Source organism: Microbulbifer taiwanensis, from assembly GCF_014904815.1.
In the GTDB taxonomy this organism is placed as follows: Bacteria; Pseudomonadota; Gammaproteobacteria; order Pseudomonadales; family Cellvibrionaceae; genus Microbulbifer; species Microbulbifer taiwanensis.
Genome location: NZ_JACZFR010000011.1, coordinates 1 through 57,671, shown reverse-complemented (window position 1 = coordinate 57,671; position 57,671 = coordinate 1). Strand labels below are relative to the sequence as shown.

The 57,671-nt window shown below is 59.6% G+C and carries 42 protein-coding genes (1 of these 42 running past the window's edge); 31 read left to right on the top strand and 11 right to left on the bottom strand.

The features are described 5' to 3' along the window. The 9 genes from IG627_RS03710 to IG627_RS03670 form a co-directional block, all read left to right on the top strand. Positions 1–458, top strand: partial view of an N-acetylmuramoyl-L-alanine amidase gene (locus IG627_RS03710; RefSeq protein WP_193190089.1) — the 3' portion only. It extends 853 nt beyond the left edge of the window; 458 of the gene's 1,311 nt are visible here — the last part of the coding sequence; its start codon lies off the left edge, out of view; it ends in the stop codon at positions 456–458. Between the two features lie 13 nt (positions 459–471). Then, positions 472–2,331 (top strand): DNA mismatch repair endonuclease MutL, encoded by a 1,860-nt coding sequence (gene mutL / locus IG627_RS03705; RefSeq protein WP_193190087.1) that lies wholly within the window; start codon positions 472–474, stop codon positions 2,329–2,331. A gap of 92 nt (positions 2,332–2,423) precedes the next feature. Next, the gene (miaA, locus tag IG627_RS03700; protein WP_226864679.1) at positions 2,424–3,347 is read left to right on the top strand and encodes a tRNA (adenosine(37)-N6)-dimethylallyltransferase MiaA; all 924 of its coding nucleotides are present in this window, start codon (positions 2,424–2,426) and stop codon (positions 3,345–3,347) included. Between the two features lie 181 nt (positions 3,348–3,528). After that, positions 3,529–3,813 (top strand): RNA chaperone Hfq, encoded by a 285-nt coding sequence (gene hfq, locus IG627_RS03695; RefSeq protein ID WP_193190083.1) that lies wholly within the window; start codon positions 3,529–3,531, stop codon positions 3,811–3,813. Between the two features lie 141 nt (positions 3,814–3,954). Next, complete coding sequence (hflX, locus tag IG627_RS03690) at positions 3,955–5,268, top strand: ribosome rescue GTPase HflX (protein WP_193190081.1); 1,314 nt, start codon at positions 3,955–3,957, stop codon at positions 5,266–5,268. A 78-nt stretch (positions 5,269–5,346) separates the two neighbouring features. Beyond that, positions 5,347–6,492: an FtsH protease activity modulator HflK gene (gene hflK, locus IG627_RS03685; RefSeq protein ID WP_193190079.1), complete on the top strand. Its 1,146-nt coding sequence runs from the start codon at positions 5,347–5,349 to the stop codon at positions 6,490–6,492. 11 nt (positions 6,493–6,503) lie between these two features. Beyond that, entirely contained in the window at positions 6,504–7,376 is an 873-nt protein-coding gene (gene hflC / locus IG627_RS03680; protein ID WP_193190076.1) for a protease modulator HflC, read from the top strand. 196 nt (positions 7,377–7,572) lie between these two features. After that, on the top strand, positions 7,573–8,766 hold the full coding sequence (locus IG627_RS03675; protein WP_193190074.1) for an ATP phosphoribosyltransferase regulatory subunit: 1,194 nt from the start codon (positions 7,573–7,575) through the stop codon (positions 8,764–8,766). 89 nt (positions 8,767–8,855) lie between these two features. Beyond that, a complete protein-coding gene (locus IG627_RS03670) occupies positions 8,856–10,178 on the top strand; it encodes an adenylosuccinate synthase (protein WP_193190072.1) in 1,323 nt (440 codons plus the stop codon). A 65-nt stretch (positions 10,179–10,243) separates the two neighbouring features. Here IG627_RS03670 and IG627_RS03665 read toward each other — a convergent pair whose 3' ends face one another. Then, complete coding sequence (locus IG627_RS03665) at positions 10,244–12,160, bottom strand: RecQ family ATP-dependent DNA helicase (RefSeq protein WP_193190070.1); 1,917 nt, start codon at positions 12,158–12,160, stop codon at positions 10,244–10,246. Positions 12,161–12,328: 168 nt separating this feature from the next. On the opposite strand from IG627_RS03665, the gene trhA reads away from it, so the two are divergent. After that, entirely contained in the window at positions 12,329–12,976 is a 648-nt protein-coding gene (gene trhA, locus IG627_RS03660; RefSeq protein WP_193190069.1) for a PAQR family membrane homeostasis protein TrhA, read from the top strand. 102 nt (positions 12,977–13,078) lie between these two features. Beyond that, on the top strand, positions 13,079–14,302 hold the full coding sequence (locus IG627_RS03655; protein ID WP_193190067.1) for a lytic murein transglycosylase: 1,224 nt from the start codon (positions 13,079–13,081) through the stop codon (positions 14,300–14,302). Positions 14,303–14,316: 14 nt separating this feature from the next. Here IG627_RS03655 and IG627_RS03650 read toward each other — a convergent pair whose 3' ends face one another. From IG627_RS03650 to IG627_RS03640, 3 genes are all read right to left on the bottom strand, one after another. Continuing rightward, positions 14,317–15,333 (bottom strand): succinylglutamate desuccinylase/aspartoacylase family protein, encoded by a 1,017-nt coding sequence (locus IG627_RS03650; RefSeq protein ID WP_193190065.1) that lies wholly within the window; start codon positions 15,331–15,333, stop codon positions 14,317–14,319. Between the two features lie 68 nt (positions 15,334–15,401). After that, positions 15,402–18,524 carry a DUF6531 domain-containing protein gene (locus IG627_RS03645; RefSeq protein WP_193190063.1) on the bottom strand — a complete coding sequence of 1,041 codons (3,123 nt, stop codon included), beginning with the start codon at positions 18,522–18,524 and terminating at the stop codon, positions 15,402–15,404. Positions 18,525–18,547: 23 nt separating this feature from the next. Beyond that, complete coding sequence (locus IG627_RS03640) at positions 18,548–19,411, bottom strand: Stp1/IreP family PP2C-type Ser/Thr phosphatase (RefSeq protein ID WP_193190062.1); 864 nt, start codon at positions 19,409–19,411, stop codon at positions 18,548–18,550. A 150-nt stretch (positions 19,412–19,561) separates the two neighbouring features. On the opposite strand from IG627_RS03640, the gene IG627_RS03635 reads away from it, so the two are divergent. From IG627_RS03635 to tssH, 17 genes are all read left to right on the top strand, one after another. Continuing rightward, entirely contained in the window at positions 19,562–20,431 is an 870-nt protein-coding gene (locus IG627_RS03635) for a transposase (RefSeq protein ID WP_226864678.1), read from the top strand. Positions 20,432–20,433: 2 nt separating this feature from the next. Next, positions 20,434–21,924: a type VI secretion system contractile sheath domain-containing protein gene (locus tag IG627_RS03630; RefSeq protein ID WP_193190060.1), complete on the top strand. Its 1,491-nt coding sequence runs from the start codon at positions 20,434–20,436 to the stop codon at positions 21,922–21,924. 260 nt (positions 21,925–22,184) lie between these two features. After that, on the top strand, positions 22,185–23,915 hold the full coding sequence (gene tagH / locus IG627_RS03625; protein ID WP_193190057.1) for a type VI secretion system-associated FHA domain protein TagH: 1,731 nt from the start codon (positions 22,185–22,187) through the stop codon (positions 23,913–23,915). Between the two features lie 28 nt (positions 23,916–23,943). After that, positions 23,944–24,588, top strand: coding sequence for a type VI secretion system lipoprotein TssJ (tssJ, locus tag IG627_RS03620; RefSeq protein WP_319024492.1), 645 nt, complete (start codon positions 23,944–23,946; stop codon positions 24,586–24,588). A 41-nt stretch (positions 24,589–24,629) separates the two neighbouring features. Then, positions 24,630–25,967 (top strand): type VI secretion system baseplate subunit TssK, encoded by a 1,338-nt coding sequence (gene tssK, locus IG627_RS03615; protein WP_193190055.1) that lies wholly within the window; start codon positions 24,630–24,632, stop codon positions 25,965–25,967. A gap of 1 nt (position 25,968) precedes the next feature. Continuing rightward, positions 25,969–26,835 carry a type IVB secretion system protein IcmH/DotU gene (gene icmH / locus IG627_RS03610; RefSeq protein WP_193190053.1) on the top strand — a complete coding sequence of 289 codons (867 nt, stop codon included), beginning with the start codon at positions 25,969–25,971 and terminating at the stop codon, positions 26,833–26,835. A 54-nt stretch (positions 26,836–26,889) separates the two neighbouring features. After that, a complete protein-coding gene (tssM, locus tag IG627_RS03605) occupies positions 26,890–30,429 on the top strand; it encodes a type VI secretion system membrane subunit TssM (protein WP_193190050.1) in 3,540 nt (1,179 codons plus the stop codon). Positions 30,430–30,446: 17 nt separating this feature from the next. After that, positions 30,447–31,118, top strand: coding sequence for a type VI secretion system-associated protein TagF (tagF, locus tag IG627_RS03600; protein WP_193190048.1), 672 nt, complete (start codon positions 30,447–30,449; stop codon positions 31,116–31,118). 160 nt (positions 31,119–31,278) lie between these two features. After that, a complete protein-coding gene (locus IG627_RS03595; RefSeq protein ID WP_193190046.1) occupies positions 31,279–32,049 on the top strand; it encodes a hypothetical protein in 771 nt (256 codons plus the stop codon). A 161-nt stretch (positions 32,050–32,210) separates the two neighbouring features. After that, positions 32,211–33,488, top strand: coding sequence for a type VI secretion system protein TssA (gene tssA / locus IG627_RS03590; protein WP_193190044.1), 1,278 nt, complete (start codon positions 32,211–32,213; stop codon positions 33,486–33,488). Between the two features lie 46 nt (positions 33,489–33,534). Next, complete coding sequence (gene tssB / locus IG627_RS03585) at positions 33,535–34,068, top strand: type VI secretion system contractile sheath small subunit (RefSeq protein WP_193190042.1); 534 nt, start codon at positions 33,535–33,537, stop codon at positions 34,066–34,068. Next, positions 34,065–35,552, top strand: coding sequence for a type VI secretion system contractile sheath large subunit (tssC, locus tag IG627_RS03580; protein ID WP_193190041.1), 1,488 nt, complete (start codon positions 34,065–34,067; stop codon positions 35,550–35,552). Before tssB ends, tssC (IG627_RS03580) begins: the two co-directional genes overlap by 4 nt. 150 nt (positions 35,553–35,702) lie before the next feature. Beyond that, positions 35,703–37,175, top strand: a complete 1,473-nt coding sequence (gene tssC, locus IG627_RS03575; RefSeq protein ID WP_226864677.1) for a type VI secretion system contractile sheath large subunit — start codon at positions 35,703–35,705, stop codon at positions 37,173–37,175. A 2-nt stretch (positions 37,176–37,177) separates the two neighbouring features. Then, the gene (tssE, locus tag IG627_RS03570) at positions 37,178–37,651 is read left to right on the top strand and encodes a type VI secretion system baseplate subunit TssE (RefSeq protein ID WP_193190039.1); all 474 of its coding nucleotides are present in this window, start codon (positions 37,178–37,180) and stop codon (positions 37,649–37,651) included. 169 nt (positions 37,652–37,820) lie between these two features. Continuing rightward, positions 37,821–39,650: a type VI secretion system baseplate subunit TssF gene (gene tssF, locus IG627_RS03565; protein ID WP_193190037.1), complete on the top strand. Its 1,830-nt coding sequence runs from the start codon at positions 37,821–37,823 to the stop codon at positions 39,648–39,650. Then, positions 39,614–40,744 (top strand): type VI secretion system baseplate subunit TssG, encoded by a 1,131-nt coding sequence (tssG, locus tag IG627_RS03560; protein WP_193190035.1) that lies wholly within the window; start codon positions 39,614–39,616, stop codon positions 40,742–40,744. The genes tssF and tssG overlap by 37 nt, the downstream gene beginning before the upstream one ends. A 96-nt stretch (positions 40,745–40,840) precedes the next feature. Further along, on the top strand, positions 40,841–43,501 hold the full coding sequence (gene tssH, locus IG627_RS03555) for a type VI secretion system ATPase TssH (protein ID WP_193190033.1): 2,661 nt from the start codon (positions 40,841–40,843) through the stop codon (positions 43,499–43,501). 215 nt (positions 43,502–43,716) lie between these two features. On the opposite strand, the gene IG627_RS03550 is transcribed toward tssH, so the two are convergent. The 7 genes from IG627_RS03550 to IG627_RS03520 all read right to left on the bottom strand — a co-directional run bounded on the left by IG627_RS03550 (position 43,717) and on the right by IG627_RS03520 (position 49,740). Continuing rightward, the gene (locus IG627_RS03550; protein ID WP_193190031.1) at positions 43,717–44,424 is read right to left on the bottom strand and encodes a hypothetical protein; all 708 of its coding nucleotides are present in this window, start codon (positions 44,422–44,424) and stop codon (positions 43,717–43,719) included. 57 nt (positions 44,425–44,481) lie between these two features. After that, positions 44,482–45,648, bottom strand: coding sequence for a lipase family protein (locus IG627_RS03545; RefSeq protein ID WP_193190029.1), 1,167 nt, complete (start codon positions 45,646–45,648; stop codon positions 44,482–44,484). Beyond that, positions 45,645–46,187, bottom strand: a complete 543-nt coding sequence (locus IG627_RS03540; RefSeq protein ID WP_226864676.1) for a DUF6795 domain-containing protein — start codon at positions 46,185–46,187, stop codon at positions 45,645–45,647. The genes IG627_RS03545 and IG627_RS03540 overlap by 4 nt, the downstream gene beginning before the upstream one ends. Positions 46,188–46,278: 91 nt before the next feature. After that, positions 46,279–46,527 carry a PAAR domain-containing protein gene (locus IG627_RS03535; RefSeq protein ID WP_226864684.1) on the bottom strand — a complete coding sequence of 83 codons (249 nt, stop codon included), beginning with the start codon at positions 46,525–46,527 and terminating at the stop codon, positions 46,279–46,281. Between the two features lie 48 nt (positions 46,528–46,575). Then, complete coding sequence (locus IG627_RS03530) at positions 46,576–47,154, bottom strand: DUF6931 family protein (RefSeq protein WP_193190024.1); 579 nt, start codon at positions 47,152–47,154, stop codon at positions 46,576–46,578. Positions 47,155–47,170: 16 nt separating this feature from the next. Continuing rightward, positions 47,171–49,051 carry a type VI secretion system Vgr family protein gene (locus IG627_RS03525; protein ID WP_226864675.1) on the bottom strand — a complete coding sequence of 627 codons (1,881 nt, stop codon included), beginning with the start codon at positions 49,049–49,051 and terminating at the stop codon, positions 47,171–47,173. 200 nt (positions 49,052–49,251) lie between these two features. Next, positions 49,252–49,740: an Hcp family type VI secretion system effector gene (locus tag IG627_RS03520; protein WP_193190020.1), complete on the bottom strand. Its 489-nt coding sequence runs from the start codon at positions 49,738–49,740 to the stop codon at positions 49,252–49,254. Positions 49,741–50,448: 708 nt separating this feature from the next. Here IG627_RS03520 and IG627_RS03515 point away from each other — a divergent pair. The 3 genes from IG627_RS03515 to IG627_RS03505 all read left to right on the top strand — a co-directional run. Continuing rightward, entirely contained in the window at positions 50,449–52,956 is a 2,508-nt protein-coding gene (locus IG627_RS03515; protein ID WP_193190018.1) for a protein kinase domain-containing protein, read from the top strand. 75 nt (positions 52,957–53,031) lie between these two features. Next, positions 53,032–55,002: a ShlB/FhaC/HecB family hemolysin secretion/activation protein gene (locus IG627_RS03510; protein ID WP_193190016.1), complete on the top strand. Its 1,971-nt coding sequence runs from the start codon at positions 53,032–53,034 to the stop codon at positions 55,000–55,002. Between the two features lie 58 nt (positions 55,003–55,060). Continuing rightward, the coding region (locus IG627_RS03505) for a two-partner secretion domain-containing protein (protein WP_193190014.1) at positions 55,061–57,671 on the top strand (2,611 nt) is incomplete at its 3' end.

Below are 57,671 nucleotides of genomic sequence, written 5' to 3'. Positions count from 1 at the left end.
TGGATCTGTCGATGACCGCCACCATGAACGCCAGCCTGGATATTGGTGCCAGCGTGCTGGCCTCTATCGGCAGCTTTACCCATCTGCACAAGAAACAAGTGGAGCAGGCCAACTTTGCAGTGCTGCGCTCGCCGGACGTGCCGTCGATCCTGGTTGAGACCGGGTTTATCACCAATCCCTACGAGGCCAAACGCCTGCGCGATCCCAACTTCCAGCGCAAACTGGCACAAAAGCTCAGCGACGGTATAGTGGCGCACTTCAACAGCCGCCCGCCGGTGGGTAGCTGGCTGGCCGCCAACCGCAACCGGGTCGAGCGCCGCCACACCATCGCTCGCGGCGACACCCTATCCGGCATAGCCGCGCGGTACAATGTGCCCGTTTCCGAATTGAAAAGAGCCAATGGTATCGGCAGCTCGGTAATCCGTGTTGGCCAGACGCTTACCATTCCTTCCGGCTGAGTTGTAATTTTTTATGTCCGATAAAATCCAGCAATTATCCCCCCGCCTCGCCAACCAGATCGCCGCCGGCGAGGTGGTGGAGCGGCCGGCTTCGGTGATCAAGGAGTTGTTGGAGAACAGCCTCGATGCCGGTGCATCGCGCCTGGAAGTGGAAATCGACAACGGTGGTATCAAGCGCATCAGAGTGCGCGACAACGGCAAGGGTATCGAGAAAGAGGACCTGCCGCTGGCGCTGGCCCGCCATGCCACCTCCAAGATTCACGCACTGGAGGACCTGGAGGCGGTGGCCACCCTGGGTTTCCGCGGCGAGGCCCTGGCCAGTATCTCCTCGGTGGCGCGCCTCGAACTGACCAGCAGCCGCGACGACAGCGGCAAGGGCTGGCAGGTAGTGGCCTCCGGCCGCGATATGCAGGCGCAACTGAATCCGGCGGCGCACCCGCGCGGCACCAGCGTGGATGTGCGCGATCTCTTCTTCAATACCCCGGCGCGGCGCAAGTTCCTGCGCACCGAGAAGACCGAGTTCAACCGGGTCGACGACACCATCAAGCGCCTGGCCCTTTCGCGTTTCGATGTCTCCATCAGCCTGCGCCACAACGGCAAGGGCGTGCACAACCTGCGCGCCGGCAGCGGCCGGGTGGAAATGGAGCGGCGCGTGGCCCAGGTGTGCGGGCCGGCGTTTATGCAGAATGCGCTGCATATTGACGTGGAGCGCAGCGGCCTGCGCCTCTGGGGCTGGGTTGCCGAACCGGCCTTTTCCCGCTCCCAGGCGGACCTGCAGTTCTTCTACGTCAATGGCCGCGCCATTCGCGACAAGGTGGTCAGTCACGCGGTGCGCCGCGCCTTCGCCGATGTGCTCTACCACGGTCGCCACCCGGCCTTCGTGCTCTACCTGGAGCTGGATCCGGCCTCGGTGGACGTGAACGTGCACCCGACCAAACACGAAGTGCGCTTCAGGGATGGCCGCCTGGTGCACGACTTCCTGTTCGGTTCCCTGCACCGGGCGCTGGCAGACGTAAGGCCTGGGCAGCGGGAGGAGACCGAGCAGCAGCAAACGGAAACTGTCGGTGGTATCAGTGCGGGTGAATTTGCCGGTCAGCAGAAGATGGCGCTTTCCTCGCGGCCATCGCCGGGGGATTTGCAGCAGCAGATGCAGAATTACGGAACTCTGCACCAGCCGTATCGGGCACAACCCGGCGTGTCCGAAGCTGCGCCCGCTGCGACTGCGACACCTTCGCCCACGGTTGCCGGCTGGAACTCGGCGCTGGCGCCGCAGACGGATGGTGAAGAGGCGCCGCCACTGGGTTTCGCCCTGGCGCAGTTACACGGCATCTATATCCTGGCGCAGAATGAGCAGGGTCTGATCGTCGTCGACATGCACGCGGCCCACGAGCGCATCGTCTACGAGCAGATGAAGAGTGCCCACGCTACCGGCGGCATACAGGCACAGCCGCTACTGGTACCGGTGAGCCTGGCGGTGAGCCAGCGCGAGGCGGACTGTTTCGAGGAGCGCAGCGAAGTGTTCACGGCACTGGGTTTTGTGTTGCAGCGGGCGGGGCCGGAGACTTTACTGGTGCGCCAGGTGCCGACCATGCTGCACGGGGCCGAGGTGGAACAGCTGGTACGCGACGTTCTGTCGGACCTGCTGGCCCAGGGCGGCAGCGACCGCATCGGCGAGCGCATCAACGAGATACTGTCCACCATGGCCTGTCACGGTTCGGTGCGCGCCAACCGCAAATTGACAGTGCCGGAGATGAACGCGCTGCTGCGGGATATGGAGCGCACCGAGCGCAGTGGCCAGTGCAACCACGGCAGGCCCACCTGGACCCAAGTGAAGTTGGCGGACATGGACAAATGGTTTATGAGGGGGCAATGACTAATGCGGAATGCGGAATGCGGAATGATGCCGGAGCGGATGATTCCGCATTCCGCATTTCGCATTCCGCATTGCCAAGGGCCATCTTCCTGATGGGACCGACAGCCTCCGGCAAGACGGACCTGGCCATGGCGCTGGCAGACCAGCTGCCGGTGGAGCTGATCAGTGTCGATTCGGCACTCGTCTACCGCGGCCTGGATATCGGCTCCGCCAAGCCCTCGCCGGAGGAGTTGGTGCGCTACCCCCACCGCCTGATCGATATCTGCGATCCGGGTGAGTCCTATTCCGCCGGCCGTTTTCGCGAGGATGCTCTGGAGGCCATGGCCGAGATAGTTGCGGCGGGCAAGATTCCACTACTGGTGGGCGGAACCATGTTGTATTTTCGCGCTCTACTGGAGGGCATGGCGCAGCTGCCGGAGGCGGATCCGGCGATACGTGCGGATATCGAGGCCCGCGCCGGGCGCGAGGGCTGGCCGGCTCTGCACGCCGAACTGGCGGCAGTGGATCCGGAATTGGCCTCCGAATTGCACCCCAATCACTCGGTGCGTATCGAGCGCGGCCTGGAGGTCTACCGATTGACTGGCGTGCCGCTGTCGCAGCTGCGCCGGGAGCAGGCGCGGGATTCGGTGACCGAGCACTACGACCTGCGTCAGCTGGCGCTGCTGCCCAGAGACAGGGCGCTACTGCACCAGCGCATTGAATTCCGCTTCCGCCGTATGCTGGAGCAGGGCTTTGTCGACGAGGTGCGGGGACTGCGCGAGCGCGGCGACCTGCATGAGGATCTGCCGGCCATTCGCGCGGTGGGATACCGCCAGGTGTGGCAGTACCTGGATGGCCGTCTGGACTACGAGCAGATGGTGGGGGCGGGAGTCGCCGCCACGCGCCAATTGGCCAAGCGCCAGCTGACCTGGCTGCGGCGCTGGCCGGATCTGGCGGCAATTTACGCACAGGATGTCGATGGCAGGGTGCGCAAAAATGACGAAATCTTGGCGGAAGCCTTGAAATTTCTTGCTTGAGCATCCATAACGTGGGTGGGCCAATAAACGACAAGCCCGTTCAGTCAGTTTTTTCACAGAGTCGGGCCATTTCCGGCTCTACTTATACGCGTATTCGACCTCAGTCGTCACTTAGTCCACGGGTTTCGTGGGCGCGATTGCGGCCTGCATTCGCTTCCAGCTTTTGACAAGGAGAAAAAAGATGTCAAAAGGGCACAGCTTACAAGACCCTTACCTCAACGTATTGCGCAAAGAGCGTATCCCGGTTTCTATCTATCTGGTTAACGGCATCAAGCTTCAGGGGCAAATAGAATCTTTCGATCAATTTGTGGTATTGCTGAAAAACACCGTCAGCCAAATGGTGTACAAACACGCCATTTCCACCGTTGTCCCGTCCCGCGCGGTGCGCGTACCGCTGCTGAATCCGGCGGCGCAGCAGGGGGGCGAGGGCGCTGGTGAAGGTGGTGAGCGAGAAACCTTCGGTTAACACCAGCCCTGTTCCAGGCATAGATTCGCGCCTCGGCTCGCCGGGGCGCCCGCAGTTTGATGCCCTGTAATTTGGTGCCGCCTGCTGCGGCCTCAATCAGGGTCCCGGGCCGCTGCCCGGTCCCGCAACAGAGAATATCCATTGTTTTTCGAACGACCGGATTCCGGTGAGCTGGCGGTGCTGGTGCACCTGGAACTGTCCGCCATCGACAGCCCCGATGACCCACGAGAATTTGAAGAGCTGGCGCTTTCCGCCGGCGCAGACCCGGTGACCTTTATCTTCGGCCAGCGCGCCACGCCGGACCCTAAGACCTTCGTTGGCCGCGGCAAGCTGGAGGAGATCCGCCAGGCGGTGCTGGACAACGGCGCCGAGCTGGTGATCTTCGACCACACCCTGTCCCCCAGCCAGGAGCGCAATGTCGAGCGCGAGCTGAAGTGTCGGGTGCTGGACCGCACCGGCCTGATCCTGGATATTTTTGCCCAGCGCGCCCGCACCCATGAGGGTAAGCTGCAGGTAGAGTTGGCGCAGCTGCGCCATATGGCCACACGCCTGGTGCGCGGCTGGACCCACCTGGAGCGACAGAAGGGCGGTATTGGCCTGCGCGGTCCCGGTGAGACCCAGCTGGAAACCGACCGCCGGCTGCTGCGCGCGCGCATCGATTCCATCGAGAAGAAGCTGGAAAAGGTCCGCCGGCAGCGCGAACAGGGCCGCCGCGCCCGCTCCCGCGCCGAAGTCGCCACCGTCTCTCTGGTGGGCTATACCAATGCCGGCAAGTCGACCCTGTTCAACCGCCTCACCGACGCGGATGTCTATGTGCGCGACCAGTTGTTTGCGACGCTGGATCCGACCATGCGCCGGGTTGATCTGCCCAACGTTGGCGCCATGGTACTGGCGGACACGGTGGGCTTCGTATCCCACCTGCCACATAAGCTGGTGGAAGCATTTCGCGCCACGCTGGAGGAGGCGGCCAGCGCGACTCTGCTGCTGCATGTGGTGGATGCCGCTGCAGAAGACCGGCTGCACCTGATGGAAGAAGTGCAGAATGTGCTGGCGGAGATAGATGCGGGGGAACTGCCGCAGTTGCTCGTGTACAACAAGATCGACCTACTGCAGGACTGCGAGCCGCGCATCGAGCGCGATGAACAGGGGGTGCCGCGCGCCGTGTGGCTATCCGCCGTCAGTGGCGCCGGCTGCGAGCTGCTAATCGAGGCCATTGCCGAGCGGCTCGGCGAGCAGATGGTCAGCGGCCTGCTGGTGACAACGCCGCAGCAGTCGCGCCTGCGTGCGCAGCTGTATGAAATCAACGCGGTTCAGTCTGAGAATTATCGCGATAACGGCGACTGCGAACTGCAGTTGCTGTTGCCGCGCAGCGATTTCCAGCGCCTGTTGGCGCCGTATAAAGAGTGTGAAGGCGCGCCCGAGTGGAAGGCTTCAAGCGAGGCTACGCCGGGATAAGTCGCAATAATTTGCCGGAGAAGGGTGCTAGAATCCCGCCGGTACAAAAAGCTAAATGATCAGAGTTGGAGTGTTTCGATGGCCTGGAACGAACCGGGTGGTAATAACAAGGATCCCTGGGGTGGAGGCGGCGGCAAGCGCAATGACGGCCCGCCAGATCTCGACGAACTGCTGCGCAAGTTGCAACAGAAACTGAACGGCCTCTTTGGTGGCGGTTCCGGCAGTGGTGCCAGCGGGGGCGGCCGCTTTCCGTGGTCGCTGGTATTGATCGTTGTGGCCGTCCTCTACGGCTTGCTGGGGTTCTACCAGGTCAATGCCAACGAGTCCGCCGTGGTGCTGCGACTGGGCAAATATCACTCCACCGAGACTTCCGGCCTGCACTGGAATCCGCCGCTGATCGATACCGTCACCAAGGTGAACATGACCGAGGTGCGCACCGAGCGTACCACCGGGCAGATGCTCACCGAGGATGCGAGTATCGTGGACGTGGTGCTGCAGGTGCAGTGGCATATCGACGACGCCGAGTCCTTTGTGCTGCGCGTGCGCGATCCGCTCAAGAGCCTGCAGGAGGCCACCGACAGCGCCCTGCGCCACGTGGTCGGCTCCCTGACGCTGAATGGCGTTATCTCCCAGAACCGGACCCAGGTTTCCGCGGACACCCAGGCGCGCCTGCAGGACTACCTGGACCTCTACCAGACCGGTATCCGCGTCGACGTGGTCAACCTGACCGACGCCAAGGCGCCGCGGGAAGTGCAGGATGCCTTCGACGATGTGGTCCGCGCCCGCGAGGACGAGGTGCGCCTGCAGAACGAGGCCCAGGCCTATGCCAACCAGGTCATTCCGGTAGCGCGCGGCCAGGCACAGCGCATGATCGAGGAAGCGGAGGCCTACAAGTCCCGCGTCGTGGAGAGCGCGCGCGGTGAGGCGGTGCGCTTCGAGAAGCTGCTGGCCGAATACGAGCGCGCGCCCCAGGTAACCCGCGAGCGCCTCTACCTGGATGCGGTGCAGCAGGTGATGGCCAATGCCTCCAAGGTGATGGTGGATGTCGAGGGCGGCAACAACATGATGTACCTGCCGCTGGACAAGCTGGCGCAGCAAAGTGGCAGCCAGGCGGTACAGCGCAAGGATGTGTCGCCGACGGTGGTGGACGAGATCTACCAGCGGGTGCTCGACCGCCTGAGCGCCGAGGCCGCCAACCGGCGCCGCAACCAGAATGTCCGCTGAGGGGTGACGCAATGAACAACAGAACACTGGTAATCATCGCCGCCCTGCTGCTCGCAGTTCTGGCCATCTCCTCCAGCGCCTTCGTGGTCAAGGAGACGGAAAAGGCCGTGCTGCTGCGTTTCGGTGAACTGATCCGCACCGACTACGAGCCGGGGCTCTATTTCAAGATTCCGCTGGTGCACGAGCTGCGCAAGTTCGACGCGCGCATCCAGACCGTGGACTCCAGCCCGGTGCGCATGCTGAACAGCGAAAACAAGTTCATGATGGTGGACTCCTACGCCAAGTACCGCATCTTCGACGTGGGCCGCTTCTATGTCGCCACCCGCGGCGACGAGCGCAATGCGGTGCGCCTGCTGGCGGAACAGATCAACAACCGCCTGCGCAACCAGTTCGGTGTGCGCGACCTGCACGAAGTGGTCAGCGGCCAGCGCGACGAGCTGATGGCGGAGATCACCAAGAACCTGAACAAGTCGGCGCAGACGGACCTGGGGGTGGAAATCGTCGACGTGCGCGTGAAGCGCATCGACCTGCCACCGGAGGTGTCCGAGTCGGTCTTCCAGCGCATGCGCGCCGGCCGTGAGCTGGAGGCCCGCGACCACCGCGCCAAGGGCCAGGAGGCCAGCGAGCGCGTCCGCGCCAACGCCGATCGCCAGAAGATAGTGATCGAGGCCGAGGCCTACCGCCAGTCGGAAGAGCTGCGTGGTGCAGGCGACGCCGAGGCCGCGGCCATCTACGCCTCCGCCTTCAACAAGGACCCGGAGTTCTACCGCTTTACCCGCAGTCTCAAGGCCTACCAGGAGACCTTCCAGAGCAAGTCCGACATGCTGCTGGTGGATCCGGAAAGCGAGTTCTTCCGCTACCTGAAGGATCCCGAGGGCAAGTAACCTGGGAGCGCGGAGCTTTGTCTTGGGGCGCTGAAGGCTCGAGCTCCGCATGCGGGCCGCAGGCCCGCCTCGAAACCAGCCGATACCCCTACCTTCTCGCAAACACTTGATGGTAAAATCACGCAAACCGGGCAGTGCCCGGTTTTTTTGTGAGGGCGCTCCCGCCCGATACACCGCTGACAACACCTTTTTCATCATGACCCAAGCCGATCGCTGGATGCTGCCGGATGGCATCGCGGAAATACTGCCCGCGGACGCCGTGCAGATAGAAACCCTGCGCCGCCGCCTGCTGGACCTGTACCACAGCTGGGGCTACGAGCTGGTGATACCGCCGATGCTGGAGTTCACCGAGTCCCTGCTGATCGGCATGGGGCACGATCTGGACCTCAGTACATTCAAGGTCACCGACCAGCTCTCCGGCCGCACCCTCGGCATTCGCGCCGATATCACCCCACAGACTGCGCGTATCGATGCACACAGCTTCCCCCGCGCCGGCGCCAACCGCCTGTGCTATGCAGGCCATGTGCTGCATACCCGCCCGCGCACCGCCATGGGTTCGCGCGCGCCGATACAGATAGGCGCCGAGCTGTACGGCGTCGAGAGCCTGCAGGCGGATATCGAAGTCATTTCGCTGATGTTAGAGAGTCTGCAGGTTGCCGGTGTCGAGCAGATTCACCTGGATCTCGGTCACGTCGCCATCTACCGCAGTCTCGCCAGCGCAGCGGGGCTGGACGGTGAGCAGCGCCGCGAATTGTTTGCGCTGCTGCAGAGCAAGGCCAGCGCCGATGTGCAGCGCTGGGTGAGTGACAATGTCGCCGACCCGCAGGTGGCGGCCTGGCTGCGCGCCCTGCCGGGCCTCGCCGGCGGTTGCGACTGCCTGGCGCGGGCGCGCGACCTGATGGCCGGCGCGCCGGCAGAACTGCAGGGCGCACTGGCGGACCTGCAGCAGCTGGCCGAATCCCTGGCTCAGCGCTACCCGGCGGTGGCGCTCTTCTTCGATCTCTCCGAAGTGCGCGGCTACGACTACGAAACCGGGCTGGTATTCGCCGCCTATACGCCGGGCCACGGCCAGGCGCTGGCCAACGGCGGCCGCTACAACGGTATCGGCGCCGTATTTGGCCGCAACAGACCCGCCACCGGTTTCAGCAGCGACCTGGTATCCCTGAACACCCTGGGGAGGCCTCCGGAACTGGAGAACAACGCTGTTCTCGCGCCGTTGGCAGAAGGGCCAGATGGAGAGTCCCTGTGGCGCGCCGTGGAAGTGCTGCGTGGCAAGGGTGAGGTTGTCATCTCCGCCCTGCCGGACGGCGCCGAGGGCGAGGTGCAGTCGCGCTGCAACCGTGAGCTGGTACTGGATGGCGGCGACTGGGTGGTGAAGCCGCGCGGCTGATCCTCTTTTTTCAACAGCTAAGATTATTGTGCTCGCGGGCTGGGTTGCGGCCCTTCCCGCGGAAAACCTTGAGTCAGAGATTTACGCAAATGGGCAAGAATGTAGTAGTGCTGGGCACCCAGTGGGGCGATGAAGGCAAGGGCAAGATCGTCGACCTGCTGACGGAAAAGGTATCCCTGGTGGTGCGCTTCCAGGGCGGCCACAACGCCGGCCACACCCTGGTGATCGACGGCGAGAAGACGGTGCTGCACCTGATCCCGTCCGGCATTCTGCGCCCCAGTGTCACCTGCCTGATCGGCAACGGCGTGGTGCTGTCGCCGGAGGCGCTGTTGAAGGAAATGGCCGAGCTGGAAACCAAGAATGTGCCGGTGCGCGAGCGCCTGCGCCTGTCCCCGGCCTGCCCACTGATTCTGCCGGTGCACGTGGCGCTGGACCAGGCGCGGGAGAAGGCCCGCGGCGACAAGGCCATCGGCACCACCGGCCGCGGTATCGGCCCCGCCTACGAGGACAAGGTGGCGCGCCGCGGCCTGCGCCTCGGCGACCTGTGCAACTGGGACAGCTTCTGTGCCCAGCTGAAGGAGCTGTTGGAGTACCACAACTTCGCCCTGACCCAGTACTACAAGGTGGAACCGGTCAACTATGAAGCGGTGGTGGAAGAGGCCAAAATCTGGCGCGACCAGCTGGTGCCGATGATTGCGGATGTGGCCGACCAGCTGCACTGCGCCCGCGAGCGCGGCGACCACATCCTGTTTGAGGGCGCCCAGGGTTCGCTGCTGGATATCGACCACGGCACCTATCCGTTCGTGACTTCGTCCAACACCACCGCCGGCGGCACTGCCACCGGTTCCGGTTTCGGCCCCCTGTACCTCGATTATGTGCTGGGTATCACCAAGGCCTACACGACCCGCGTCGGCGGCGGCCCCTTCCCGACCGAACTGGGCTGTGACGTTGGTCGCCACCTGGGCGAGAAGGGCCACGAGTTCGGCGCCACTACCGGCCGCCAGCGCCGCACCGGCTGGTTCGACGCCGTCGCCGTGCGCCACGCCATCCGCATCAACAGCATCTCCGGCCTGTGCCTGACCAAGCTGGACGTGCTGGACGGCCTGAAAGAAGTGAAAATCTGCGTCGGCTATCGCAACAGTGCCGGCGATGAAGTGCCAGTGCCCTTCGACGCCGCCGGCTGGGAGGGCGTCGAACCTGTCTATGAGACGCTACCAGGCTGGAGTGAAACCACCTTCGGAATTCGCCGCGAAGCCGAGTTGCCAGACAATGCCCGCTCCTATATCGCCCGCATCGAGGAGCTGGTCGGCGCGCCCATCGATATCATCTCCACCGGCCCGGACCGCAACGAGACCATAGTGCGTGAGTCCTCGGCCCTGTGCGAGATGGGTATTCACAGCCCGAGCGTCTGATCGCTGCGGCTTCAAGGGAAACCGGCGCCCCGGGGGACGCCTTTTTCGATTTTGGTATTTCCTTTCTAGCTTCCCGACAGCTGCTCGGCCAGTGTCAGTACCCGGCTGAACGGCTGCTGTGCCAGTCGCCCGAACTGTCGGTGTTTGCGCAGGCGCATTGTGGCCGGGCTGGCCAGGCCGCACAGAAAACGCGTCAGCTGTCGCGGGTGCGCCAGCGCCGGTTGCGCCTCCCCGATCAATTGCTCGATTTCCCGTCTGTCGGCATTGCCAATTCCCGCCGGCGGCGCGCCCGGCAGACTGCGGGGCCGGGACTCGCGGCAGCTGCTGCAGCGGCCGCAGGCTTGCGGTAGTGTCTCGCCGAAATAACCGCACAGCTGTGCCGGCAGGCACCCTGCGCCGGCCGCGTAATCCAGTACCAGCTGCAGGCGCGCCAGATCCTGCTGTTCGCGGCGGGCGAACAGCTGCACCAGTTTCCCGCAGAGGCCGGACAGGTCCGCTGTCTGCAGGCGGCAATAGCCCTGGCGCACGCCCTTGGCGCGGGTCGCGATACAGCCCTGTTCCTCGAGGTATTGCAGCGCCTTCAGGATTCGCGCGCGCGGCTCGCCGATCTGTTCCACGGCCCGCTGCAGGTCGATGGTGAGCCAGCTGCGGCCCATCCTGCCGGCATCGAGGAGCCGTCGCAGGAAGTCCGCCCGCGCCGCGTCGAAGCGCGCGAGTATCTCATTCGCCGGTTGCAGGAACTGTATCTGGTAGCTGGCGTAGAAGGGACCCGTGGCGCGGATTACGCCCTCCAGTTCCAGGTAGCTCAGGGCGGTGCCGACCACCAGCTGGCGGATATCGAACTGGTTGGACAATTCATAGATGGAGACATCGAACGTCTCGCCCTGCTCCAGCAGCTGGCGCAGCAGCGCCTCCAGGTGTTCGTTGATCGGTGTGTCGCCGTAAGTGAAGTTTTCCAGCACGCGCACATCGCCGGCGCAGGCGAAGAGTTCGCAACGGGCAGGTTCACCGTCGCGGCCCGCGCGGCCTATCTCCTGCATATAGTTTTCCAGGGACTTGGGCAGGTTGTAGTGGTACACGGCGCGGATATCGGCCTTGTCGATACCCATGCCGAAGGCGATGGTAGCCACCACCACGGACACCTCTCCTGCCATAAAGGCGTTCTGGATCCGCTCGCGCTCCTCGGGTTTCATGCCAGCGTGATAGGCTGCGGCGCGAATGCCGGCCGCGCCCAACAGCTCGGCGACGGTTTCTGCGGTCTGCTGCAGGGTCACATAGACAATCGCCGGCGAATCCGCAGATGCCAGCAGCCGCTCGGTCAGGCGCGGCAGCTTCTGTGCCTTGAGGCAGGGCGTGACCTCCAGCTGCAGGTTGTCGCGGTAGAATCCTGTCTGCACCCGGGCACTTTCCTCTATCCCGAACTGGCGGCTGATATCCGCGGCCACGGCCGGCGTGGCGGTGGCGGTCAGGGCGAGAATCCGCTCGACATTCAGCTCCCGGGCCAGCTGCGCCAACTTCAGATAGTCCGGGCGGAAATTGTGGCCCCACTCGGAAATGCAGTGGGCCTCGTCCACTGCCATCAGACCGATGCGCAGGCCGCGCAGCAGCTGCAGGAAGCGCTCGTTCTGCAGTCGCTCCGGGGCCACATACAGCAATTTGAGTTCGCCGGCACGCAACTGGCGGTAGATCTCCCGCACCTCGTCACCGCTGCGAGAGGAGTCGAGGCGCGCGGCGGCGATGCCGAGGGATTGGAGCCCTTCCACCTGGTCCTGCATCAGCGCGATCAGCGGCGATATCACCAGGGTCAGGCCGTCAATCAGCAGCGCCGGCAGTTGGTAGCAGAGGCTCTTACCGCCGCCGGTGGGGAAAATGGCCAGGGCCGAGTCGCCGGCCAGCAGCCTGTCGATCACCGCTCGCTGGCCGGGGCGGAAGTCGTGCAGGTGGAAGCGGTTCTGTAGTATCTCCTGTGGATCAGTAGTCATCGGTACTCCTCCCGGTGACATTGTCGGAAAATCGCGAGGCGATATCCGGACGGGCAGTCCCATTCTATCCTTGCGCCGGGACGCCTCTGTCGCGATGATGTGGACTATATTTAATCGATTGGTCACAAACTGCTGCCAAGATATCAGCATAAAGAGTTCGGGGTATCCATGTCATCCACCGCCGCCAGCCGCTACAGTTTCGCCGAAGAAGTCGCCAACAGTATCACCCACGGTATAGGTGCGCTGCTGGCAATCGCCGGCCTGGGCGTACTGTGCGGATTTGCCGCCCTGCGCGGCGATGCCTGGCATATCGTCAGCTCCAGTGTCTACGCGGCCACCCTGATACTCTGCTTTGGCGCCTCCACCCTGTATCACGCCATCAGCCATATCCGCGCCAAGGAGATACTGCGTACCCTGGATCACTCGGCCATCTTCCTGCTGATAGCGGGCACTTACACACCCTTTACCCTGGTGACGCTGCGGGGACCCTGGGGCTGGTGGCTGTTCGGTATCATCTGGGGGCTGGCACTGGCGGGACTGGTTATCCAGTTCACACCGTTGAAAAGGATTCGCGCCCTGTCGATCACCCTGAGTGCACTGATGGGCTGGGTAGTGATCGCGGCCATCAAACCGTTGATGGACAGCCTGGAACCCGGTGGCCTGTGGCTGCTGGTGCTGGGTGGCCTCTGTTATACCGGGGGTATTGCCTTCTACCTGTGGCGCAGCCTGCGCTTCCACCACGCCATCTGGCATCTGTTCGTTCTCGCCGGCGGTGTACTGCATTTCTTCGCCGTGCTTTTCTACGTAATTCCCTGAGCTGTCTAGATCCCTGTCACAGGCGTGTGAATCCGCCTTTCGGATGGCGGATTCCCGTTCTACCCTAGAGCGAGCAAATTGATGTGCGCCGAAGGAATCCCTATGTCCAGCTCCCGCCAACTGAGTAAACTGCCCCCCATTTTTGCCCTGGTTGCCATATGCCTACTTTCACTGCCGCTCAGTGCCCAGGAGGCGGCGGATCCCGGTTTTGAGAAGTGGGTGAAGGATTTCCGCAAGACCGCGCTCAAGAACGGCATCTCCGGCGAGGTCTACGACCGCGCCTTCAAGGGCATCACCTCGCCGGATCAGTGGGTACTGGACAAGGCCAGCTACCAGCCGGAATTCAAGGCGCCGGTGTGGCAGTACTTCGACAACCGGGTGCAGAAGCGCGCCGTAGAACGGGGCAAAAAGGAGAAAGAAAAGCTGCAGCCGTGGCTGGACAAGATAGAACAGCGCTTCGGTGTGAACCCGAACATACTGCTGGCGATCTGGTCCGTGGAGTCGAGTTACGGCGGTATCCTCGACAACCAGAATGTGATGCGCAGTGTGATCCGCTCCCTGGCGACCCTGGCCTACGCGGATCCGCAGCGCAAGAAGTTTGGCCGCCAGCAGTTACTGTCCGCGTTGAAAATCCTGCAGAGCGGCGATATCGACGAGAGTCACCTGACCGGCTCCTGGGCCGGGGCAATGGGGCACACCCAGTTTATTCCCACCAGCTACCAGGCCTACGCGGTGGACATGGACGGCGACGGCAAGCGCGATATCTGGAACTCGATACCGGATGCCCTGGGCACTGCGGCCAGCCTGCTGTCGAACAACGGCTGGCGCAAAGGTGAGACCTGGGGCTACGAGGTCACCATTCCCGATCGCAAGCTGCCCGCCGGCAAGCTGACCATTGGCGAGTGGGAAAAGCTGGGTGTGAAGCGCGCCAACGGCGAGCCCTTTCCGCGCAAGAGCGACAAGGCCGAGCTCAAGCTGCCGGACGGCCGCGGCGGTCCCGCCTTCCTGATGCTGAAGAATTTCTTTGTGATCAAGCGTTACAACAACTCGGATCGCTATGCGACGGCGATAGGCCTGCTCGCCGACCAGATTGGCGGCGCCCCCGGCCTGGTGCACGACTGGAAGCGGCCCTTTACCCGCATCGACAGCGCTCAGGTTGAGGAGCTGCAGAAACTGTTGAAAGACAAGGGCTTCTACAAGGGAGAAATCGACGGCAAGGCCGGCTCAGGCACGCGCAAGGCGATTGAGGCATTTGAGAAGAGCGCCGGTGTCGATGTGCAGGGCTATCCGAGTCTGGAAGTGCTGGAGTTGTTGCAGTCGCAATAGCATTGCCGGGAATTTCAGAAATTCTCATCCGGCAGCAGGCTGTCCTGTAAAAGCTCCAGGCTTTCCGCCACTTCGTGTGGTTCGTGGAAATAGGCGATGTGATACATGGCCTCGCCTTCCTGTACCAGGGGGATATTCTGCCTGCCGATAATGATGCCGTCCGCATTGCACAGCACCCGGTCCAGCTCGTTGCCGTAGGGATCCGCAATGGTGGCCAGCACTTCGCCTTTGAGCACGTGATCACCCAAGTCTTTCTTGTGATTGACGATACCGCTGTCGCTGGCGCGCAGCCAGCCACTGCGCCGCGCCACAAACGGCTCGATACTGTGCTGTCTGCGCCCCTTGGGCAGCATCTGCAGGTGGCGCAGTACATTCAGGACGCCCTTCAAGCCGGCGCGAATACAGAGTTCGTCGAAGCGCAGGGCCTCGCCGGATTCATACAGAAGAATGCGCACACCCAGGTCCGCCGCCGCCTGGCGCAGGGAGCCGTCGCGCAGGGTGGAGTTCAGCAGTACCGGTACGCCAAAGGCCCTGGCCATGGCCAGCGTCTCCCCGTCGTCCAGGTTAGCGCGTATCTGCGGCAGGTTGCTGCGATGTATGGCACCGGTGTGCAGGTCTATGCCGCAATCGCACTTGGAGACTATCTCGTCGAGAAAGACGTGCGCCATACGCGCCGCGAGAGAGCCCTTGGCGGAACCGGGAAACGAGCGATTCAGGTCGCGCCTGTCCGGCAGGTAGCGGGACTGTTCCAGCACACCGTAGACATTGACCACCGGCACTGCAATCAGGGTGCCGCGCAGGGACTTTAGCGCGCGGTTGCGGATCAGGCGGCTGATGATTTCTATACCGTTCAGTTCATCGCCGTGAATGGCTGCGCACACGAAAATGGTGGGCCCTTTCTTTTTGCCGCGTTGCACGTAAACCGGGATTGCCATCTCCGTATCGGTGTAGAGGCGCACGACAGGCAATTCAATGCGCCTGGTCTCGCCGCGCGCCACCGAGACACCGCCAATCACAAAATCTTCTGCCATGCTGGGCCACTTGGGGAAACGGATATCCCGAATTGTAGTCGCAGGATACCGGCGGGTGCGTGCGCCCTCTACTCTGTAGCTTCCGCTGTTTCGGGCGGTTTGAGCGGCACTACAGCGCCTTCACTCTGTTCCGCGAGGGGCAGGCCGGTGTGGGGTGAGAGGGGATCCACACAATTCAGCCAGCATTGCAGCAGTGGGTGCCAGTAACCCCGCCAGCTGTAATAGAGGCCCGTTTCACTGTCGGCAAGCAGATCCCTGCCGCGCCAGGGACCGCAGCTGCCACCGATCACCCGGGGCAGTTTTTCATTTTGCGCCGCAGCGAGCCACAGTACTTCACCCTGCTGGTCGAAGAGCGCGAGCGGTTGCCCGCTGGGGTCCAGCAGGTAGTGCTCTGCCGTTTCATCAATCCATCGACACAGCAGTTGTCGCGAAGCGGGGTGGTACAGGTAGTGCGCCGCGGACTGGGACTTTCCGTTGAGAACCTGCGTTTCTCCCCAGATTCCGAACCCGTACCAACTGGTATTGATACGGCGCCTGCGACTCGACTTTCGGTGGCTGCTCAGTTTGCTCAGGCGTCGACCGAAGGGGTCGTAGCGGAAATGGGTCTTGAAGTCGCCACATTCGGCGCTGCTGAGTAGCCCCCAGCCGTCGTATTGATACAGGTATTCACGCCGGTTCGCGCGCCTTGTTTCGCGAGTAACATTGCCGTGTGGATCCCGGCAAATGTCTTTGTGGGGAAAATCTGGGGCGGTGCGCGGTTCCGTCAGGGAAATGGGGTGGCGGCAATCGAATGCCCATCCAAATTCGCGATCGGTTTCGATAGCCGTGAGTTGCTCGTTGCGATATTGGTAGTGACAGTGCAACTTGCCCTGCATCCAGCTGGCACCCTGTGCCTGGGACTCACCGCGGAAGACGGACTCACCATTGGCATCTAACCCGTACAGCTCGCCGTTGGGCGCCTGGATATAGGCCAGGTCGAGCAGGTCCGAACCTGTACCTCTCAGCCAGCCGCGAGCATCGTAGATATGGTTCAGGGAATTGCTGCCACCGTCCCTGCTGTCGTGGTGCTCGGCCGTGAGCAAATTGCGATGATCGTAGTGAAAACGCACGCTGGCGTGGCCGTTATCGGCCTGCGTCAATCTCTGTTGCGGATCGTAGTGAAATTCGCACTGTTGCCCACTGTTGTTGCGAATCTGTCGCAGTGTGCCCGCTGCTGAATACTCGAGATACCAACGGTTGTCATTGTGGCGATACTTGCGCACCCTGCCGACCGGGTTGTAGTGCCATTCTTTGAGGCCCGTGTGTGTGTCACGGCAACTTGAAAGGCGGCCGTACGGATCGTAGCGCCAGCGGCTGCTGCCGGTATCGCTCTCCACTTCTGTCAGCTGTCCACGGGTGTTGTATTGCAGGTGCCAATTGCGTTGGTCGGCGAAACAGATCTGGCGGACATTGCCGGCCCTGTCTCTGTGCCAGGCCAGGCTGTGGCCGTTGCCGGATTGCAGCGCGCCTGCACGGCCCCGGGCGTCGTACTCCAGTAGATACTGAAAATCGCCGAAGTGGGCCTCCCTCAGTTCCGCCGCGGCTCCGTAGCGCCACTGTCGCCGCGTCTCCCCATCCACGACCAGGGCGACCGGCTGGCACCAGTGGTTGTACTCAAACTTCCAATGGCGGTCGCCGCGCTGGACTGACTGCAACTGCGCCTGACTGTCCCAGTTCAGCTCCACGCGGCCGCCCTCGGGATCGGTGATCTGCAACAGCTGGCCCCGATCACCGTACTGGCACTGCCAAAGGTGTCCCTCTGGGTCGGTAATCTCCACGGCAAGTCCCGAAGCGCCGTAGGCGTATCGCCAGATCTGGTTGCCTAGCGTCTGCACCGCCACAAGTCGTCCGTTATCATCGTAGACATAGCGATCGCTGGTGCCGTTGCAGGTTTGGCGAGTGAGGCGGCCGAGCTCGTCGTGGCGATAGATACTGCGCTGTCCGTCCGCTGACGTAACCTGGCACAGGTTCCCGTAGAGATCGTAGAGGAACTTCCGGTGAATATGCTCCTGCCGCTCGCTGAGCAGTTGTCCAGCGTCGTTGAACTTCCACTCTACGGGCAGCCGGTCGGCGGAACTGAGTGTGCAGAGCTGCTGCGACTTGCGCCAATTCAGCTTTTGAATAAGGCCATTGATCTGCAATTCCCGACAGCGCAGCTGGCTGTCGTACACAAACTTGAAATCGCCGCGGCTGTCGCTGTCGATGGCAGCGAGCAATTGATCCCGATATTGATAGCATTCCCGCTGCAGTCCCATACTGGCCTCTGTGAGCGACTGCGCATCGTATTGATAGGCACACAGGTACTCGCACTCGCCGGGCGCATGGCAGTCAACCAGCTTTTCTATATGCCCTTCGCGGCATTGGAACTCAAACAGGCGTCCCCAGGAACAGACCATTTTTCTGGGCAGCCCATCCTGATAGTCGATGGTGAGGGCGTTGCCGAACTGATCGCGAATCTCGACCAATGGCAGGGCGCTGTTGACGCCGTCCGAGCGGAAGATGCGATTCGGCCTGTCAAAGGCCGTAATCCTGTAGCTGTGCAGGCTCTGCCGGTGCAACAGCAGGCGTTCGAAGCGGTTGTAGCAGCTGTGGCCTATCGGCGGCAGCGAAAACTCGATGATACGGCCTTCGGCCGAATGGAACTGCGCCTTGCCATCCTCAATCTGCAGTTCTTCGCTGAGGCTGTGGCGCCAGCCAATTCCCAGGCCGCAATCCCGAGTATTGCTGTGCCGGAAGTAGCGCTGCCAGCGAAATTCGAAGGGGCCGGGGATGCTGATGTCATCGCGCTGAAAAGCCACTTCACCATTACTGGCGATGACATGCTCCGATACCTTTTGACAGTTTTCCAGCGCCGGTATGGGGCATCCCTGCGGATCTGTTCCGGGTGAGGTGACCAGATGGATGGGACCGGCGTCGTCGATACAGAGCTGGGGGAGGCGCGGTGCCCGGGCGAGGCTGTAATGATTGGCGGCAAACTGCGGCAGCCGCGGCCACAGGCTGCCGAGTGGCGAGATCGCGTCCGCCGGGATACCGGACTGATCGTTCAGCCAGTGGCAGACAGACGCCGGGTCCCGCGATGGAAAATCGAGGCGGGGCGGCTGTAGTGTGTCGAGGAGTTGCGGGATATAGTCGGCCAGACGTTCCGGTGTCATAGAGGCGTACTCGCAATTCTGTATTAGCGCTGTTCCTTGCGCACGGTCACATCTTCCCGCTGCGGCCGCAGTGTGATGCTACTTTCACTGTCCGTCGTCAGGGTTTCGACCTGGCTGGCGAACTCTAAGATCCCAGCACTGATATTGTCCCGCCCGCCGAATCGGTTTGCGTCGTCGATAAAGCGGTATACGCACTCGAGTGCGGGCCTGTGGGTGGCGAGTACCCGCTCTATGGCGTGGTCATCGAGATACTCGGTGAGGCCGTCGCTGCACAGCAGGAGCAGTGCATTTTCGGTGAGCTTCCAGCTGTTGATGTCCGGTTCTACCTGCTCGGAGACACCCAACGCGCGGGTGATGTGGTTGCGCACACTGGACTCCTGTGCCTGCTCTGACGTGAGCTGGCCGCTGTCGATCATCTCCTGCACCACACTATGGTCCCGCGTCAGGCGTTGCATGCCGTAGTTATTCCACAGGTAGGCACGTGAGTCGCCTAGATGGGCCACGATCAGGTAATCGTGCCAGATCACTGCGACTACCAGCGTAGTACCCATTTGTGACAGCTGGGCGTGGGCACCCTTGGCCGAAAGAATTTCGCGGTTGGCAATATTGATCGCGTCCAATAGCACGGCGCGCAACATCAGCTGCTGCTGGTCCGGAGAACAGGAAAGAAAAGTGTGCTCGAGCAGGCCATCCAGATATTTTTTCAGGGTGTCAGCGGCGATATTGCTCGCGGTGGCACCGCCGCTGTATCCGCCCATGCCATCGGCGACAACGATATAGGCAAAAGGGTGGTCGGGGGCGGCAAACCACCGAATGCTGTCTTCATTTTCTTCCCGGACCTGACCGATATCTGTCCTTCCGTTGACTGCCAGCCTGATGGACTCCATGTCGGTTGCGACTCCTTTTTCTAATCCCATCGCCACTAATCGATTTTTATCTGCTATCTACTGCAGTCGAAATTGGCGAGTAATGTTAACGCGTCGACACAGGGCGTTTGAAATTTTTTTCTTTGTTTTGCGATAATGTCCGCCCTGTAAATGGATACTGCCAAGCAGTACCAGCGTGCAACAAAAGGATTTGTTGGCAAGATGCCCCGTCTCCCCAGGCTCAATCTGATAGATATACCCCAGCACATCGTACAGGTGGGCCACAACAACCTGCCGTGTTTTTTTGATGAGGAAGATTATCAGTTCTACCTGATCAGCCTGCGCAATGCCGCTGATCAGTATCGCGTAGACATCCATGCCTATGTACTGCTGCCCAACATGGTGCAGATAATCGCCATGCCCAGGGTGCCGGATGGGGTGTCGTCGATGATGCAGTCCCTGGGGCGGCGCTATGTGCAGTATGTGAACCACCGCTACAAACGTTCCGGTACCCTGTGGAGAGGGCGCTACAAATCCAGCCTGATCGACTCGGACGCCTACCTGCTCACCTGTTATCGCTATGTGGAGCTGCGGCCGCTTTACCTGGGGCTGGCCGAATCTCTGGGAGACTATGCCTGGTCCAGCTTTAATCACCACGCCAACAATATCGCGAGCCCCGTCATTACCGACCATCGCTTGTATATGGCATTGGGGGAGACGGCGCGGGAGCGTGCCCAGGAGTACCGGAAGCTGTTCCGCTACAGCTTTGATCGCCGTTTGCTGGAGTATATTGCCGAGACCATCAAGCTTGGGCATGTACTGGGTGGGGATGTCTTCAAGGATAAAATAGAACAGATCGCCAATCAGCGGGTGAGGCCCCTTAAGCGCGGTCGTCCGCCAAAGTCAAAAAAAATCGATCAAGGAGTTGCCGGTGGCAATGAGGCTGGCGGTTCGAGAAAAAGCCAGGATAAAGATCAAGGTGTACCGGTAACTGGTACAGAAAAACTGAAAACTGCCGAAATGGCAGCGATGGAGAGCTGAGTGTGAACCGAGCCACAATAAATTCGGGTGCGCCCATCGCATTCGGTGACCGGGAGGGGCATATACCGCAGCCTTCCGACGAGCAATTAAAGGTCGCGATACTGGGGGACTTCAGTGGTCGCGCCAGTCGCAGGCAGTGCGAGCCGGAAACCCTGTCCGGGCGCAGGGCCTATTCCCTGAGTAAGGATGGCTTCGAGTCATTGTTCGAGAAATTGGGCGTGCGCCTGCAGTTGCCGACGCAGGAGGAACCCCTGTCCCTGCTGGAGTTTGACGACCTGCATCCGGATTACCTGTACAGTCGCCTGCCGCTGTTCAAGCGGTTTATTGAGCTGGAGAGACAGCTGTTAAATCCGCGTGAATTCTCCCGCGCCGCCGAGGAAATCCGCCAGTGGGATCCCGGGCTGCGCGAAGCCGGCTCCAAGCCTGCGCTCGGCGGCGCATCCATGTTGGATGCGATCCTGTCCGGCGAGGGCCTGCGGGAGTTCCAGGGCGGCGAGCAGTCGCAGATAGATCGCCTCATCAAGGATATTGTCGCCCCCTATGTACAGGAAAGGCCGGACCACCGCCAGGACGACTACCTGCAGGCGCTCTCGGAGGCGGTGTCGGAAGCGATGCGAAAAATCATGCACAACAGCGACTTCCGTCAGGTAGAGGCCAGCTGGAGAGGCCTGCACCTGTTGCTGAGACGTATCGACGATCACCCTAATCTGCAACTGTTCCTGATCGATGTCAGCAAGGAGGAGTTGCTGGCGGACTTCGCCCAGGCCGAAAGCGACCTGGAGCAGTCACAGTTGTTCAAGTGCCTGGTGGAGCGGGAGACCGCCGCGGGAAGCCGGCCCTTCAATATGGTGATCGGGGACTTCTTTATTGCCGATGAGGAGCGGGACCTGCACCTGTTGATCGACCTGGCAACCATCGCTGAAGCCGCCGGCAGCACACTGATCCTCGGCGCCGATCCCAGACTGGCCGGGTGTCCGGGGCTGTCGGGATCGGTGGACCCGGACGATTGGCACTATCCGCTGTCAAATGAGTTTGCACAAGGCTGGCAGGCGGTGCGCGACTATTCCGCCAGCGCCCATGTGGCACTGGCGGGGCCCAGATTTATGTTGCGCCTGCCCTATGGCGCCGATTCAGCAACGACCGAGCGCTTCAATTTTGAAGAGCTGACACACGAGCACGGCCACGGCTACTACCTGTGGGGGAACTCCGCCTACCTGCTGGCACTGTCAATATGTCAGCAGTTTTCGCAGAGTGGGCGGTTGGCCCCAGTGTCTTCGGCCCGCTATGAAGACTTGCCGTTGCACCTGCGCAAACTACCGCAGGGCCACTGGATGACGCCCTGTGCCGAGGCGCTGCTGACCGACAGGGCCGCGGCGAAGTTCGACAGTGCCGGCATCAGTACCCTGCGCTCGGTCCAGGACAGGGACCAGATTATTTTGCCGAGATTGCGTTCCCTGGCCGGCGGTGAGTTGCGTGGCCCCTGGAGCCGGTAATAGCCAGGTTCGGACGATCAATTTCCGGCAGGACTATTTCGCTAGTAAAAATTGCGTTTAAGTTTGCTGCGCTATGTCGCATTGTGACCAGCAACAGACATTTTTTGATAAATGATGGCACCATGCAGCGATTGAATAACCGGCAAAAGGTAAAGATTGCAATTCGAGGCCCGGTTTGAAAGTGTGTCGGCTACTGTCGCAGGAGCGGCTGGTGATTTGTTCAAATATTTTTAATTAACAAAAGTGCGAGCCAGAGTTAAATGGATCTAATTCTATCCGTGTTGGCAGATCCGCAGGGTGCCAACATGCTGAAGCACACCAAACTGTTTACCGCGGCAGGTGGAAGTCTGGGGCGCGCGGATGGTAATGACTGGGTGCTACCGGATCCGGAGCGGGTGGTCTCCTCCAGGCATGCCCAGATCACCTTCAGTGACAGCCAGTATTTTCTTGTAGACAACAGCACCAATGGTACCTACCACAATCAGGGCGACAATCCCGTTGGCAAGGGCAACCAGGTTGCACTGAGCGACGGCGACATTATCTCTGTCGGGGACTACCAGCTCAAAGTCACGCTGCGTCGGCCGCAGCCTGCCAGCGGCTTGCCGCAGGGACTGGGCGAAGCCGATTTTCTCGATGGTTCCGACCGCACTACGTTCAGTGCTGCCGCCGCGGCCAAAATGCAGAACCAGGCGGAGGCGCAACAGCTGGACAGCTGGCTGGAACCGGGTGCCAAGGCGAGCGCCTCCCTCTCTGGCGAGTGGGGGTATGTTGCCGGAGGCACCCAACCACCTCCCTCCGCCGATAACCCGCTGGCGATGGGGAGTGAACAGACCGACCCCCTGGCCGCCTTCGATTCCGCTGTAAAATCCCAGGCTGGCGGCGGTGGATTGCTGGGCGATTTTGGCGGAGAGGCGGCAACAGGAAGCCAGTGGTCCGACGACGACTGGTGGAAAGACGGCAGCGAACAGGATCACGCCCCTGCCGACAGTCATTCCATGCAGTTTACCGCGCAGCAACCGGAAAGCGTCGTCGCCGAGCCGGCCCCGGTGCCCCCGCCAGAGCCCGCCGCTACTGCCTTCTCCCCCCCCGTGCCGCCCAGTCCGCCGGTGCAGCAGCAACCGGTGGTAGCGCCGCCCGCGGCCGACAACCCGTTTGCCGCTTCGCTGGCAGCCATGCAGGGTCAGCAGGTAGCGGGTGCGCCCGGCTTCGAAACCGGCAGCGCCGCTGCTACAGGCGGTTTTTCCGGTGCGTCCCAGCAGTTTGCGCCGCTGAATCAACAGCCGCACGGCGAAATTCCGCAACAGCCTGTTCCGCCGGCCCCGCCACAGGCCCCGCCGGTTCCACAGGCTCCGATGCCTCCACAGACTCCGCCACCTCCGCAGGCTCCACCGCCACCACAGGCGTCAGCGCAAACGCCCGTCGCTTCCGCGCTGGCTGCGTCGCTCGGTTTGAGTCCGGACCCTGCACTGCAGAGCCAGTTGGAGCAGCAGGCGGCGGCAATAGTCCGCGAGACGGTCGCCCGCCTGATCGACCTGTTGCGCGCGCGAAGCAGTATCAAGAACGAGCTGCGGGTGCAGCGCACAATGATCCAGACGGAAGCCAACAACCCGCTGAAGTTCAGCGCCACTGCAGATGACGCAATGGCGGCAATGTTTGCCGGCAATGGTGCCTTTATGGATCCGCAGCAGGCGGTTGCGGACAGTTTCGATGATCTGTCAGACCACCAGGTGGCAGTGCTGGCGGGCATGCGGGCCGGCTATGACGCCATGCTCAGGTATTTTAACCCGGACAACATCGAGCGGCGCACAAACAGCTCAGGCGGTGTATTTGTCAATAAAAGTGCCAAGAACTGGGAGGCGTTCAGCGACGTGTACCGGGAATTGCTGAAAGATCCCGATGCCTGTTATCGACGCCTGTTTGGCGACGAATTTGCCAGTACCTATGAACATCAGCTGTCTGAGCTGAAAAATGCCAGGCACTTAAAAAATTAACAAATTTACTGAACACAAGGAGCCTGTCGTGCCCATACAATCAACTCTCCGGCTGCTGATGATCGGCGCCCTGGTGCTGACGGTGGCGGCCTGCCAGACCACGCGCCGCACACTGAATTTTGACACCAGCGTCGAACTGGCTGTCGACATACAAAATGACGTCAACCCGGACAATGATGGCCGCGCGTCACCGGTGGTGGTGCGCGTGTTTATGCTGGCGGACGACCGGCAGTTTTCCCGCGAAGATTTTCTGAATCTCTATGAGAATGCCGAATCCAGGCTCGGCAAGGACCTGATTGATACCGTCATCCTGAAAGAGTTTGCGCCGGGTGAGCAGCGCGTCGAGGAGCTGGGGCTGTCGCCGGAGGTGAAATATATCGGCCTGTTGGCAGAGTTTGTCCAGTACCAGCGGGCCGATGCACTGATGCTATTGCCGATAACCGACCACACGAAGAATGAATACCGGGTGACACTGGCCGATACCCGCATCGGCTCGCCGGAAGCCATCGCCAGGAACAATCGCACTTCGACACCGACGCTGTCGTCCAGAAAACGTTCGTCGCGTGAAAGGGATGACACTGTGACGATTTCCAGCGAGGAGTATGAACGCATGCAAGAGCGCCTGCGGCAGGCCGAGGAAGCCCGTAAATCTGCCGACACCATTGTCCGTTAACAGACCAGAAACGACATTTACAGCTGTGTTGAGGAATAACCATGTCGGCAAATAATAAAGTGATCTGGAGCGAGGGCATGTTCCTGCGCCCCCAGCATTTCCAGCAGCAGGATCGCTATCTGGAACAGCTGGTGGAGGCTCGCACCGGATCGCTCGGCGCCTACACCTGGGGCATTGTCGAGCTGGCCATCGACAGTGAACCGTTGTCCATGGGCAAGATATCGGTCTCCCGGGTGAGTGCAATTTTCCCCGACGGCACACCGATACTCGCACCGGAAAATGAACACCTGCCAGAGGTGCTGGAAGTCCCGGTCAATACCCGCGACGAGGTGGTGTACTTGTGTATCCCGATGAAGAGACCGGGCAGCCAGGAATCGGTACGCGATCAGGAAGACTTTCCCCAGGCGCGCTACCAGACCAGTAATTTTGATGCGCGCAACAGCGCGGCATCATCCGGTGAGTCCGCGCGTATACAAGTGGGCAAGCTGCGCGTCTGCCTGAAGCTGGAGAGCGACGACCTGAGTGGCTATGCGGCCATTGGTATAGCGAGGATACGCGAACGCCAGCCGGAAAAACCGGTGGAACTCGATTCCGATTACATAGCCCCGCTGTTGAATGCCGAGGCGTCGTCGGTCATCAAAGCTTATATCGAGGAAATAAAAGGCCTGCTGGATCACCGCGGCTCCGCCCTCGGTCATCGCCTGAGCGACAGCGGCAGGAGCGGCTCTGCGGAGATCGCCGACTATCTGTTGTTGCAGGTCATCAACCGCTTCGAGCCCCTGTTGCGCCAGCTGACCGCGCAGCCGCGCCTGCACCCGCACAACCTGTTCCTGGAATTACTGCAACTTGCCGGGGAACTGTCGACATTTACCGCTCCCAACAAGCGGCCGCCGGAAATTCCGAACTACGCCCACGAGAATCTTCAGCAGAGCTATGCCGGCCTGTTTTCTGCGCTGCGGCAGTCGTTGTCGACGGTGCTGGAACAGACGGCGATTGCGATGGAGCTGGTGCAGAGAAAGTTCGGCATTTTTGTTGCACCTGTTACCGACCCCTCGCTGGTCAAGACCGCCAGTTTCATCATGGCGGCAAAGGCGGATATGCCCGGCGATCTGTTGCGCAGCCGTTTTCCGGGCCAGGCCAAGGTGGCGCCGGTCGAAGCCATTCGCGAACTGATCTCCGCGCAGCTCCCGGGCCTGGTCTTGCGCCCGCTGCCAGTGGCGCCGCGCCAGATTCCCTACCATGCCGGCTTTACCTATTTCGAGGTGGAGCGCAGCGGCGAACTGTGGCAGGCCATGCAAAGGTCCGGCGGCTTTGCCGTGCACCTGGGCGCTGAGTTTCCCGGCCTGAGCATGGAGCTCTGGGCAATAAGGAACAATTGACATGAGCAATGACAATTTCACGCCGCCGCGCGCCCCCAGTGCCGGGGACCGCACTGTGATAGTGCCTACGCCCGGTGCGCTGGCCGCCGGTCGAGCTGCGCAATCTCCCCAGGGAAATATGTTTAGTGGCGCAGAACTGCAACAGGAGATCCGCGTACGCAACAGCCTCAACCCGCTGGTATCCGCCGCGTCCAAGTTACTGGGTGTGATCATCAAACTGCGTTCGACCATGAATCACGGCAATGTGCCGGATCTGCACAAACGCCTCACCAATGAGATTCAGGGTTTCGAGCGCGAAGCCAAGCAACTGTCGCTGTCGCCGGAAACGGTGCTGACCGCGCGCTACCTCCTCTGCACTGTGGTTGACGAAGTGGTCCTGTCCACTCCCTGGGGCAGTGCCAGCGGCTGGAGCCAGCACTCGCTGCTGAGCCTTTTCCACAAGGAGACTTTTGGTGGTGAAAAATGCTTTGCCATCCTGCAACGCATGCAGGAGGCACCGGGAACGCACCTTGAACTGCTGGAGCTTTTTTACCTGTGTCTGAGCCTGGGCTTTCAGGGCAAGTACCGGCTGGTGCAGCGCGGGCACGAACAGCTGGAACAGATCCGGGATAACCTCTACCAGACGATTGAGAGTCACCGTCCGGCGATGGAGAGAGACCTGTCTCCTCGTTGGCAGGGTTGCGTCGAGCGCAAGACGCGGTTGATCCACTATGTGCCCCTGTGGGTGGTTGCCAGTGTCGTCTTCGGCCTGCTGGCGGTTACCTATAGCGGCTACCGCTGGTGGCTGTACGAGAGCGCAACACCGGTGGCGGAACGTATCGCCGACCTGACTGTTGAAGAAAACGGAAATACAGCGGCGACCCGATAACTCTCGGTTCGCCCGGGCACCAGCGCCGGCACGGCCTGGGAGATGGAGCTATTCATGAAACGCCTGCGGGATTTTTTTACCAATAAATGGGTTGTCGGCTTTATCGGTCTTCTGGCCCTGTCGCTGTTGATCTGGTTCGGGGCGGATTACATTAAATTCGGCAGCGACAACGCCACTCTGTCACACAGCCTGCGAATCACCCTGATCGTATTTTTCTTTGCCATCTGGCTGGTGTGGCACCTGAGCCAGTGGCTGGTGGAGCGACGCCAGAACAGGGCGCTGATCCAGGAGATTGAGGCGTCCCAGGAGGGCGAAGTCGATCCGGACCAGGAGCGCAGCCGGGAGGAACTGGAGGCCCTGTCATCCCGGTTTCGCGAAGCCATGGAAGTATTGCGCAAGGCGAGATTCAAATCGGACCGGGGACGGGTGTCCCTGTATCAATTGCCGTGGTACATCATTATCGGCCCGCCCGGGTCCGGCAAGACCACCGCACTGGTCAACTCCGGTCTGGAATTTCCGCTGGCGCAGAGTCACGGCAAGGAAGCGCTCGGCGGTATCGGCGGCACACGCAATTGCGACTGGTGGTTTACCAACGACGCGGTAATGATCGACACCGCGGGCCGCTATACGACTCAGGACAGTCACCGGGTGTACGACAACAGCGCCTGGCAGGCTTTCCTCGGGCTGCTCAAGCGCTATCGCCGTCGCCGCCCGATCAACGGTGCCCTGGTCGCCATCAGCCTGCAGGACCTGATGGTGCAGACTGCCGAACAGCGATTGCACCAGGCCAAGACCATTCGCCAGCGCATCAATGAGCTGCAGCAGCAGCTTGGCATTCGCTTCCCCATCTACCTCACCTTTACCAAGTGCGATCTGGTAGCGGGTTTCAGCGAGTTTTTCGACAACCTGTCCCAGGCGGAGCGGGAGCAGGTGTGGGGAGTCAGCTTCCCCGCCGAGGCCAGCCCTGCCGCGGGGGCGCCGCTGGACAGTTTTACCGGGGAATTCCGCCAGCTGATAGAGCGCCTCAACCAGCGCGTATTGTGGCGCGTGCACCAGGAGCGGAATGTCGAGAAGCGGGCCAGGCTGCAAGGCTTTCCGGCACGCATGGAAAGCCTGCAGGAAATGCTGTGCGACTTCGTCAAGCAGGCGTTCGGGGCCAACCGCTACGACACGGTACCGATGGTTCGCGGTGTCTATTTCACCAGTGGCACCCAGGAGGGCAGTCCCATAGACCGTATGATGGCTTCGGTGAGCGCCGACTTTGGCCTGGAGCGGGATATGGGACAGAAATTCCAGGGCGCCGGGAAAAGCTACTTCCTGCACCGTCTGCTGAAGGATGTGATATTCCCCGAAGCGGAACTGGTGGGAGTCAACCGCAGAATCGAATCGGCCACCCTGTGGCTGCGCAGGGGCGTCTATGCATCGCTGGCGGTCACTTTTGTCGGCGCACTCTTCCTGTGGACTGGCAGCATCGCCCAGAACAAGATCTTCATGGGCGAGGTCGGCGAGCATATTAGCCGCTATCAGCAGGGTGAGACAGAAGCCGCCGGCAGGAGGTTGACGTCGGTGGAAAGCCTGAAGCTGCTGGAACCTCTGCAGAGCGCCGCCGCCGTCTACGAGCGGGAGGAGCACCCCTGGCTCAGCAACCTGGGTCTCTACGACGACCGGGTCGACCGGGCGGCCGACGGTCTGTACCGCAACCGCCTGGAAACCGTATTCCTGCCGTCGCTGATTCGGGATATAGAGCGGGATCTCAGCCGCCTGGGCAGTGAGGACCCGGCCCTGGCCGATACCCTCAAGACCTATCTGATGTTTTTCCGCGCGGAAAAACGCGATCAACAGCTCCTGCAGGAATATTTCGCTGCCGGCTGGGAACGGCAGCTGCCGGGAGAGGCGCAACAGCAGCAAAAGCTCACACATCATCTGCAGCAGTTGTTTGCCCAGCCGCTGCCGGATTCGCTGGAAGAGAACGAGCGTGTGGTTGCCCGCGCGAGACAGCAGCTGCGGCGCATACCGGTACCGCAGCGACTCTATGCACAGCTGCAGAACAGCGAGCTGGGCGTCACCCCGGTAGACCTCTACGGGGAAATCGGCGGTGACACCGACCAGCTGTTCGGCGTGGGCGCTACTGATCCGCGCTTTACCGTGCCCTACCTCTACACCAAGGCGGGTTACAAGGAACTGGAATTCGGTGCCGACTCGCCGTTGATGGCGCAGCTGGCGGAGGAGCGCTGGATCTACGGTGGCGATATCAGCGGAGAGGATTTTACCGAGGCAGACCGGGAGCAGCTCGGTGAGGAAGTGAAGCGCATCTACCTGGGCGAGTACCAGCAGCGCTGGCAACGATTCCTCGCCGGCTTCCCGATTCAGCGCTTTCGCTCCACCGGCCAGGCCCTGGATACCCTCTCCAAACTGGCCGATCCGGTCTACTCGCCCCTGCTGGCCGTAGCGGAAATTACCGCGGACAACACCCGCCTGACGCCGCGCCCGGAACTGTCGGTCGACGCCTCGGGTGTCGCACTGCCCGTATCCAGCAGGACGCGCAACCTGGGCGCGGCCGCAGCAAGCGGTGCCGTCGGCGCCCTGCAGGAGCGCTTCGAACCGACCGTTGTCGACCTGCGTTTCGAGGAACTGCAGCGTATCACCCAGAGCGAGAAGGGGCGTCCGGCCAGGGTGCAGGAGTACCTCTCCGCCATCGGCAAGATACAGGAGTACCTGACCGAGATAGACAGTGCCCCGGATGCCAACGAGGCTGCGTTTAGCAGTGCCAAGGCGCGCTTCGCCGGGGGCGGTGGCGACGCCATCAAACAACTGCGCATCAAGGCAGCCAATGCGCCGGCCCCCTTCGATCAGTGGCTGGAGGATATCGCCGACAGCACCTGGGCCCTGGTCATGGCGAAGGCAAAACTGCACGCGGACCGTATCTGGCGTGAGCAGGTTTACAGCAGTTACAGCCGGAGCCTGGCCAACCGCTATCCGCTGCGCGGCAACCGCGAGCAGGAAATTCCGATTATGGAATTCAACCAGTTCTTCAAGCCGGGCGGCATTGAGCAGAAATTCGTTACCGAATTTCTGAAACCCTTTATCGACACCCGCAACTGGCGTATGAGATCGCTGGAAGGGCAGAGTCTCGGTCTGTCCGGGGAGACGCTGGCTCAATTGCGCCGCGCCGAGCGTATCCGCAATACATTCTTCAGCAGTGGCGAGCAGGCCGGCTACTCATTCCGTATTGAGCCGACCAAGCTGGACTCCGGCGTGAGGCTGTTCGCTCTGGAAATGGGCGGTCAGCGGGTGCCGTATTCCCACGGCCCCAGGACCAGCAAGAAACTCACCTGGCGCGGCGGCGAGAGCAATCGTGTACGCATTATTTTCGAGGATCTGAACGAAACGGTACACCGCAAACATTTTGAAGGCGACTGGGCCTGGTACCGGCTCCTGGCCAGTTCACAGCTGCAGTCGCGCAGCAGCACGGAACACCTGGTCACTTTTGAGGAAGAGGGGCGCAGTGCGCAGTTCAAGCTGGCCGCGGCCGGCGCGAACAATCCCTTCGATCGCAGTCTGTTCAGCAGCTACCGCTGCCCGGAAATCCTGTAATCGAGGAGGCTTACAAGGTGTCGATTGCAACGGGATTATTTGGCAAGTTGCCGGGCCACGGCGATTTTATCCAGCGCCAGCTGCCGGGCAGCTTTGTTACACCCTGGGATGGGTGGCTCCAGCGCGCTGTGCACGGGTCGCGCGAGTTGGTTGGCGAACCCTGGCTGGACTACTTCCTCACGAGTCCGGTGTGGCGTTTCGCCCTGTCCGCGGGTGTGCTCGACGAACAGGGCTGGGCCGGCGTGCTGGTGCCCAGTGTCGATAGTGTCGGCCGCTACTTTCCCCTGACCATAGCGGCTCCCCTTCCCGCCAGGTCCAATCCATTTGCGCTGCAGGTAAACGCGGATAGCTGGTACCGGCAGTTATCGGACCTGGCCATAGAGGCACTGCAGAGCGCGCTACAGGCTGACCAGTTAATGGAGGGCTTTGCCGATATTCCGCTAAACGCTACCGGTGAGTCTTATCCCGAGCCCTCAGCCGGTGTTTATCTGTGCAGCGGCGGTGAGGCGGGTATCGCCGGCAGCTACCCGGGGCTGTTGAACCAGCTATACCGCCAGCAATATCCGAGTTACAGCCTCTGGTGGTGCGCCGGGTCACAGCAGCTGGCACCCACCACGCTGCTGTGTCCGGCGCTGCCGGAACCGGAAACTTACTGCACCATGCTTGGTGCACCCAAGCTGAGTTGGTGAGCAAGGCAATACAGGCAATGAAGTCAGCTGTAATAGGGTGTGATTGATTGGCTGCAGGGTTTTAATCTATTGTCTCGCGCGGTTTCGCAATCCCACGGATGATGGCGAAGACCGACTATTCAAGAATTTTAAATGAATGCATGGAACGCAGGTCATAAGAATGTCTTATGAAGTTGTCTTTACCGGGGCGCTCAGGGACGGCTTCAGCCGGCGCCAGGGCATAGAATTTCTGGGTCGGCAGTTTGCACTGGGCTTTGCACAGATCAAACACCTGTTGTCGGGCGCTCGTCGTGTCGTAAAGCGGGTGCCGGAGCGCGAGAAGGCGGAAAGAGTGATCAGGGAGCTGTGGCGGGGTGGCTGGCACGCGGAATTGCAGCTGGGTGACCGCGTCCTTTATCGCACCGACCAGTCGCAAGACCTCAATATTGAGGAAGCGGAAACGAACAGGCACAGTAACAGTCGCGTCTCCATCTGCCTGCCACCGTCGTGGAAGCCCTGCAGCGATCTGAACCCCAATGCCGTGTTCCAGGCCGGCGAACGGGACAGGCATCACTATATCGTCATACTTCAGCAGCCGCGCCGGGACCTGCCGACAAGCCTTTCCCTGGCGAATTACGGCGCGGCCCAGTTGCAGCAGTGCCTGGCGCGGGTGAGCGCGGGGCAGGTGGTTTCTGGTCCAGAAGCTACAGAGCACGTACAGGGTCCGGCCTGTATCTCTGAAATGTCTGCCCAGCTCAATGGGCCATCCATTCAATACCTGGTTGCACATTTTCAGTGCCCAGAATACTTCTATACGATTTTTTTATGGTGTGAACAGCGGGAGTTCGGTGAAAAGAAGCAGGAGTTTCTAAGAATCGTAGAGAGCTTCAGGGAAGGTGGCGCTGAGGAGGTTGCGGAGGAAAACGGTACGGGCGTGTTGGCTTCAGTGTAAACGAAACTGATGACCGAATATATTCGATTAACTTTGTATGTGATCCGCAATTTTTGCAGGAAAACCTGCAGAATGAAGCTTTTGTCTTGAATAGATAACTGCAAGGTGTACTCTTCCAAAAAAATTTAGTTATAGGGACTGATTGGAAAAAAGGATCTTTCATGGCCTTCCCAAATGTAATTGATATTGATGCGCTGGTTGCTCCCATCTCGGATGATCAGCCAACCGGAAGTGATATCCGTGAGGATCGCTCTCCCACTTCGGATTACTACACCATCAAGGACGCCCGCAACAGTGCCCGCGCTGCCGAGCGCTCGGCCCTGTTCGACGAGAGTGACGCCGACCTGTTGGCACCCTGGCGGGATGTGGCCAAGACCGCAGAGAAAATCCTCACCAAACAAAGCAAAGACCTCGAAGTGGCGAGCTGGTACACGGAGGCGTTGATTCGCCTGCAGGGTTTTTCCGGCCTGCGCGACGGTTTTGCCCTGATTGACCGCCTGGTGGCGGATCACTGGGAGGGGCTGTATCCGGAACCCGATGAGGACGGTCTGGAGACCAAGGTGGCGCCTCTCTCGGGGCTGAATGGGGACGGCGGTGACGGCACCCTGATGATGCCCATTCGCAGCGCCGAAATTACCCCGGAAGGGGACAATGGCAGCTTTACTTTTTTCCAGCACCAGCAGGCCCGTGACGCCGACCGGATAGCAGACGACGATGCCAAGGTCGCGCGTATTGAGACCCTGGGCTACAGCCTTGACGATATCAACCAGTGTGTGAATGCGGCCAGTAACGAGTGGGCGCGGGATCTGGTGGAGACCATTGAGGACGCCATCAATCACTACAAGAGTATCAATGATGCTCTACGCTCCAGCTGCGGCCACGACGCCCCACCCTCGACCAATATCAGCGCCCTGCTGGACGAGGTGCTGCGCACCGCGCGTTTTGTTTTCAAATCCCAGCTGGATGCACTGGTGGCGGCCGAGGCTTCAGCGGAGGCAGATGCTCCCAGTGCGGCGGAAAGTGAAACTGCTGCCGGGGCAGTCCCGGCGGCAGCGCCGGGAGTTGCGGTGGCGGCCGGCCCGGTGTCCTCGCGCGAGGGCGCACTGAAATTGCTCGAAGAGGCCGCAAAATACTTCCGCACTTACGAACCCCATACACCCCTGGCGCCCGGGCTGGAGCGACTGATCGGTTGGGGGCGTATGACCGTTTCAGAATTGATGACCGAGTTGCTACCGGACGAACAGTCCCGAGCGGTTTATTCACAGCTGACCGGGGTCAGGCTCGACGGATCCGACACCCAGCGCTATGTCGCGCCTCCCGTCGTGACCAGTGCCCCGGCGCCAAGCGCCGTCGCGCAAACTGAAAATGCCAGCGAAGCTGCTGCGCCCCAGTCGGAGTGGAACGAGGAGCCGCAGGCAGAGGCCAGCGTTGGCTGGTAACACTTTCAATACTTGCAGTCCCTAAATTGAGGAAAGGAGACCCGAGATGTCCGAAAGCATACATAACAAACTGAAGCGCGTGCGCAAGCCGCGTGTCCATATCACCTACGATGTCGAAACCAACGGCGCCGAAGTCAAGAAGGAGTTACCTTTTGTGACCGGGGTCATGGGGGATTACTCGGGTGATAACGCCGAGAATCGCAAGGCCCTGAAAGAGCGCAAGTTCGTGCAGATCGACCGCGACAACTTCAACGACGTCATGGCCAAGGTCAATCCGAAATTGAACCTGCAGGTCGAAAATACCCTCGCCGGTGACGGCAGCAAGCTGGGCGTCGATCTGGACTTCAACCACATAGAGGATTTTTCCCCGGAGCAGATCGTCGAGCAGGTGGAGCCGTTGAAGCAGCTGCTCGAGGCACGCAGCAAGTTGCGGGATCTGCTGAGCAAGGCGGACCGCTCCGAAGAGCTGGAGAAAGTCCTTGAAGACATTCTGAAGAGCACCGAAAACGTCGGCGCCATCTCCGAGCAGCTGGGTCTCGGCGACAAAGAGGGTGAGAAGAAGGAAGAGGAATCAGAATGAGCACTGAAGTTGAAAACGTTGCGGAAAGCGAAACGGAAGAACAGTCGGTCAGTCTGCTCGAGCAGGCCATCGCTGCCACCAAGCAGACAGCGCCGGACGAAGCACAGGATCTGATTGCCAACCTCACGGAGCAGGTCCTGAAGGGGACCGTCAGCTGGGACCGCAACCTGACACAGACGATCAAGAAGGCAGTCCAGGCCATTGACCAGGCCATGTCCAAGCAGCTTTCCGCCGTATTGCACGACGAGAAATTCCAGAAGCTGGAGGGCTCCTGGCGCGGCCTGCACCACCTGGTCATGAACAGTGAAACCGGCGCTACCCTGAAGATCCGTATGCTCAACCTGAGCAAGCGTGAGCTGTTCCGGGACCTGGACAAGGCGGTGGAATTCGACCAGAGCCAGACTTTCAAGAAAATCTACGAAGAGGAATTCGGTACCGCCGGTGGCGAGCCGTTCGGCTGCATGATCGGCGACTTCGAATTCACCAGCCATCCCGAAGACATAGAACTGCTGAGCAAGATGTCCAATGTCGCGGCCGCCGGTTTCTGTCCGTTTATCTCCGCAGCCGGCGCCGGCATGTTCGGCTTCAGTGACTTTACCGAGCTGTCCAAGCCCCGCGACCTGGGCGGTATCTTTGAGTCCGGTGAATATATCAAGTGGCGCAGTTTCCGCGACAGCGAGGACTCGCGCTTTGTCACCCTGGTGATGCCCCGCACCCTGGCACGCACGCCCTACGGTGCCAATACCAAGCCGATCGAATCCTTTGATTTCGAGGAGTTCGAAGTGGACGAGTCCGGTGTATCCCGCCCGGCGGACCACGATCAGTACTGCTGGATGAACGCCTCCTACGTGATGGGCACCACCATGACCAAGGCGTTCTCCGAGAACTCCTGGTGTACGGCCATTCGCGGTGCGGAGGGCGGCGGTAAGGTCGAAGGCCTGCCGACTCACCTGTTCAAGAGCGACGACGGCGACCTGGACCAGAAGTGCCCGACTGAAATCGGTATCACCGATCGCCGTGAGGCGGAGCTTAGCGCCCAGGGGTTCCTGCCCCTGTGTCACTACAAGAATACCGATTACTCGGTGTTTTTCGGTTCACAGAGCGCGCAGAAGCCGAAGATGTACGACAACCCGGATGCAACCTCCAACGCCGCCATCTCTGCGCGCCTGCCGTACCTGATGGCCACCTCGCGCATCGCCCACTACCTGAAGGTAATGGCGCGTGACAAGGTGGGTTCCTTTATGGAAGCGAGCGACTGTGAGCGCTGGCTGAACAAGTGGATCACCCAGTACACCAACTCCAACCCGGATGCGAGCCCAGAGATGAAGGCCAAGTATCCGCTGGCGGAAGCGCGGGTAGAGGTGAAGGAAATTCCGGGGCAGCCCGGCTGCTACAGTGCCGTGGCCTACCTGAAGCCCTGGCTGCAAATGGAGGAATTGACCACCTCCATGCGCATGGTAGCCAATATCCCCACTGCGGGATAAGTGCACAGGGCCCGCCCGCAGTCCCCGGGCGGGCCGTTTTCTCCTGACTGAACTCGTATAACTCTGGCGGAAGCCAGGCCGCCAATATCTGTGGGAGTATTTGCTGTGCCCGCCGCATCGAACAACCAGTTAGCAGATGATTGTGAAGCATTGCTGCCTCCCCAATTGATGACTGGCCGGCGCAGTGCGCTGCAGAAATTCCTGCAGGAACCCGATGATCTCTTCGCCTTCGAGTACTGGCTGACGGAAATCTGTCCCTGTCCGCACAGGGAGCAATTCAGTGTTCGACAGTGGCTGAACCGACTGGTGGCGGAGCTGGATGAGCTTATCTGTGATCAGCTCAACAGCATCCTGCACGAGCCGGATTTTCAACGCCTGGAGGCCAGCTGGCGCGGGCTGTCAATGCTGGTGTACAACACCCCGCATTCGGACAATATAAAGATCAAGCTGCTGGACGTCAGTTGGCGTGACCTCAGCAAGGATATGGAGAGGGCGCCGGATTTCGACCAGTCCGGTCTCTTTCACCTGATCTACAACGAGGAATTCGGCACACCCGGTGGTGAGCCCTTTGGCCTGCTACTCGGCGACTACACCGTTTCTCACCGACCCTTTGCGGGCCATCCCTACGACGACATATTTACCTTGCAGGGCATTGCCCATACTGCGGCCGCCGCCTTTGCGCCCTTTGTCTGCGCCGCAACCCCACAGCTTTTCGGCCTGGATCACTTCGATGAACTGGCCAAGCCGATCGACTTCGCGGAAGTGTTCCGGCAAAAGCAGTATATTCGCTGGAACGGTCTGCGCGATCTGGAGGATAGCCGCTTTATTGCGGTGACCTTGCCGCAGGTACTGTTGCGCCAACCCTACAATACAGAATTTTCCAGCTATCGCGGCCTGCGCTTTGCCGAGCAGGTCGCGGCGGCCCACAGCAGGAAATACCTGTGGGGCAATGCCTGCTTCGCCCTGGGTGCAGTCCTGATGCGCGAGTTCAGTGAGGTGGGCTGGTTCTCGCACATTCGCGGCGTTGCCCGAGATCACCTCGGCGGCGGCCTGGTATCGCAGTTGCCGGCGGTGCCCTACGGGGCCGACAGCGGTCCGGGCATGGTGCGCATGTCTACCTCGATACTGGTGACGGACTTCGCCGAGCGTGACCTGAGTGAACTGGGCTTCGCCTGCCTCTGCCACTGTTACGATACCCCCTACAGCGCCTTCAACAGCGTGCCGTCGCTGCAGCGGCCCAAGCAGTACACCACCAAGGCCGCTACCGCCAACGCCCGCATCAGCTCCATGTTGCAGCAGATTCTGTGCGCATCCCGCTTCGCCCATTACATCAAGGTGATGATCCGGGACAAGGTGGGTGCCTATATGAATGCCGGAGACTGTGAGCGCCAGCTACAGAAGTGGCTGGATCGCTACACCACCGGGCGCGACGACCTGTCCTGGGAAATGCTGGCCCGCTATCCACTGCGCGAGGCGAGGGTACGTGTGGTCGATGAGCCGGGCAAGGTCGGCAGTTATCAGAGCGTTATCCACCTGAAGAGCCACTACACGGTGGATCACCTGGTTTCCGAACTGAAACTGACGACCGCCCTGGCCCAGATCGGCGTCGGCACGGTGCAATAACCATGACCAGAGAAAAACGCCTTTTGGCCCCGGTACTGGATCGCCTATTGGAGTCGTCCCGCAATATGGACCTGCACCAACCGCACCAGGTTCTGAGACAGCTGCGTGAGGGAGTCCGACGGGACCTGGAATACCTGTTCAATACGCGTTACCGCTGCCTGTCGGTACCGGAGTCGCACAGTCACCTGGAGCGCTCCAATATCAATTACGGACTGCCGGACCTGTCGACGATCAACCTGTCCTCCCTGGACAGCCGCAAGCGTTTCTGTCGGGAAATCGAGAAAACCATCCTGGAATTCGAGCCGCGAATCCGCTCCGTAAAAGTGACCACCCAGGAAAAGGTGGATGTCGAGGATCCCAGCATCCGCTTCCGTGTCGAGGCGGTTCTGCACATAAACCCCGCTTCGGAAGTCATCGTATTTGACTCGGCCCTGAATCCGGTGACCCAGACAGTCGATGTGTCGGAGATAATGTAATGGAGATCCCGATAGATCTACTGCGCTCGCCCCTGGCACCGTTCGTTGGTGCTCATGGTACCCAACGCAGTGGTGCAGCTAGTGCATACCTAAAGAAGCGCGTTCCACACACTGTGCTCCGGCAACTACCGTCTGCCACCCGCTCGCTGCAATTTCCAGAGATGCCCCAATGAGTGAAAAACTGATCGATCTCTACGAGCGCGAATTGGCGTTCGTCCAGCAGACGGCCTCGGAGTTTGCGCGTATGCACCCGGCCGCCGCCGCCCGCCTGCAGCTGGATACCGACACTGTCGACGATCCCCTGGTGGGGCGCCTGATGTCGGGCTTCGCCTATATGAATGCGCGCGTGCAGCAGAAGCTCAGCGACGACTTTCCCGAGCTCACCGATGCGATGCTCGAGACGCTGTATCCGCACTACCTGAGGCCCATACCCTCCTGTGCCATAGTGCAGTTCGAACCGGAACCGGATCTGGATGCGATAACGCGTGTGGATGCGGATACCCTGTTGGAGACGGACAGTTTCCAGGGGCAGACCTGCCGCTTTACCAGCCGCTATCCGGTGGATATCTGCCCCTTCCAGGTTGAGAGCGCCAGCCTGATGCCGCGCCCCTTTATTGCCCCGGGGTGCAACGATATCCAGGGGGCCAACGCGGTCCTGAAGCTCTCCCTCAAGACCCTGGGTGCGGATCTGAGTTTTGCGGAACTGCGCCCCGAGCAACTGCGCTTCTTCCTGCGCGGCCAACCCAGCCATACCCATGCACTCTACGATCTGCTGCTGAGCAAGTGCGTCCGACTGGTGGTCGCCAACGGGGAGACGGACCCGAAGCCCAGATTCCTGCCTGCGGACACCCTGCAACAGGTGGGGCTGGAGCCCGATCAGGGGCTGTTGCCCTATCCGGATAGCGCATTTATCGGCTACCGTCTGCTGACTGAATATTTCGCCTTCCCGGAAAAGTTCCATTTTATCGATGTTACCCGGCTGCAGGACGCGCTGAACGACAGCTACGGCGATACGCTGAACCTGTATTTCTACCTGTCCGAGAGTCACGACGAACTGGAAAAACAGATTGCCCCGAGTATGTTCGCCCTCGGCTGTACGCCGGTGGTCAACCTGTTCCCGCAGACCGCGGATCCGATTCCCCTCAGCCACAGCCAGTACAACTACCATGTAGTGCCGGACGCGCGCCGCAGCGACGGCCTGGAAATCTATTCCATCGACGAGGTCGGCGCGACGGACGGCAGTGGCAAAACCACTAGCTACCGACCCTTTTACGGTATCCAGCACAGCCGGCACCAGGCCCAGCAGTCCGCCTTCTGGTTCAACCGTCGCCGCGATGTGATAGAGGGAGAGCACCGCAATGAGCAGGCGTCCGAGGTGGATATCTGCCTGGTGGATCTGGATTTCAACCCGCACCGTATCAGCGACCAGACGCTCGACTTAAAACTGACCTGCTGCAATCGCAACCTGCCAAAGAAACTGCCCAGTGGTAATGCCCAGCCCTACCTGGAAATTGTGGACGGGGATGCGCCCGCGAGCCGCATCAGCTGCGTGGTGTCCCCGACGACCACCCTGCGACCGCCAAGGCGCGAGCGAGGCTACTGGCGGCTTATCTCGCATCTTAATCTGAACCACCTGTCCCTGTCTGGAGCGGGCGGCTGCGATGCGCTGAAGGAGATATTCCGACTGTACGACTTCCGCGATTCCGCCAGCACCCGCAACCTGATCGAATCCCTGTTGAAGGTGAATACCAAGCCCATTACTGCGCCTATCCAGATAGATCACAGCGTGGTCTTGTGCCGTGGTACCGAGGTACAGATAGAGCTGGATTCAATGATGCTCGCCGGATCCAGTCCGTTACTGTTCGCCAGCATTATAGAGCGCTTCCTGGGCCTCTACTGTTCACTGAATTCTTTTACCCGCTTGATTGCCACCATGAGTGGCAGAGATGGAGAACTGAAGCGATGGCCACCTCGCGCCGGCGACAAAGCTTTACTGTAATAGAGCGCCTGCGCCGCGAGCCCTACCGCTTCGATTTCTTCCAGGCGGTGCGGCTTATCGAGCGCGCGGCGGTATTGGCCGGCGACGATTGTGCCATGGAGGCAGTCGCCGGTTCGGCGCCGCCGTCGCGGGAGCTGGTGCGCTTCCGGGCACAATCCGGGTTGTCGTTTGTCGGTGCCGATATTTTGAGGCTGGAGCAGCGAGGCGGCCCCGATAGCGAACAGGGCGACAGCGATCTCAGTCAATGGCAGATGGATGTTGGCTTTACCGGCCTGATCGGTAGCCAGGGGGTGATGCCCTATTACCTGACCGAGCTGGTGCTGAAAGAGCTGCGGGAAAAAAACACCGCGTTGCGCGACTTTCTGGATATGTTCAACCACCGCCACGTCTCGCTGTTTTACCAGGCATGGCACAAGTACCAGCTGCCGGTCAATTACGAGCGTCAGCACCTGCGCCGCGAGAGGGAGCCGGACCTGTTCAGCCATGCGCTGGCGTCCCTGGCGGGGATGGGCACCAGTGAGATGCGCTATCGCCTGCCTCTGCCCGATGAGGCGCTGCTGGGAATGGTCGGCCACCTGGGCCGGCAGCAGTGCTCCGCGGCTGCACTGGCCAGTATGATCCGGCAATACTTCGGGCTCAATGTCAGTATCGAGCAGTTCCAGGGACAGTGGGACTATCTGCCGGAGGACGTACTCTGCCGGCTGCCCGGGCCTGACTATCCCCGGGGCGTCAACAATTGCCTCGGCGTCAATACGGTACTCGGTACCCAATGCTTCCAGGCCCAGAACAAGTTCCGCGTGGTGGTGGAACCCATGGCCTACGAGCAGTTTATGACCATAGCCCCGGGCAGTGACAAATTGGAAGCACTCAAATCCTTTATTCAGTTCAGTGCCGGAGTGGAGATGGATTTTGAAATAGCGGTCACCCTGTTCACCGGCCAGGTGGCGCCGGCGCAACTGAGCGAAAAGCCCGAGTTACAGCCGTTGCTGGGTTGGAACACCCATATGGGAGGCGAGGACCGGGATGACAAGCGTGTGCAGATCAGGATGAGTGCGGACCGTATGTCCCCGGATGAAGCCCTGCCCGGGGCCTGACCCGGGAACGCCGAGCTCCAGCTCGGTACAGCGGGCCGCAGGCCCGCCACCGGGGTGCGCAATTACTCTAACTTCAATAAAAAAGGAACTTTGCCCATGATCAATATCGACCTCAAGCGGCTAGTGGACACCATGACGCCGCATATGCGCGACTCGCTCGAGGGGGCCGCCGGACTCTGCCTGGCACAGAACCAGTACAACGTCGAGTTGGAGCACTGGCTGCTGAAACTGCTGGACCAGTCCGACACGGATCTGTACCACCTGCTGGAGAAGCACGACTGCAACCCGGCAAATTTCGCCAAGCAACTCGCGACCAGTATCGCGGGCTTCAAGTCCGGCAGCAGTCGACCGGCCGCTCTCTCCCCGACCATTGTCGAGGGCGCCAAGAACGCCTGGATGCTCGCCTCCATCGACTATGGCCACAGGGCTATCAGCTCCGGCCACCTGTTGGCGGCACTGTTGCTGGAAGAGACATCGCGCCGGCAGCTACTGGAAAGCTGCCCGGAGCTGAAAAATATTGCCCCTGAATCTATCCGCGAGACGGCCAGGGGTATGTTCGGCCGCAGTGGCGAATCCGGTCATCTCGGTGGCGTCGATGGTGACGAGGGCGCGGTTGCGGTCGCCGCGGCGGCGAGCAAGGCGCCGGCGCTGGACAAATTCACCATCAACCTCACAGAGCGCGCGCAAAAAGGGGAGATAGATCCGGTACTGGGGCGCGATCAGGAGATACGCCAGTGTATCGATATTCTCACCCGCCGCCGGCAGAACAACCCGATACTGACCGGCGAGGCGGGTGTGGGCAAAACCGCAGTGGTAGAGGGGTTTGCGCTGCGCATTGCCAGCGGTGACGTACCGGAACCGTTGAAGGGCGTCGCCGTGCGCACCCTGGATCTGGGGTTGCTGCAGGCTGGCGCCAGTGTGAAGGGTGAGTTCGAGAACCGCCTCAAGTCGGTGATTGAAGAGGTGCGTGCATCGGCCACGCCCATCATCCTGTTTATCGACGAGGCGCACACCATGATCGGTGCCGGCGGCAAGGAGGGGCAGGGCGATGCCGCCAACCTGCTCAAGCCAGCCTTGGCCCGCGGTGAACTGCGCACCATTGCCGCCACTACCTGGGCGGAATACAAGAAATATTTCGAACGCGACCCGGCACTGACCCGCCGCTTCCAGGTGGTTAAGGTCGAGGAGCCCAGCGAGGACAAAGCTATCGATATGATGCGCGGTATCGCAGTTTCGCTGGAAGAGCACCACCGGGTGCGCATTCTCGATGAGGCCGTGATCGCATCGGTTCAACTGTCGCACCGTTATATTCCCGGTCGACAGCTACCGGACAAATCGGTCAGCTTGCTGGACACGGCCTGCGCCCGTGTCGCCCTCGGCCAGTCGGCTACGCCGGGCGCCATCGAGGACGCCCGGCGCACCATTTCCCGGTCCAGGACCACGATCGAAAAATTGCAGCGCGAGAACGCCGCCAGTGGTGTCCACGAAGAACAGCTGCGGGAGTTGGCCGAGCAGCAAAAAGAGGCGGAAGAGCGACTGGGCACTCTGGAAAACCAGCGAGCACAGGAAGTGGAGCTGATTGAACAGATTCACAAGCTGCGCGACCAGATAGACGAGGGATTCGCACAGCAGCAAGCTGGTGAAGAGGGTATGGACCCGGCCCTGATGGAAGACCTGAAACAGCAGCTCCAATCACTGCATACACAATTGAGTGAGGTGCAGGGCGATACCCCACTGATGCAGCCTGCCGTGGATGAACAGGCCATTGCCGAAGTGGTCGCCAACTGGACCGGTATCCCGGTGGGCAAGATGGTCAGCGATGAGATAGTTGCGGTGCAGACGCTGGCCGATCGGCTCAATCGTCGGGTTATCGGCCAGCCCCACGTGACAGAAGCGGTAGCCCAGGCCATTCGTACCTCCCGCGCCGGTCTCACCGATCCGCGCAAGCCGGTGGGAGTCTTTATGTTCTGCGGTACTAGCGGTGTCGGCAAGACCGAAACCGCCCTTGCTCTCGCCGACGAACTCTTCGGCGGCGAGCAGAATATCACCACCATCAACATGGCCGAGTTCAAGGAGGAGCACAAGGTATCCATGCTGCTCGGTTCGCCGCCCGGATACGTCGGCTATGGCGAGGGCGGCGTGCTCACCGAAGCCGCGCGCCGCAAACCCTACTCGGTAATACTGCTGGACGAAATGGAAAAGGCCCACCCGGGAGTGCAGGATATCTTTTACAACCTGTTCGACAAGGGCACCGTCAAGGACGGCGAAGGGCGCGACATCGACTTCAAGAACACCGTCATCATCATGACCTCCAATGCCGGAGAAGATGCGATTAGAGCCATCTTCAGCCAGGTAGAGGAAAAGCCGGAGTCGGATGTGCTGCTGGACAATATCCGCCCACACCTGTTGCAGAAGTTCAAGCCCGCCTTCCTGGGGCGCGCCAATGTAATCGCCTTCTATCCACTGGACGACGAGAACCTGGTGGAAATCTGCAAGATCAATATGCGCCGCATAGAGAAGAGAGTGAAGGAGCACTACGGGGCTGGCTTCAACTATGACGAGGACGTATTGATCAATATCGTCGCCCGCTGCCAGGAATCGGATACCGGTGCGCGCAATATTGAGGCGATTCTGAACCGCACCCTGCTGCCATCGCTGGCCAGCGAGTGTCTGGATCGGATGGCCAAGGGAGAAGAGGTTGTGGCTATCCATGTGGGCGCGACCGAGGAGGGCGATTTCAGCTATCAGATAAGCTGATAAATTTCCCGGATGTATCACGCCAAACGCCCGGCAAGCCGGGCGTATGACTTTGAATCATAGGGCCTGTAGGGACGCACCCGAAGGGGCGGGGCCGTTTTTCCGCAATGCTGCGTTGCAGTTCGCTCATGTAGCGGGCCACACAACGCTAACAGCGCCTTGCCTTGCGAAAAAACGGCCTCCGTCGCGACCATCGAATTTAGTGTGAACAGGCCCTAGTAGAGGATCGCGTAGACAGCGATACTCGCGAACGCGGCGAGCATATAAAAGTAGCCGCCTACAGCAGACAGAGCGCCACCGCTACCTGTTTCCAGGTTCTTGAATCCCCTGTGAACACTAATGAGCAAGAGAAGCAGACCAAGCAACATAAACCAGAAATAGTGGCCAGTGAAGAATGGCAGGATGGTGATTGCGGGAATTAATAACAACAGTGAGAGGAAGGTGGCATCCGACTTCTTCGGCACCGCGGCGAGCAGAAAACAAATAAAGTAGAGCGCCGAGACCCAATATCCTGTCCAGGAAGTGTGCTCGCCATCGTTGGCCTCCACCAAGTCATGCGGTGTGGCTTCGGCAAAACCGTCATGGAAGAATATAAAATAGATAACCACCGTTAGCAGAATGCTTCCTGGAACCAGTGTGATGAGCTCCGAGGGGGCATTGAGCCAGCCTTTCCTGTGGCAGAACCATTGGCTGGTCGCAGTAATCAAAATAATTGATAGGGTGCAAGCCAGGCTGGTCCAGAAATTCTCCGTATAAAATAGCGCCAGAAAAGGCGCGAATAATGCAAGATCGCTAAGTCGGTCACTATTCGCTGATCTGGTACCAGAATCATCAGTCTTTCTTCCGGTCACATAACAGTCAATAGCCACTGCCAAGACTGCGAGTATGGTTATAAGACCGATGGGCAGCAGAATCTCGGGCATAGAAAAGGCTGTAGCCGATTACAGAACGGCAGCCATGGGCCATGGCTGCCCTTGTTGTCAGTGAAGCATGCGGCCTGCACGCATTACCAGATCAGATACCGCGCGGTGGATCCTGAGAAATATCATTCTGATAAATGCGACAGTAATGTTGACATCTTTTGCTACCTTGATTCCGATCAGTTGCGCCAGGCGTTTGATCAGGCGCAGCACCCAGAAAGAAATGTCTTTACTGATCTGGTAGGCCTTGTGCATAAAGATTGCCAGCCTGTCGAGAAGTGTGAAAGCTGTGCTGCCAGAGATTACCAGTGCGATTCCAGCCAGCTGACCTATTTTCTTCAATACCCAAAGCAGTGCTTCGCCTGCCAGCCACGCTGTATTCAAGGATAAAGAAAGTATGGAGTCAGATTTCAGCCAGGCTTCGATACTTTGCTCCAGATTTCCTTGAGGGCGACGCTTTCGCAGTATGTCCCAGTCCAAACTTGTAGTGCCTTTTCGGTCCTGTGAAACCGTTTTGCGATAGGTATCCGAGCTGTGATGGTTGATAGGGTTGAGGGAGCTCGGAGACAGAAGCTGCAAGTCTCCCTTGCCACCGTCGGGAACGTGAATAAATGGCCATGTGGGCACCATCGGAACAGGATCATTGCGATGATACACGCGAAAAATATTATCTTCTGACAGCCGGCGTTTGCAGTTACTGGAAAAGATATTCAATCCCACCCGGGGGCTGCCAAACGTGTATAGCTTGACGGTTTTTCCAGTATTGATCGATAACCAGTCGGCGGTCAATGTTGCCAGGGCTCCACCAAGACTGTGTCCGACACAATGGATCGTGTGAGTGTCTTTAGGAAGTTGCCGGACAAAATTCTGTATCTGGGGAAGGTAAGATACAAATGTATAGTAAAACCCCTGGTGAACCTGGCCGCCAGTGTGGAATCGCTTTATCCCAGCATTCAGGTCCGTAAGGCCATCGTAAAGGCTTGCCGTACCTTTCAAGGCAACAAAAGATTGGCCTTTGAATTTCCCTATCCCGTTGCTCGCTATTCCAATTGTGTGTTCATTTTTCAGAAAAAATAGAGAGCCAGTTTCGCCTTTGAGATTTTTGTTGGTCTCAACATTGAAGTCTGATTGATAGACCTTAAGAAAGTCGTCTTTCCTGAGTTCGTCATTGAGGTCATAAATATCTTGAGCTAGGCGTGCGGCGTATAGAGGTTCTAGCTGGCTCATTGGTCACTCCATGTGCATTTGGTAAATAGTGCGGGACCAAAATCCCGATACATCTTCTCGTCACCTTTTAATTCACAGGTAAGATCAAGAGGTGTTCCTTCGAGTTCTGAATTTATGTCGGGGCTTCTCTTGGAGAATGACCAAATCCGATCTTCTGATCCATCTACAACAACAACAATCTGTTGGGCTGCGACAAATTCGGCAGGGAAAAACTGTGTGACGCCTCTGCGGCGGATCTCTGGAAGCTCAACAAGCCCTTCGCTGTCAGTGAATGCGTAGTCTTCTCCCTTATCTTCGTTCCAGGACCATCTTCGAATAACTTTCAGGCCTTCTACAGGTTTGCTATCGAGAGTTATCGAAAGACGGACTGGGGAAAATACGTATGCTTTACCTGCATCGAAAATAGACATTGCTTCTACCATGCTTGAAATTGAGAATATGAGTGCCGATAAGCATAGGGTGATCATGTGGTCCCAGGGCTTTCGGAACTTACTCCTAAATGCGCTGATAATTTTTCTCTTTGTAGATTCGATATTCATAATTGAAGTTCGGTAATCGATGGGTAAAAGGAACTTTTCCTCTGTCACAATGCCGCTATCCTGCGCAAATAGAGGTTGCTGGGATCCGATTCTATCCTCCAATAAGAACGGTCGGATAACCGACCACTATCTTTCCTCCATGCGCAGTAGTATCCCCCATTCGCGCCGCCGGCTTCCCCTGGATCATTACGGTTGTACTGCCCATGGCAATGCTGTCGGGCGGTCCAACACAGGTACAGGTGCTGCCAACGGTGGCCGAGGGCATGCCACCTATTATTACCGTTGGGCCGCCAGGGCTGACAATCGGGCCGCCGACATGGGGAACTGTACCGGTCACCATCGGGCACACGTGCATGTCGGTAATGCGTGAAGCGGGTTTTCCCATCGTCTACTCCTCGATTCTGCCGTTGCCACCGCGGGCCAGATCCAGTCCCTGCTGCATGTAGCGCGCAAAGCGCTTGGCGGGGTCTACCGGGTCGGACAGTACTGCCGCCAGGGTTACGCTGCCGGCTACTGCGTGGGCGTAGAGGTGATCCGGTGCTTCTATCGCCGGTTCACCTTCCGCCGCCAGGCTGCCGTGGCTCCAGCTGGCCGCTGTGGCGGCCCAGCTGGCTGGGGTCTTGTGCCTGGTCTTTTCGCCCAGAGCCTTACATCTCAGGCGGGCCTCTTCGCTCGGCTTCTTGGCCCAGGTCTCTGCAGCCAGCAGGGCATTAATGTTGTCTTCGTCGGTCTGCGGGTTCTGTATGTCACGGGCTGCCAGGCAGGCCCACCACACGGCCTCACGCTTGGGGAGCCCGTGGGCCAGCAGCTTGATGGCGTCCGGGTAGAGGCCGGCCTCCACCAGGTGATTGATACTCACTTCCGGTGCAGTATCCGGTACCAAATGCACCTCTGCTTCCTCGCTGACATCGAAGTTTTTCAGCAACTCGGCGGCAGTCAGGGCCTGTACTTTCACCAGGTCTGTCATTGTCCAACTAACTCCATCAATTGATCATGGTGACGCCGCCCTTCAGGGTCAGCATGCCGCCGCCCTTGACCTCGGCGGTGGCATCGCCCTTGAACGACAGGGTGGTCCCCTTGATGGTAATGCCGGCGGGGGTCAGCTTGATACTGCTGCCACCCACTTTGAGTTCGATGGATGTCTTGGATGTGATCTGTATCGCGCCCATTACGTCCGTGGTCTGCTTGCCTTTGCTGACCTTGAGGGTGTGGTTACCGGCGCCAATTGTGGTTTTCTGGTCGCCCTTGTCCACCTTGACGGTCTGGTCTCCCTTGGCGATGGTGACCGTCTCGCTGCCGTCGGTAACAGTGATGCTGCGGTCCTGTTTGATTTCCAGGGTCTGCTTGTTCTCGATCTTGCCGGTCTGGTCATTGTGGATCACAAAGTTGTGGTCCTTGCCGGCCTCCATATAGATCTCTTCCTTGCCGCCCTTGTCATCGAAGCGCAGCTCATTGAACTTGCTGCCCTCGTACTCTGTTTTCCAGCCGCTCTGGGTGGCGGTGTAGTTGGGGCCGGGGTTGTCGCCGTTGTAGACAGCGCCGGTAATCAGCGGGCGGTCCGGGTCACCATTGATATAGGTGACCACCACTTCCTGGCCAATGCGGGGCACGAAGTTGGCCCCCCAGTTCTTGCCGGCGAAGGACTGCATCACCCGTACCCAACAGCTGTTCTGCTTGGAGTTCCACGGAAATTTGACCTTTAGCTGGGTGTAGGGATCCTGCGAACCGTCCGAAGCGGTCGCCTTCACCTCCAGAACCTGGGCCACTTGTGGGGAGTGAATTCTATTGGCGCAGACCTGAGGGTCCGGACGCGGCATCACGGCGGAGGGGATGCAGCTGAAAGTATTCTGAAAACGGGAATCACTGTTGTTGCTGTCGGTGACGGATATCTGGACAGAAGTGATCAGGTACTTGCCTTTCTCTGTCGACAGGGAATGATCAAAATTGAAGCGGCCGCCGGCACTGAACCCCGGGCAGTCGCTGCGGCCGTGGCCGACATCAAAGGTCGCCTCCTGGGACTCCATCGCCCTATCGGCCAGCGCCTTGTGGTAACTGTCCTTGAATTTATGCTTGTGCTCACCCTCTGTCTCGAAGTGATTCAGGCCATAGAGGCTGCGTATATAGGCGGAGACATCGTTGAGCTTGCTGGTGGTCTTGACTTCCTGCTTATTGTCCTTGGATACCGTGTACTCGCTGTAGTCCTTCAGGTCGAATCCACCACCGTGGTAGTTGAAATTGCGCTGCCAGCTGCTGACTGTATGCTTGGTCGGATGGCTGCCACCGCCGTCGTACTCAATTTTATCGCTTTCGCAGTCGTAGAAGTCCTGCGGATCGTCACAGAGAACCAGCTCGTGCTTCCCATCTGAATGCTTGAAGTAATAGGCGATGCCTTCCTCCGCCATCAGGCGGCTAGCGAACTGGAAGTCGCTTTCATCAAACTGCACGCAGTATTCCCGCGTAATGTATTCCGCATTGAGTTTCAGGGATAGCTTGATGACCTTGCTGTACTCTCCCAGTACCTCCTCCAGTATCTGCTTGGCAGACTTCTTCTCGAATACGCGGTTTTTGCCAGCGAGACCGGTAAACCAGAGTCCGGGCTGGATTACGGCCTTGTAACTGCGCATGCCCTCGGCATTGACGTCGAGCATCGAGAAGTGTGTCACGTATCCATTGATATAACGTGGTGATTTGGAGTGGTGCACGGAGACTGTCACCGGCTTACCGACAATACCATCCTGGGTGATGGCGTGGTCGTCGGACATCAGCTGGAGTTCGTAGCGGAAAGGTCTGGAAATATACTCCTCACCCTGCAGTGCGGTAGCAATTAACGCATCCTTGCCGATAGGACTATCGACAAGAATCATACGTTTATCTTGATTGAGAGTAGACATAATCAGCCCCAAAGTATCCCTGATGGTGCCTGACGACTTGCGCATTTTGTAATGCGCGATGCCGGTTTTTTAGCGAAACACTCAAAAAGCGCTCGGCTAAAAAACCGAGGGGCCGCAGCCCCGCAGCCTTCGGCTGCAGGCCTCGGCCCCTGCGGTGAGAACCGAAATTCGCCTTACAGCACGGTAGCGGTAGTGAGATCGTATCCCACGCGCATGTTTTTCGGGTTTTTGTTGGTCTTGTCCGCGTGGTTGAGGTCGGCCTCAATCTTGGCGAAGCTCAGGGAGATGGACTCCTGGGGAGCGCCGCCGGCAGAAGCGCTGATGCTGTAGGAAGAAATGATGGCATCTTCCAGCTTGTAGACAGCGTACTTCTCGACAGAGTTGGCGCCAGTCTGGACTACGTGAAATTCTGCAGTAACGCCTTCGTCGCCGGATACGGAAGCCTTGAACAGGCCGCCGGAAGCCGCGTCGATACGCTTGGTGACAGTGATTTCACTGATGCTGGGACGCGAGGCCTCACGGTTGGCCATAGCGCCGGCTTCCATGCTGATACCGCGGCCTACGCCGAAGTTGAAGCTGTCTACTTCAATCCAGTCCTCGTAGCCCTTGGCGGTTACGTTACCCTTCGGTGAGTTGCTGTTGAAGTTCATGTAGATAGCCATAAGAAATCCCTCTTAGGTATGGTCTGTGGCTTGGGTGGTGCATCCTTTACCACCGCGGTATCGCAGCAGTTCAGGCTTGCCGAAACGGCAATTGCAGGCATTTAAGCAGAGTGAAATGGAAAAAAAAACCGCAATTTACAGCTATTTAATCGACTCTGGCACGAATACCTGGGGCAAGTTGGCGGTGCCTTCTTGCAACTGTCGGCATTCCGTAAATTTGCTCTGGCACCATTTACTGATCCGTTGTGTTTGCTGGGGCGGGAGAAGTGATTAGCAAGAAAAGTAAAATTTTATCGATTATGGGTCACTCCCACTCTGACCCCAATTATTAGTGAAAATATTTCCAGTAGTCGCTGTCGATGTCTGTGGTTGTGTAATGTCTTGTAATTTTGCCGTTGAATGGTGAGCTGGTTCACGCCCATATAGTTAACTTGTGCAGTGGCTTGGGTGCGACGGAAATTTCAAGAATTTTTTATCCAAGGGTCGTTGTTGCAGAATTTTCCGTTGGGTATACTGCGCGCCTGCTTTATTACCATGTCTTTAATATCGGGATATTTTTTCCGGTACGGCAATAGGATATGCCGTTAAAAATCTTCCAGGGAGGCGGATTTGAACGATAAGACGCGAGTAGTCGGGACTGCGAGGCGCTCAACAGGGGGGGCTGCGGGTTCTTCACAGGGTGGGGGACACGAGGATGGTGATACCACCGTGTTCGTTGCGCGCGACAACACCGGAGCCAACGACCACCCGCCTGTAGGGGGCAACCCCGGCCTTATCCCATCTGCCGCAGCCGGGTTTACCGCTGACGCCACCGTGTTCAAGGCGCCCGCCAGGCCACCGGGCAGCTCAAATCCCCAGAAGATGCGCACACCCGAGCGCGCGCCAGCGTTCTCAGGCGATTCTCACTCCGGAACTGGCGCTGTTACCAAGACGATCATCAAGGGCCGTTTTGAGTTGGACAAGCTGCTCGGGGTCGGCGGCATGGGGGCGGTTTACAAGGCATTGGACCGCCGTAAGCTGGAGGCCAATGACAGCGAGCCCTATGTGGCGATCAAGCTGCTGAACGATGATTTCCGCCAGCACCCGGATGCCTTCATTTCCTTGCAGCGCGAGGCGCGCAAGTCCCAGACGCTGGCGCACCCGAACATCGTAACGGTCTACGATTTCGACCGCGAGGACGAGCGCGTCTTTATGACGATGGAGTTCCTCGAGGGTGCGCCGCTCGACAAGTTATTGCGAGAACACGCCGATGTCGGCCTGGAGTTCGAGCAGGCCTGTTCGGTGTTGCACGATATCTCCCAGGCCCTGATCTATGCCCATTCCCACAGTATCGTCCATTCGGACTTCAAGCCCGGCAATATCTTCGTCACCAACAAGAAGGGTGCGAAGGTATTTGACTTCGGCATCGCGCGCGCTGTTTCCGGTGGTGTGTCCGGTGTTGGCGAGAAGACCCTCTTCGATGCCAGCACGCTGGGTGCCTTGACCCCGGCATACGCCAGCCTGGAAATGTTGAAGGGCGCCGAGCCGGCACCCAGCGACGATGTCTATGCCCTCGGCTGTGTCGCCTACGAGCTGTTTGCCGGTCGCCACCCGTTTGGCAAGGTGCCGGCGGACCGGGCCCTTGAACAGCGGCTCAAGCCCAAACGCATCAAGGCCCTGAACCGGCGTCAGTGGCGGGCCCTGGAGGGCGCGCTGGAATTGAGGCGGGTCAACCGAACCGCGACGGTAGAGGAGTTCGTCCACGGCTTCTTCGTCAACAACACCTGGAAGTGGGTGTTGGGTACCGCCTTTGCCGCCCTGCTGGTGGGTGCCGCCGTGGGTTACAACCACCTGGAGCGGGAGAATGTCGCCGAGCAGCAGCGGGTCAAGGTGGAGCTGGAGCAGAAGTTGCAGCGCGAGCTGTTGGAGCGGCGTATCGCCGACAAGCGCGAGGCCATCGACAGGCTTATCGCGCTGAGTACCCTGACTCGCTCCTGGGAGGAGGATCTCGAGCTTGAGCTGGGTGAGTACGCCGAGCTGAATCCCTCGGATGAACAATACCTGGATGATTCCCGCCAGCGGGTTTACGAGCTGTTTGTAGCCGGTGCCACAGGTCAGCTCAACCTGGGTAACCTGGAGGAGGCGGACACAATGTTGTCACGCTCCTCGGGCTGGTACGAGGAGTCCAGCGAGGCGGCCCAGATCAAGTCGAAACTGGAAACCGAGCGGGAAGAGTTGCGTGCGCGCCTGGAGGCGGAGCGACTGGCGGCAGAGCGGGAAGCCGAACGGCTGCGGCAGCAGGAGTTGAGCAAACAGCGCCGCCAGGCGGCGCTGGCGCATCAGCGGCAGATAAACGCGGTGCTGGATGATATGGAAGTTGCGCTGCGCTGCAACTTCGGAATGAATATCTCCGGCGGCGTTGGAACCCAGCTGGCCCGGTTATCGCAATTGGACAGTGCCAAGGCGCTGAAGATTCGACCGGTGCTGGGCAGTGAATTGAGTGGTTGCTTCACCAAGCTGGCCTCAACAAGCCCCATCCGAACCGAGCCATTGTTGCGGGAGGCGCGGGCGCTCCTGCCAAGCCAAGTGGAGTTACGGGAATTCAAGCTGGATTTCTGCGGGCACCTGCGCCCCGGCAGTGGCGGCCGTGGCGACCGCTATAGTTGCGCGGATCGACTGGCCAATGGTGCCGACGGGCCGACCATGGTGGTGGTAAAGGGAAGCAAGCGGGTACCGCTGGTAATCGGTAAGTACGAAGTCAGCAACGGTGAGTTCAAGCAGTTCTGCCGCGCGACCGGTGGCTGCAGTGACCTTGCGCTGGGTGCAGACAGTCTGCCGGTGCAAAACGTCAATGTCTCCTATGCGCGCGCCTATTTGGAGTGGCTGAGTGCCCAGACCGGCTACGAGTACCGGCTACCCAGCGAGCGGGAGTGGTTCGCTGCGGCCAGTGCCAATGGCCAGCAGGAGCTGCCGGATCGAAACTGTCACCTCAAATATGGCGGAATCGAGAAGGGTGCGGAGCTGGTGTCAGCCAGGGCCGGTTCCGGCAATACCTTCGGTCTGGTCAACCCGGTGGGTAATGTGCAGGAATGGGTATTGGGTGAGGGCGACCAGTTGATGGCGGCGGGTGGCAGCCGCGAGGATCCAATGAGCCGTTGCCTGGCGACAAGTAAACGCTACCACCTCGGCGAACCCGATCACGTTACCGGATTCCGGGTCGCCAGAGACCTGAACTGATAATTAGATGCCCCGTTTATAAGTATCGTGGCATCGAAGCAAAAAAGTGAATACAAGGATTTGTAAGGGGTGGATATGCGCGCGCGTTACAGAAGTCAGTTAGTCGTAGTCGGTGCCGGTCTGCTGTTGCTGCCTCCGGTGGCCTCCTCGCAGGAGGATTCCAGTTTCCGCAGCCGTGTCAGGGCCGCATTTGACCAGGATATACCGACCGTCAGCGAGCAGGATGTGACACGAGACTTCCTGCAGCGTACCCGCGAGGAGCGCGATCCCAATCTCGATATCGATATTCCCGAATTATCCAAGCGCACTGAAGGACCGCGGATTACCGTCAGTAAAATCCAGTTCCACCGCCTGCAGGAATACCCGGAGTACGGTATTGAGCGAGAAAAGGTGGAGAAGCTCGCCGAGGATCTGCGGGTAAAGCTTATGAAAGAGGACCAGCTCCTCGCCGGTGGATATACCGTGGACGACATGGAGGAGCTGGCCCTGCAGCTGGATGGTATGGGGGCGCGCTACAGCGTGGAAAACCTGGGGCCAAGGGAGCTGCGCAGGCTGGTCAATGTGATCGACAAGCAGAATTCAGTCCGTGGCCTCACCTTCGGTGACCTGGAAGAGATTGCCGCCGAGTTAACCAGCTTCTACCGCAAGCAGGGTCTCTTCCTGGCCCAGGTCCAGATTCCTGCACAGGAAGTCAGGGACGGTGTGGTTACCATGACGGTACAGGAGGGGCTTCTGGGCCAGGTGGTCGCGGAGAACAATCGCAAGTATTCCCTTGAGCAGCTGGCCGCGCCATTCGAGGAGCAGCAGGGCAAGCTAGTCAGTCATGCGAACGTGGAAGAAGGGCTCTACCTGCTGAATGATCTGCCAAGCCTGAATATTACAGGTTATTTTAGTGCCGGTGACAGTCCCGGAGAAACCAGGCTCAACTTGCGGGTGCGCGACGAGCAGACCTGGCGCACTGTAACGCGTTTCGACAACCACGGCTCTATCTTTACCGGCGATCAGCGCCTATTTACCTCGGTGGACTGGCTGAATCCGCTGGGTATCGGCGACGCACTGACAATCGGATACCTGAAGTCCACCAATGTGGACAACCTGGATTCCGATTCAGATTTCGGCTCGGATCTGGGCCAGTTCCGCTACAGCCTGCCGCTGTTGGGGCCGCGTACGCGCCTGCAGTTTTCCGTCGATTACAACCAGTTCTCGCTGCAGGACATCGAAGACAAAAAAAATATCCTCAACCGACTGGAGATGCAGGGCGTAAATGAAAGTTACGCGTTGACGCTGGATCACAAGTTCCGTCGCTCGCGGGACTTCAACCTTACCGGTTCGTTCAGCCTGACCGACAAAGAGTCCGAACTGGAAGCCATTATCGAGCTGCCGGAACCCGGCGACCATGTGCTCGGCGGCGAATTCGGGCTCTATATGGACAGCCTGTCCAATGGCGCCGTGCCGATGCTGAATATCCTCAACGCCAAGATCCAGTACGGCGAGCACCAGAACACCGTCGATCCCGAGCGCGGCGGTAATTTTGGCAAGTTTGCCGCGGATACCAGCTCGCTGCTGTTTATTCCCATGCCCTTCAGCGATGTCAATTCCCGCCTGATCCTGAAGAGCCGCTGGCAGTATAGCGACAAGAGCCTGCCGGCCTTCGAACAGTTTTCCCTCGGCGGTGCCAGCGGTGTGCGCGCCTTCGACGTGCGCGACTTTTCCGCGGACAAGGCGGCGCTGCTGTCGGCCGAATGGTATTTCGATCTTCCCGATGTGCTCAATCCCCGCCTGTTCGGCAGCAGCCTGAACGACATTATGCAGGTGGCACTGATCGCCGATGGCGCCTACGGCGTGGTGACCAACTACGAAGACGATGTCCACGACGACTGGGGCACCCTCTCCGGTGCCGGCTTCTTGTTCAAGTTCAGCTGGCAGGAGGCCTTTACCAGCCAGGTATCGGTTGCCTGGCCGACCATGGCCAAGTCGTCGATCGAGGGCACCGGCGACGACCCGGACGATCCGACCGTCTACGCAGATATCTCATTCTTCTTTTAATTGATTCTCCATTCTATCGACTGCTGTTGGAGCAGGAAGCTCTTTGCAAGGTACCGGTATGAAAGCTAAAAAAATGACGCTCGAGCTGAAAAAAATCACTTCGGCCATCAAGGTGTGGCAGCTGGCCTGTGCGGGACTGCTCGCCAGCCAGATCGCCGCTCCGACCGCTTACGCGGCCCCGAAAGGCGGCACTGTGGTCGGCGGTGAAGGCACTATCGATACCAAGGATCTGACCACCATTATCGACCAGCAGACCGATCTGCTGGCGATCGACTGGGATTCCTTCAACCTCAGTGAAGAAGAGCTGGTCAAGTTCCTGCAGCCGGATTCCTCCTCGATAGTACTGAACCGGATCCTCGACCAGAGCCCGAGTGAAATCCGCGGCGCCATCGAGGCCAACGGCCACGTCATCCTCGCCAACCCCCGCGGCGTACTCTTTACCGAGACCGCGACCGTCAACGTCCGCGCCATCACCGCCTCCGGCCTGGACATGGACCCGGCCGAGTTCATGAACGGCAATTTTGCCTTCAAGGGAGAGGACGGCAGTGCCGGTGTCGTAGTCAACCGCGGCGTGATCAACGCCTCCAGCGCGGTGCTGGTGGGCAAACAGGTCACCAATGCCTCCAGCGGCCTGATCAGCGCCGAAATGGTCAGCCTCGCCGCGGCCGACGAAGCGGTGCTGACCTTCGATGCCGACGGCATGATCGGGGTCAAGATCACCAAGGAAGTGATGGAAAACCAGCTCGGCGTCGACAGCGCCGTGCTGAACGAGGGCCATATCGACGGCACCCAGGTGCTGATGGAAGCCAGTGTGTCCGGCGACCTGTTTACCTCAGCGGTGAATAACGAGGGCACAGTTCGCGCCCGCGGTATTGACACCAGCGGCGGTGTCATCCGCCTGACCGGCTCCGGCGGCGCCGTGGCCAACAGCGGTACCCTGGATGCATCCGGAAGCACCGGCGGCCAGGTGACAATCGAGGGCGACAGCGCTACCCACAGCGGACAGATAGCTGTACGCGGCAACAACGGTCGGGGTGGCCAGGTCAAGATCCTGGGCGACCGGGCTACCGTCAGCGGCGATATCGATGCCCGCGGCACCGCCGGCGGCGGCGAAGTGCTGATCGGTGGTGACTACCAAGGCAAGAACGATCATGTCCGCAATGCCGAAACCACAGTGGTTACCGCGGAAGCCGGTATCGATGCGAGCGGTATCGGCGACAGCGACGGCGGCAAGGTAATTGTCTGGGCTGATGACAGCACCGATTTCGCCGGCACTATCCGCGCCCAGTCCGGTGCAATCGGCGGTGATGGCGGTTTTGTCGAGACTTCCGGTAAGGTCAATCTGCGATTGGGTGAGGACACCATGTTTGTGTCCACGTTGAGTCTCGCAGGCGGGGAAACCGGGGAGTGGCTATTGGACCCGGGTTGGTTAGAGATAGTCGATCCGCCCGGGAGCTCAAGCTGTACAAACTGTATCACGGTCGAAAGTATTCAAGCTGCACTCATTGACAACAACGTCACTATCAAGGTGACAAGTGCCTCCAGTGCAACAACGACGACTGGCGGAGGTCTAAACGAAGATACTAGCGATCTTTCACGATATGAATACGGTATTCGGGTGAGTAGCGATTTGACGTGGAGCAGTGCGCAGGCGCTCACGTTGGATTCCTTTAGCGGGATACAGATAGCTAGCGGCGTAAGTATAGCTGCCGATAATGGCGATTTGGTCATGATTGCAGGACCTTCAGCGCAAGACGGCGTCAGTTCATTTCTAAATGACGGAACAATAGCTGTTACCAATGGCAGCTTATCTATAACTACGGCTGAGTCGTTTGAAAATAATGGCAGTATCACGGCAAATGGCTTTTCCCTAAAAGTCGGGCAGAACGAAAGTGGTAGTACAAATATTCTAGGTGAGATCACTGTTACCGGCTCAGCGGGAAGCGTAGTCGGGGGCAATGGCGAAGACAGTTTTGACCTGACAACAGATAACAATCAAATCGTTGTAGAAAATGATGGAAGTTTCCTTCTTAACTCAATGCTCGATTTTTCGAATATTGAAATAGTAGGCGCCGGAACCGGTAGCCATATTGACGCTAATGCCTACTCCAATATATTGGCACTAACGGGTACGGATTCGCAGGTTAAACTTACCCACGATACCGGAAGCACCTTGTTCAGTGGAATTACCTCAGTTCAGGTTGAAACCCTGACAGGTTCTGCTGGCGATGACGAGTTTACCGTTGCCGAAACCGGAGCGGGAACCGGCGTTTACACTGTAAGCGCAGACCTGATCACGTTTAGCGACGTGACCACCGTCAACGCTGGAGCCGAAGCTGGCGGACCGGACGGAGACAAGGTCAACACCGTGGGTGATATGACCCTGACCGGAGAGGACGGAGAGTTTCTCAGCAACAGTATCACCTTTAGCGGTATCGAGTCCGTGAGTGGCGACGGCAGCAGCATAGTTGGCTCCGCCAAGGCCGACCACTTCATCGTCAAGGCAACCACGGTGAATGCCAACGGCATTGAGTTTTCCGGATTTGCCAGCGAGATAGATGCGGGCTCACAGGAAGCGGGTACGGTCGACGAGGTTGAGGGACATACTGGCCAGCACTGGACAATCGTCGGTAACGCTGACAACAGCGCGAGCAATAACGGTATTACCT

What these genes read in the sequence shown, in the direction of transcription:
- mutL (WP_193190087.1), top strand. Translation starts at nt 472, where the DNA reads ATGTCCGATAAAATCCAGCAATTATCCCCCCGCCTCGCCAACCAGATC.
- miaA (WP_226864679.1), top strand. Translation starts at nt 2,424, where the DNA reads ATGGGACCGACAGCCTCCGGCAAGACGGACCTGGCCATGGCGCTGGCA.
- hfq (WP_193190083.1), top strand. Translation starts at nt 3,529, where the DNA reads ATGTCAAAAGGGCACAGCTTACAAGACCCTTACCTCAACGTATTGCGC.
- hflK (WP_193190079.1), top strand. Translation starts at nt 5,347, where the DNA reads ATGGCCTGGAACGAACCGGGTGGTAATAACAAGGATCCCTGGGGTGGA.
- hflC (WP_193190076.1), top strand. Translation starts at nt 6,504, where the DNA reads ATGAACAACAGAACACTGGTAATCATCGCCGCCCTGCTGCTCGCAGTT.
- IG627_RS03675 (WP_193190074.1), top strand. Translation starts at nt 7,573, where the DNA reads ATGACCCAAGCCGATCGCTGGATGCTGCCGGATGGCATCGCGGAAATA.
- IG627_RS03670 (WP_193190072.1), top strand. Translation starts at nt 8,856, where the DNA reads ATGGGCAAGAATGTAGTAGTGCTGGGCACCCAGTGGGGCGATGAAGGC.
- IG627_RS03665 (WP_193190070.1), bottom strand. Translation starts at nt 12,160, where the DNA reads ATGACTACTGATCCACAGGAGATACTACAGAACCGCTTCCACCTGCAC.
- trhA (WP_193190069.1), top strand. Translation starts at nt 12,329, where the DNA reads ATGTCATCCACCGCCGCCAGCCGCTACAGTTTCGCCGAAGAAGTCGCC.
- IG627_RS03655 (WP_193190067.1), top strand. Translation starts at nt 13,079, where the DNA reads ATGTCCAGCTCCCGCCAACTGAGTAAACTGCCCCCCATTTTTGCCCTG.
- IG627_RS03650 (WP_193190065.1), bottom strand. Translation starts at nt 15,333, where the DNA reads ATGGCAGAAGATTTTGTGATTGGCGGTGTCTCGGTGGCGCGCGGCGAG.
- IG627_RS03645 (WP_193190063.1), bottom strand. Translation starts at nt 18,524, where the DNA reads ATGACACCGGAACGTCTGGCCGACTATATCCCGCAACTCCTCGACACA.
- IG627_RS03640 (WP_193190062.1), bottom strand. Translation starts at nt 19,411, where the DNA reads ATGGAGTCCATCAGGCTGGCAGTCAACGGAAGGACAGATATCGGTCAG.
- IG627_RS03635 (WP_226864678.1), top strand. Translation starts at nt 19,562, where the DNA reads ATGGATACTGCCAAGCAGTACCAGCGTGCAACAAAAGGATTTGTTGGC.
- tagH (WP_193190057.1), top strand. Translation starts at nt 22,185, where the DNA reads ATGGATCTAATTCTATCCGTGTTGGCAGATCCGCAGGGTGCCAACATG.
- tssK (WP_193190055.1), top strand. Translation starts at nt 24,630, where the DNA reads ATGTCGGCAAATAATAAAGTGATCTGGAGCGAGGGCATGTTCCTGCGC.
- icmH (WP_193190053.1), top strand. Translation starts at nt 25,969, where the DNA reads ATGAGCAATGACAATTTCACGCCGCCGCGCGCCCCCAGTGCCGGGGAC.
- tssM (WP_193190050.1), top strand. Translation starts at nt 26,890, where the DNA reads ATGAAACGCCTGCGGGATTTTTTTACCAATAAATGGGTTGTCGGCTTT.
- IG627_RS03595 (WP_193190046.1), top strand. Translation starts at nt 31,279, where the DNA reads ATGTCTTATGAAGTTGTCTTTACCGGGGCGCTCAGGGACGGCTTCAGC.
- tssA (WP_193190044.1), top strand. Translation starts at nt 32,211, where the DNA reads ATGGCCTTCCCAAATGTAATTGATATTGATGCGCTGGTTGCTCCCATC.
- tssB (WP_193190042.1), top strand. Translation starts at nt 33,535, where the DNA reads ATGTCCGAAAGCATACATAACAAACTGAAGCGCGTGCGCAAGCCGCGT.
- tssC (WP_193190041.1), top strand. Translation starts at nt 34,065, where the DNA reads ATGAGCACTGAAGTTGAAAACGTTGCGGAAAGCGAAACGGAAGAACAG.
- tssE (WP_193190039.1), top strand. Translation starts at nt 37,178, where the DNA reads ATGACCAGAGAAAAACGCCTTTTGGCCCCGGTACTGGATCGCCTATTG.
- tssF (WP_193190037.1), top strand. Translation starts at nt 37,821, where the DNA reads ATGAGTGAAAAACTGATCGATCTCTACGAGCGCGAATTGGCGTTCGTC.
- tssG (WP_193190035.1), top strand. Translation starts at nt 39,614, where the DNA reads ATGGCCACCTCGCGCCGGCGACAAAGCTTTACTGTAATAGAGCGCCTG.
- tssH (WP_193190033.1), top strand. Translation starts at nt 40,841, where the DNA reads ATGATCAATATCGACCTCAAGCGGCTAGTGGACACCATGACGCCGCAT.
- IG627_RS03550 (WP_193190031.1), bottom strand. Translation starts at nt 44,424, where the DNA reads ATGCCCGAGATTCTGCTGCCCATCGGTCTTATAACCATACTCGCAGTC.
- IG627_RS03545 (WP_193190029.1), bottom strand. Translation starts at nt 45,648, where the DNA reads ATGAGCCAGCTAGAACCTCTATACGCCGCACGCCTAGCTCAAGATATT.
- IG627_RS03540 (WP_226864676.1), bottom strand. Translation starts at nt 46,187, where the DNA reads ATGAATATCGAATCTACAAAGAGAAAAATTATCAGCGCATTTAGGAGT.
- IG627_RS03535 (WP_226864684.1), bottom strand. Translation starts at nt 46,527, where the DNA reads ATGGTGACCGGTACAGTTCCCCATGTCGGCGGCCCGATTGTCAGCCCT.
- IG627_RS03530 (WP_193190024.1), bottom strand. Translation starts at nt 47,154, where the DNA reads ATGACAGACCTGGTGAAAGTACAGGCCCTGACTGCCGCCGAGTTGCTG.
- IG627_RS03525 (WP_226864675.1), bottom strand. Translation starts at nt 49,051, where the DNA reads ATGATTCTTGTCGATAGTCCTATCGGCAAGGATGCGTTAATTGCTACC.
- IG627_RS03520 (WP_193190020.1), bottom strand. Translation starts at nt 49,740, where the DNA reads ATGGCTATCTACATGAACTTCAACAGCAACTCACCGAAGGGTAACGTA.
- IG627_RS03510 (WP_193190016.1), top strand. Translation starts at nt 53,032, where the DNA reads ATGCGCGCGCGTTACAGAAGTCAGTTAGTCGTAGTCGGTGCCGGTCTG.